The 57,671-nt window shown below is 66.8% G+C and carries 45 protein-coding genes (1 of these 45 only partly in view); 21 read left to right on the forward strand and 24 right to left on the reverse strand.

Translation table 11 applies throughout. The features are described 5' to 3' along the window. Positions 1 to 114: 114 nt before the first annotated feature. Both LMH63_RS15300 and LMH63_RS15305 read right to left on the reverse strand, forming a co-directional pair. Complete coding sequence (locus LMH63_RS15300) at positions 115 to 1,359, reverse strand: EAL domain-containing response regulator (protein WP_109679770.1); 1,245 nt, start codon at positions 1,357 to 1,359, stop codon at positions 115 to 117. A gap of 59 nt (positions 1,360 to 1,418) precedes the next feature. Beyond that, the gene (locus LMH63_RS15305; RefSeq protein ID WP_199225729.1) at positions 1,419 to 4,124 is read right to left on the reverse strand and encodes an ATP-binding protein; all 2,706 of its coding nucleotides are present in this window, start codon (positions 4,122 to 4,124) and stop codon (positions 1,419 to 1,421) included. 233 nt (positions 4,125 to 4,357) lie between these two features. Here LMH63_RS15305 and LMH63_RS15310 point away from each other — a divergent pair, with 233 nt between their 5' ends. The 8 genes from LMH63_RS15310 (at position 4,358) to fdhF (ending at position 13,030) form a co-directional block, all read left to right on the forward strand. Next, entirely contained in the window at positions 4,358 to 5,497 is a 1,140-nt protein-coding gene (locus LMH63_RS15310; protein WP_109679771.1) for a helix-turn-helix transcriptional regulator, read from the forward strand. 287 nt (positions 5,498 to 5,784) lie between these two features. Next, on the forward strand, positions 5,785 to 7,011 hold the full coding sequence (gene fmdA, locus LMH63_RS15315; protein ID WP_109679772.1) for a formamidase: 1,227 nt from the start codon (positions 5,785 to 5,787) through the stop codon (positions 7,009 to 7,011). 76 nt (positions 7,012 to 7,087) lie between these two features. Continuing rightward, complete coding sequence (locus LMH63_RS15320; protein WP_109679773.1) at positions 7,088 to 7,615, forward strand: AmiS/UreI family transporter; 528 nt, start codon at positions 7,088 to 7,090, stop codon at positions 7,613 to 7,615. A gap of 103 nt (positions 7,616 to 7,718) precedes the next feature. Next, the gene (locus LMH63_RS15325; protein ID WP_109679774.1) at positions 7,719 to 8,069 is read left to right on the forward strand and encodes an FmdB family zinc ribbon protein; all 351 of its coding nucleotides are present in this window, start codon (positions 7,719 to 7,721) and stop codon (positions 8,067 to 8,069) included. Between the two features lie 39 nt (positions 8,070 to 8,108). After that, positions 8,109 to 8,492: a fluoride efflux transporter CrcB gene (gene crcB, locus LMH63_RS15330; protein ID WP_109679775.1), complete on the forward strand. Its 384-nt coding sequence runs from the start codon at positions 8,109 to 8,111 to the stop codon at positions 8,490 to 8,492. Positions 8,493 to 8,544: 52 nt separating this feature from the next. Next, complete coding sequence (locus LMH63_RS15335) at positions 8,545 to 10,161, forward strand: NADH-ubiquinone oxidoreductase-F iron-sulfur binding region domain-containing protein (RefSeq protein ID WP_109680419.1); 1,617 nt, start codon at positions 8,545 to 8,547, stop codon at positions 10,159 to 10,161. Beyond that, positions 10,143 to 10,814, forward strand: a complete 672-nt coding sequence (locus LMH63_RS15340) for a 2Fe-2S iron-sulfur cluster-binding protein (RefSeq protein ID WP_109680418.1) — start codon at positions 10,143 to 10,145, stop codon at positions 10,812 to 10,814. The genes LMH63_RS15335 and LMH63_RS15340 overlap by 19 nt, the downstream gene beginning before the upstream one ends. Then, positions 10,811 to 13,030, forward strand: a complete 2,220-nt coding sequence (fdhF, locus tag LMH63_RS15345) for a formate dehydrogenase subunit alpha (RefSeq protein WP_229332616.1) — start codon at positions 10,811 to 10,813, stop codon at positions 13,028 to 13,030. The genes LMH63_RS15340 and fdhF overlap by 4 nt, the downstream gene beginning before the upstream one ends. 128 nt (positions 13,031 to 13,158) lie before the next feature. On the opposite strand, the gene LMH63_RS15350 is transcribed toward fdhF, so the two are convergent. Beyond that, on the reverse strand, positions 13,159 to 13,308 hold the full coding sequence (locus LMH63_RS15350) for a hypothetical protein (protein ID WP_158280437.1): 150 nt from the start codon (positions 13,306 to 13,308) through the stop codon (positions 13,159 to 13,161). Between the two features lie 366 nt (positions 13,309 to 13,674). On the opposite strand from LMH63_RS15350, the gene LMH63_RS15355 reads away from it, so the two are divergent. The 6 genes from LMH63_RS15355 to LMH63_RS15375 all read left to right on the forward strand — a co-directional run bounded on the left by LMH63_RS15355 (position 13,675) and on the right by LMH63_RS15375 (position 18,340). Continuing rightward, positions 13,675 to 13,953 carry a type II toxin-antitoxin system TacA family antitoxin gene (locus LMH63_RS15355; RefSeq protein WP_109679660.1) on the forward strand — a complete coding sequence of 93 codons (279 nt, stop codon included), beginning with the start codon at positions 13,675 to 13,677 and terminating at the stop codon, positions 13,951 to 13,953. A gap of 257 nt (positions 13,954 to 14,210) precedes the next feature. Beyond that, positions 14,211 to 14,486: a GNAT family N-acetyltransferase gene (locus tag LMH63_RS15360; RefSeq protein WP_199225725.1), complete on the forward strand. Its 276-nt coding sequence runs from the start codon at positions 14,211 to 14,213 to the stop codon at positions 14,484 to 14,486. Positions 14,487 to 14,759: 273 nt separating this feature from the next. Next, positions 14,760 to 15,077, forward strand: coding sequence for an IS1/IS1595 family N-terminal zinc-binding domain-containing protein (locus tag LMH63_RS19640; protein WP_439654553.1), 318 nt, complete (start codon positions 14,760 to 14,762; stop codon positions 15,075 to 15,077). Positions 15,078 to 15,174: 97 nt separating this feature from the next. Then, a complete protein-coding gene (locus LMH63_RS15365) occupies positions 15,175 to 15,513 on the forward strand; it encodes a helix-turn-helix transcriptional regulator (protein ID WP_109679662.1) in 339 nt (112 codons plus the stop codon). Continuing rightward, positions 15,503 to 16,819, forward strand: coding sequence for a type II toxin-antitoxin system HipA family toxin (locus LMH63_RS15370; protein ID WP_109679663.1), 1,317 nt, complete (start codon positions 15,503 to 15,505; stop codon positions 16,817 to 16,819). Before LMH63_RS15365 ends, LMH63_RS15370 begins: the two co-directional genes overlap by 11 nt. A 381-nt stretch (positions 16,820 to 17,200) precedes the next feature. Then, positions 17,201 to 18,340, forward strand: a complete 1,140-nt coding sequence (locus LMH63_RS15375; protein WP_146205249.1) for a hypothetical protein — start codon at positions 17,201 to 17,203, stop codon at positions 18,338 to 18,340. Between the two features lie 127 nt (positions 18,341 to 18,467). On the opposite strand, the gene ltrA is transcribed toward LMH63_RS15375, so the two are convergent. From ltrA to LMH63_RS15390, 3 genes are all read right to left on the reverse strand, one after another. After that, complete coding sequence (gene ltrA, locus LMH63_RS15380; protein ID WP_229332617.1) at positions 18,468 to 19,763, reverse strand: group II intron reverse transcriptase/maturase; 1,296 nt, start codon at positions 19,761 to 19,763, stop codon at positions 18,468 to 18,470. A 625-nt stretch (positions 19,764 to 20,388) separates the two neighbouring features. Continuing rightward, positions 20,389 to 20,823, reverse strand: a complete 435-nt coding sequence (locus LMH63_RS15385; protein ID WP_109679666.1) for a hypothetical protein — start codon at positions 20,821 to 20,823, stop codon at positions 20,389 to 20,391. Between the two features lie 1,508 nt (positions 20,824 to 22,331). After that, on the reverse strand, positions 22,332 to 24,884 hold the full coding sequence (locus tag LMH63_RS15390; RefSeq protein WP_109679667.1) for a DEAD/DEAH box helicase family protein: 2,553 nt from the start codon (positions 24,882 to 24,884) through the stop codon (positions 22,332 to 22,334). Positions 24,885 to 25,586: 702 nt separating this feature from the next. Between LMH63_RS15390 and LMH63_RS15395 the strand changes: the two genes are divergently transcribed. Then, entirely contained in the window at positions 25,587 to 26,987 is a 1,401-nt protein-coding gene (locus LMH63_RS15395; RefSeq protein ID WP_158280438.1) for a calcium-binding protein, read from the forward strand. A 659-nt stretch (positions 26,988 to 27,646) separates the two neighbouring features. On the opposite strand, the gene LMH63_RS15400 is transcribed toward LMH63_RS15395, so the two are convergent. The 3 genes from LMH63_RS15400 to LMH63_RS15410 all read right to left on the reverse strand — a co-directional run bounded on the left by LMH63_RS15400 (position 27,647) and on the right by LMH63_RS15410 (position 30,380). Next, positions 27,647 to 28,270: a hypothetical protein gene (locus tag LMH63_RS15400; RefSeq protein WP_146205252.1), complete on the reverse strand. Its 624-nt coding sequence runs from the start codon at positions 28,268 to 28,270 to the stop codon at positions 27,647 to 27,649. 212 nt (positions 28,271 to 28,482) lie between these two features. Beyond that, positions 28,483 to 29,580 carry a sugar-transfer associated ATP-grasp domain-containing protein gene (locus LMH63_RS15405; protein WP_109679671.1) on the reverse strand — a complete coding sequence of 366 codons (1,098 nt, stop codon included), beginning with the start codon at positions 29,578 to 29,580 and terminating at the stop codon, positions 28,483 to 28,485. Continuing rightward, complete coding sequence (locus LMH63_RS15410; protein ID WP_146205253.1) at positions 29,577 to 30,380, reverse strand: 7-cyano-7-deazaguanine synthase; 804 nt, start codon at positions 30,378 to 30,380, stop codon at positions 29,577 to 29,579. The genes LMH63_RS15405 and LMH63_RS15410 overlap by 4 nt, the downstream gene beginning before the upstream one ends. Positions 30,381 to 30,651: 271 nt before the next feature. Here LMH63_RS15410 and LMH63_RS15415 point away from each other — a divergent pair, with 271 nt between their 5' ends. The 6 genes from LMH63_RS15415 (at position 30,652) to LMH63_RS15440 (ending at position 39,305) form a co-directional block, all read left to right on the forward strand. Then, positions 30,652 to 31,707 (forward strand): glycosyltransferase, encoded by a 1,056-nt coding sequence (locus tag LMH63_RS15415; RefSeq protein ID WP_109679673.1) that lies wholly within the window; start codon positions 30,652 to 30,654, stop codon positions 31,705 to 31,707. 150 nt (positions 31,708 to 31,857) lie between these two features. Next, positions 31,858 to 32,814, forward strand: a complete 957-nt coding sequence (locus tag LMH63_RS15420; RefSeq protein WP_109679674.1) for a hypothetical protein — start codon at positions 31,858 to 31,860, stop codon at positions 32,812 to 32,814. Beyond that, positions 32,811 to 33,863, forward strand: a complete 1,053-nt coding sequence (locus LMH63_RS15425) for a polysaccharide deacetylase family protein (protein WP_146205254.1) — start codon at positions 32,811 to 32,813, stop codon at positions 33,861 to 33,863. The genes LMH63_RS15420 and LMH63_RS15425 overlap by 4 nt, the downstream gene beginning before the upstream one ends. Before the next feature lie 264 nt (positions 33,864 to 34,127). Next, the gene (locus LMH63_RS15430; RefSeq protein WP_109679676.1) at positions 34,128 to 35,948 is read left to right on the forward strand and encodes an asparagine synthase-related protein; all 1,821 of its coding nucleotides are present in this window, start codon (positions 34,128 to 34,130) and stop codon (positions 35,946 to 35,948) included. A gap of 71 nt (positions 35,949 to 36,019) precedes the next feature. Further along, the gene (locus LMH63_RS15435; RefSeq protein WP_109679677.1) at positions 36,020 to 37,561 is read left to right on the forward strand and encodes a hypothetical protein; all 1,542 of its coding nucleotides are present in this window, start codon (positions 36,020 to 36,022) and stop codon (positions 37,559 to 37,561) included. A gap of 538 nt (positions 37,562 to 38,099) precedes the next feature. Next, a complete protein-coding gene (locus LMH63_RS15440; protein ID WP_146205255.1) occupies positions 38,100 to 39,305 on the forward strand; it encodes a hypothetical protein in 1,206 nt (401 codons plus the stop codon). A 54-nt stretch (positions 39,306 to 39,359) separates the two neighbouring features. Here LMH63_RS15440 and LMH63_RS15445 read toward each other — a convergent pair whose 3' ends face one another. The 15 genes from LMH63_RS15445 to LMH63_RS15515 all read right to left on the reverse strand — a co-directional run. Then, the gene (locus LMH63_RS15445) at positions 39,360 to 40,583 is read right to left on the reverse strand and encodes a sugar-transfer associated ATP-grasp domain-containing protein (protein WP_109679679.1); all 1,224 of its coding nucleotides are present in this window, start codon (positions 40,581 to 40,583) and stop codon (positions 39,360 to 39,362) included. Positions 40,584 to 40,644: 61 nt separating this feature from the next. After that, positions 40,645 to 41,718 carry a sugar-transfer associated ATP-grasp domain-containing protein gene (locus tag LMH63_RS15450; RefSeq protein ID WP_158280441.1) on the reverse strand — a complete coding sequence of 358 codons (1,074 nt, stop codon included), beginning with the start codon at positions 41,716 to 41,718 and terminating at the stop codon, positions 40,645 to 40,647. Between the two features lie 49 nt (positions 41,719 to 41,767). Then, complete coding sequence (locus LMH63_RS15455) at positions 41,768 to 43,912, reverse strand: sulfatase family protein (RefSeq protein ID WP_109679681.1); 2,145 nt, start codon at positions 43,910 to 43,912, stop codon at positions 41,768 to 41,770. A gap of 59 nt (positions 43,913 to 43,971) precedes the next feature. Further along, entirely contained in the window at positions 43,972 to 45,087 is a 1,116-nt protein-coding gene (locus LMH63_RS15460; protein ID WP_229332618.1) for a glycosyltransferase family 2 protein, read from the reverse strand. Next, entirely contained in the window at positions 45,023 to 45,922 is a 900-nt protein-coding gene (locus LMH63_RS15465; RefSeq protein WP_158280442.1) for a putative capsular polysaccharide synthesis family protein, read from the reverse strand. The genes LMH63_RS15460 and LMH63_RS15465 overlap by 65 nt, the downstream gene beginning before the upstream one ends. A gap of 14 nt (positions 45,923 to 45,936) precedes the next feature. After that, on the reverse strand, positions 45,937 to 46,872 hold the full coding sequence (locus LMH63_RS15470) for a sulfotransferase (protein ID WP_146205257.1): 936 nt from the start codon (positions 46,870 to 46,872) through the stop codon (positions 45,937 to 45,939). A 30-nt stretch (positions 46,873 to 46,902) separates the two neighbouring features. Continuing rightward, the gene (locus LMH63_RS15475; protein ID WP_109679685.1) at positions 46,903 to 47,871 is read right to left on the reverse strand and encodes a glycosyltransferase; all 969 of its coding nucleotides are present in this window, start codon (positions 47,869 to 47,871) and stop codon (positions 46,903 to 46,905) included. Further along, positions 47,868 to 48,818, reverse strand: a complete 951-nt coding sequence (locus LMH63_RS15480; protein ID WP_109679686.1) for a glycosyltransferase — start codon at positions 48,816 to 48,818, stop codon at positions 47,868 to 47,870. The genes LMH63_RS15475 and LMH63_RS15480 overlap by 4 nt, the downstream gene beginning before the upstream one ends. 48 nt (positions 48,819 to 48,866) lie before the next feature. Continuing rightward, positions 48,867 to 49,607 carry a polysaccharide deacetylase family protein gene (locus LMH63_RS15485; RefSeq protein WP_229332619.1) on the reverse strand — a complete coding sequence of 247 codons (741 nt, stop codon included), beginning with the start codon at positions 49,605 to 49,607 and terminating at the stop codon, positions 48,867 to 48,869. A gap of 113 nt (positions 49,608 to 49,720) precedes the next feature. Next, positions 49,721 to 51,742: an acyltransferase family protein gene (locus LMH63_RS15490; protein WP_158280444.1), complete on the reverse strand. Its 2,022-nt coding sequence runs from the start codon at positions 51,740 to 51,742 to the stop codon at positions 49,721 to 49,723. A gap of 49 nt (positions 51,743 to 51,791) precedes the next feature. After that, a complete protein-coding gene (locus LMH63_RS15495; RefSeq protein WP_109679689.1) occupies positions 51,792 to 53,003 on the reverse strand; it encodes a glycosyltransferase WbsX family protein in 1,212 nt (403 codons plus the stop codon). Then, positions 53,000 to 54,964: a hypothetical protein gene (locus LMH63_RS15500; RefSeq protein ID WP_146205258.1), complete on the reverse strand. Its 1,965-nt coding sequence runs from the start codon at positions 54,962 to 54,964 to the stop codon at positions 53,000 to 53,002. The genes LMH63_RS15495 and LMH63_RS15500 overlap by 4 nt, the downstream gene beginning before the upstream one ends. Positions 54,965 to 55,128: 164 nt before the next feature. Further along, positions 55,129 to 56,109, reverse strand: coding sequence for a glycosyltransferase family 2 protein (locus LMH63_RS15505; protein WP_158280445.1), 981 nt, complete (start codon positions 56,107 to 56,109; stop codon positions 55,129 to 55,131). A gap of 226 nt (positions 56,110 to 56,335) precedes the next feature. Next, positions 56,336 to 57,094: a class I SAM-dependent methyltransferase gene (locus LMH63_RS15510; RefSeq protein WP_146205259.1), complete on the reverse strand. Its 759-nt coding sequence runs from the start codon at positions 57,092 to 57,094 to the stop codon at positions 56,336 to 56,338. A gap of 266 nt (positions 57,095 to 57,360) precedes the next feature. Next, positions 57,361 to 57,671 carry the 3' portion of an ABC transporter ATP-binding protein gene (locus tag LMH63_RS15515; RefSeq protein WP_109679692.1) on the reverse strand. 955 nt of this gene lie beyond the right edge of the window, so the window shows 311 of its 1,266 coding nt (coding positions 956-1,266); its start codon lies beyond the right edge, outside the window; it ends in the stop codon at positions 57,361 to 57,363.

The following is a 57,671-nucleotide window of genomic DNA, read 5'->3' on the forward strand; positions in this document are numbered from 1 at the left end:
ATCCCCCGATGTGCCGGCATCCCGGACACTCCGGCCCCACGCGGATCGAACGGACTGGAAGCGATGGCGCACGGCGCACCGAGCCACAGGGACCGAAACGGGCAGGTGCGTGAATCAGTGCCGATGACCGGTGGGAGGGCGACGGAACCACTCGGCGGCTTGCTCGGCGGTCATGGGTTCCCCCGGAAAGCTGCCCTGGGCCGCGTCGCACCCCTCCCAGCGCAGGAACTCCCACTGATTGGCGCTGTTCACGCCCTCGGCCAAGGCGGTCATGGACTGGGTGTGGGCAAGGGCGATGACCGATCGGGTGATGGCGGCGCAGTCAGCGTCGCGATCCAACCCCTCGATGAAACGCGATGCGACCTTGAGGCCGTGCAGGTCCAGGTGGCGCAGCTGCGCCACCGAGCAGGAACCGGTGCCGAATTGATCGGCGATGACCGCCACGCGCAGGCGGCGCAGCTCGGCAATGGCCGTGCTGGCCGCCCGCAGATTGCGCAGCAGACCCGGCTCCGCGACCTCCAGGGCGAGCGCCGAGGGGGCCAGATCCCAGGCTTTGAGCTGCTCGCGCACCCCCTCCGTCAGACTGTCCTCGGCCAGCGCAGCGGCCGGCACATTGACGCTGACGCGCAGGCCGTGTCCCGCCGCGCCCCCCAAAGCGACCGCCTCGCGGCACGCCTCGCCGATCAGCCGCCTCCCCAAGGGGGCCGCCAGCCCCTCCGCCTCGGCCAAGGCCTCCAGATCAGTGCCCGCAAGGGTTTCGCCGGGACCCGGTGTCCATTGGGCCTGCAGCTCGATGCCCAGGAGCTGGCCGCGGCTCAGCCCTACAATCGGTGCGAGCCGGTAGCCCAGAGCGTCCGAGCGGATGGCCTCGGCGAGACCCGATGCTCGTCGTTTTCCCTGGCCCGGTAGCGATGCCGTCTGGCGAATGTTGCACCACGCCCGCAGGGCGCACACCACCAGGGATTGCAGCCGCTGGGCGGTGAGCTCGGTTTTGACGAAGTAGCCGTTGATCTCGTAGCCGAGGATGACCTCCCGCTCCGGAGCCTGGCCCGGCTGACCCGTGCGCAGCACGATCTGGATCTCGCGATTGCCGAGGGTTTCGCGGATGTACCGGCACAGCCGCAGGCCGGCATCGTCGGTCTCCATGACCACGTCAAGGATCACCAGGGCCATGTCCGGTCGGGCGGCCAGCCGTTCGCGGGCCTCGACGGCGGAGGACGCGTGGTGAAGCTCGATGGGACGGCCTTCGAATGCCATGCGCTCCAGCAGCATGCCGGTGATCTCGTGGATGGCAGGCTCGTCATCCACCACCAGCACCGGCCAGGGCGATCCGGGGCGGTCTTCCGCAGTGGGGTTCATGCTTTGAGCGTAACCGCCCCCGGGTCCCGGTTGCCAGTGAGCATGCGCGAGCCCCACCCTCACTCGGACTCCGGCGGCAGCCTGCGCGGGAACTCCACCACGAAGCGGGCGCCGTGACCGTAGCCCCCCTGGCTCTCCACCCGAATCGAGCCTCCCAGGGTGCGGGTCACCAGGTTGAAGACCACGTGCAGCCCGAGCCCCGTGCCGCCGGCGCTGCGCCGGGTGGTGAAGAAGGGTTCGAAGATGCGCTCTGCCAGGGCCGCCGGAATGCCCCGCCCATTGTCCGTCACGCTCAGCCGCACGCGCTCCCCGGGCAACTCCCGGGCCTCGATCCGGATCACCCCGCCCGCGTGGTCGTCAGGGAAGGCGTGCTGGACAGCGTTCAGGACCAGGTTGGTGACCACCTGGGCCAGCGGACCCGGGTAGCTGTCCACGCGCAGCTCCTCGGGGCAGGCGAGCTCCAGCCGATGGGGTGTCTGGCGCAGCTGCGGGCTGATGCTGGCCAGCGTCTCCTCCAGGTACGTGCGCAGGTCAATCTCCCGGCGCTCCTCGCTCGCCCGGTCCACGGCCACCTGCTTGAAGCTCTGGATCAGGCCGGCGGCGCGACGGGCATTGGTGAGCATCAGCCGGGCAGACGCCCCGGCATCGTCCAGGAATGACTTCAGCGCCGCGTCGTCCAGCTCGCCCCGGGCGTGCTGCCGGGCCACGGCCCGGGCCCGGTCGTCCAGAAAGGACGCGGCGGTCACGGTGACGCCCACCGGTGTATTGATCTCGTGGGCTACACCGGCGACCAACCCCCCCAGGGAGGCCATACGCTCGGATTGCACCAGGTCATGCTGGGTCTGCTCCAGGTGGTGGAGGGAGTTCACCAGCTCGCTCTCCGCCAGTTCCCGGCTCTCGTGGGAGAGCACCATCCACCACGCAGCGACCGCGAGCAGCCCCAGCAAGCCACCGTAGAGGCGCAGGAAGACGCCCGCCAATTCCCGGTCAGCCTGAACCGGATCAGGCTCGATGAGCCGATAGGAGAGCAGGAACAGAGCCCCCGCGATGATCGCCAGTACCGTGAACAACACCAGGAAGCGCCCGACCCGGCGCCCCAGTTCGGGGCGAAAGGTGGGCTGCTCCAGGCTCGGGGCGCCGCGACTGCGAAACGGGGCCAACAACGGTTCCGGCGCTTTGCAGATGTCGTGACAGTGGGTGTCCAGACTACAGCACAGTGAGCAGATGGGCCCCTCGTAGAAGGGACAGTGGGCCAGATCCTGGGGCTCGTAGGCGCGCTCGCAGATGCAGCACACCCGGGCATGGGGATCCAGGCGACGGCCCGCCTCGTCCCGGGCCAGGTAGTAGCGGCCGCGAGTGGCCACGCCGATGGCCACGGCTGCGCCGAAGGCGGTCACCAGGGAGAGCAGCGCGGAGTACACGCGGGCCAGCTCGCCGAGCAGGCCGGACCAGGCGGCGATGGAGAGCAGCGAGGCGATCAGCATCGCCCCACAGCCCACCGGATTGATGTTGTAGAGATGGGCGCGCTTGAACTCGATGAAGGGCGGGCTGACCCGCAGGGGCTTGAGCACCACCAGGTCGGCGACGATGGCGCCGATCCAGGCGATGGCCACGTTGGCGTACACGGCCAGCACCGCCTCCAGCGTCTCGAAGATACCCAGCAGCATCAGCAGCAGCGCGATCAGCACGTTGAACACCAGCCAGATCACCCGACCGGGGTGGTAGTGAGCTACTCGGGAGAAGAAATTGCCCCAGGCGAGAGAGCCGGCATAGGCATTGGTGACGTTGATCTTCACCTGGGAGAGCAGCACGAAGGCGGTGGCGACCGCGAGCACCGTACCCGCGTCCTCGAACATGTAGGAGTAGGCCTCGATGTACATGCGGATGGGCTCGATGGCCCGGCTGTAGTCGGCGCCATGGCGCACCGCCACGAAGGCGAGCAGCCCTCCCGCCAGGATCTTCGCTCCCCCCACGAGGATCCACCCCGGCCCGGCGAGCACCATGGAGGCCCACCACCGTCGGCGATTCTGCGGGGTCAGGTCCGGCAGGAAGCGCAGGTAGTCAACCTGCTCCCCCACCTGCACCACCAGGGAGAAGAGCACCCCGGTGGCCGCGCCGAAAGACATCAGATTGAACGCCCCCTCCCCCGTGGCCCGACCGGCGAATTGCGACCACTCCCTCAGGATCTCCGGCTCGGTGGCGAAGATGAACACAAAAGGCGTCAGCAACAGCAGCACCCAGAAGGGTTGGGTGACCAGCTGCAGCTGGTTGATCAGGGTGATGCCGAAGAAGGTGATGGGGATGATGACCAGCGAGGAGACCACGTAGCCAAAGACGATCTGCAACCCGAAGTACAGGTGCAGCGCCTGGGCCATGATGGCCGCCTCCAGGGCAAAGAAGATGAAGGTGAAGGAGGCGTAGATCAGCGAGGTAATGGTGGAGCCGATGTAGCCGAACCCGGCTCCCCGGGTGAGCAGGTCCATGTCGATGTTGTAGCGGCTCGCGTAGTAGCTGATGGGCAGGGCGGTCAGAAAGATCACGACGATCGCGAACAGGATCGCCGGGAACGCATTGGCGAAGCCATAGCTCAGCGTCACCGCCCCGCCGATGGCTTCCAGGGCGAGAAAGGAGATGCCCCCGAGGGCGGTATTGGCGACAAGGGCCGGGGGCCAGCGCCGGTACGCCCGGGCCGCGTAGCGCAGGGAGTAGTCCTCCAGCGTCTCGTTGGCCACCCAGGCCCGGTAGTGGCGCTTGACCCGGATCACTGCCGTTCGTCCCGTTCCCGGGGCTCGGTGCTTGACTTGCGGTCACGCCCGACCACTCTGTAGGCGTGGTGCGCGGGGTCACCGGCGTCGACCGCCAGCCGGGCTCGAGGCCGGTCCGCGGTCACTCGGCCCTGGCTCATTCGGCCCGGCGCCAGGGGATCCGCCATGGGGTATTGCTGCAATTCTGTCCCTGAACGTCCATGGCGGTCGGATGTGGGAGCGGCCTGAGGACCATGGCTACGCACCGGCTGGACGGACTCATCCGCCGCATACATGCCGCTGCCGGCCATGAGGCCCGCTGGGCCGGGGCCGTTAGTGCGTTGCGCCGGGTCATGGACGGGCGCTGCGCGGTACTGGCCCGCCACGATTTCCTTCGGGGCCGCGGGGAATGGCTGGTGGATTCCCCCACGGAGCCGCAGGCCCGGCAGGCCTACGCAGAGGAATACTCCGCCCGCAATCCCTGGTTCATGTCCAGCGTGGAGTACCGACCCGGTCGGGTGATGGGTGGCGAGGAGCTGCTCCACCCCGACGAGCTGGTGCGCACCGATTTCTACCGCCAGTACCTGCAGCGCCTGGGCCTGCTGCACCGGCTCTGCGGGGTGGTGGCACGCCGGGGCGATCAGGTCTGGTACCTCGACGTGCTCCGTGGCCCGAGTGAGCCGGCGTTCGGCGTGGACGAGCGCCGGCGCATGCGCACGGTGCTCCGCCACGTCTCGGTCTCCCTGAAGAACCACTGGAGCCTGCGCGATACGGACCAGATGAACCGGGCCCTGCTGACCGTGGTCGACGACCTGGCGCCTGCCGTGTTTGTCGTCGACGGGCGGGCACAGGTGCTGCTCAGCAATGCGCGTTGCGAGGCCTTCCTGGATCGTTGCCCGGGCTTGCGGCTGCGCCACGGCCGGCTCTCGGCCGAAGTGCACACCGAACAGCGCGCCCTGCTGGAAGCCGTCGCCCGGGCGGCGGAGGTCGATCGGGAACGGCCGGGGGACGGCCCGGCCGACCAGGTCGTGAGCCTTCGCGCCGGGGGCGGTGCGCCGGTGACGGTGCTGCTGGTGCGACCCGCCGGGCGGCTGGTCGCCGCGGAGGGTGGCATCCGCGAGGGTGCGGCAGTGGTCGTGGGCAAGACCCACGGGGTGGCGGAGCACGATATGGAGCGCTGCGTCTTCCCCCGGCTCTTCGATCTGACACCCGCCCAGGCACGGCTCGCCGGCCTGGTGCTGAGCGGTACCGGGCTCTGGGACTGCGCCCGGCGCCTGGGCGTCTCCGAGAACACGGTGCGCAGCCACCTCAAGCAGATCTACCAGAAGACGAACTGCCACGGGCAACTGGACCTGGTCCGCCTGCACGCCCAGGTCTGCACCGAGTACCTCTGAATCGCACGGCCACGGTTCACCGGTGATGGACCGCCCGAGGCCTCTCGCCACTTGCCGCTCCACGATCTTCTCCCCCCATTCGGTCCTCCGATTGTCACTCGTGCGCGCGAGTCGGGCCTCACCCGCCGGGGTGAGACCGGGCCGCCCGCCGGGGTCACACGCGTCTCGCCGGGCGGGGGATTCGTCGCGCCCGGGGCGGCGCTAGCCTCGCTCCCAGGCTGCACTGCGCGCCTGATCCCGGGTGGCAGCGGCGGCGCATTTGGCAAAGCGACGGGAGGAGCGAGGTCATGGGCGAGGCGGTATTCACGGTAGAGCTGAACAAGTGGCCCGAAGAGCAGACGGTCAAGACCCATAACCGCTGGCATCCGGACATACCGATCGTCCAGTGGTTCAAGCCCGGCGACGAGTTCCGGGTGGAGTGCTACGACTGGACCGGCGGCCAGATCAAGAACGACGACAGCGCCAATGATATCCGGGACGTGGACCTCACCAAGGTGCACTACCTGAGCGGGCCTTTCGGCGTGGAGGGCGCCGAGCCGGGCGATCTGCTGGTGGTCGATATCAACGACGTCGGCGCCCTGCCCCAGTCCGCCTGGGGGTTCACGGGGATCTTCGCCCGCGAGAACGGCGGGGGTTTCCTCACCGAGCACTTCCCCGCGGCCGGCAAGGCCTGCTGGGATTTCCACGGCATCTACACCACATCCCGGCATGTGCCGGGGGTGCGCTTCCCGGGCATCATCCACCCTGGGCTCATAGGCACTCTGCCGGACCGGGCGCTGCTGGAGAAGGCCAATGCCCGGGAGGCGGCCCTGCTGTCCACCGACCCCGAGCGCGTGCCACCCCTGCTCGCGCCACCCCACGCCGACACGGCGCTGATGGGGGCCATGAGCGGCGCCGCTGCCGACAAGGCCGCCCGGGAGGCCTGGCGTACGGTGCCCCCGCGGGAGCACGGCGGCAACTGCGACATCAAGAACCTGTCCCGGGGATCACGGGTTTACTTCCCCGTCTACGTCAAGGGCGGCGGGCTGTCCATGGGGGACATCCACTGGTCCCAGGGGGACGGCGAGATCACCTTCTGCGGTGCCATTGAGATGGCCGGCTTCCTCGATATCGGCGTCGACCTGATCAAGGATGGCGTCAGCAAGTACGGCATTACCAACCCGGTGTTCCGCCCCAGCCCCGTGGAGCCCCACTTCACCGAATACCTGGTGTTCGAGGGCATTTCGGTGGACGAGCACACCGGCGAGCAGCACTACCTCGATGCGCACATCGCCTACCGGCGGGCCTGCCTGAACGCCGTGGAGTACCTGAAGAAGTTCGGCTACACCGGCGAGCAGGCCTACGTGATCCTGGGCACGGCGCCGGTGGAAGGCCGTATCAGCGGCATTGTCGATATTCCCAACGCCTGCTGCACGGTGGCCATCCCCACGGCCATCTTCGACTTCGACATCCGACCGCAGGCCGCCGGCCCCCAGCGGCAGGTGGGTGGCGTGCAGATCGCCCTCGCCAACTGAACCGGCCGCATCGGGTGCATGACCGCGGCGCGCCCGCCGCGGTCATGCCACTACCGCTTGGGAGGAGGAGTCGGTCATGCTGCTCGGACTCGCTCTGCTGTACGTGGGCGCCGTTCTGTTCCTGAACGGCATCTGGTTGCTCGGCCACATCAACGACCGGGAGATCTGGGTCGTCAACGTCTTCGTGGGCGGCATCACCATGCTGGTGGCCCTGTATCTGGCCTTCGGGCCGGGGGCCGATGCCAGCAGCATCAAGGCGGCGGCGCTGACCCTGCTGTTCACCTTCACCTACCTGTGGGTCGCCATCAATCGCCACCAGGAGGTGGACGGACGCGGTCTGGGCTGGTTCAGCCTGTTCGTGTCCATCACCATCGTTCCGGTAGCCATCCAGACCCTGGGCAACGCGCAGGGTACCTGGGACGTCTGGTTCGGCCTCTGCTGGGCGGCCTGGGCGGTGCTCTGGTTCATGTTCTTCCTGCTGCTGGCACTGCAGAAACCGATCGCCCGATTGACGGGCATGGTGACCGCCGCCGAAGGCGTACTCACGGGCTGGCTGCCCGGGTTCCTGCTCCTGGACGGTGTGCTGGGGCCGGCCGCCGGCTGAGGCCCGGCCAGGCCCCGGTGAGCCGCAGCCGCCGCGGCGCCAGGCGAGCTACCGGCGGGCGGCGGCCAGCGGTTCCGCAACCAAAACCCTGGAGACTAATGAGATGCCCCTCTACGACTATCGCTGCCCCCACTGCGGGCCCTTTCAGGCCTGGGCGACCATGGCCGAGAGTGCCGACCCCGCCGATTGCCCGGCCTGCGGCGTTCCGGCGCCGCGGCGGCCCATGGCACCGTTCCTCAACACCATGAACGGCATCCGGCGCAAGGCGCAGGAGCGCAACGAGCGCAGCGCCCATGAGCCCCGGGTGATGGGCGCCGGGGAACTCGCGGGCCTGGGCCGGCCACGAGGCGGTTGCGGCCACGCCCATGGGGAGCATGGGCATGGGGAGCATGGCGACGGGTCCGGGAAGCCCCGCATGGTCCGCTCCTCCAGACCCTGGATGGTCGGACACTGAGCTTGCCGGTCTCGGGCTGCCGTCCGCTCGCCTGCTGCCGTGAACGAGTGGCTCGCCGTGGCCGGCGGTGGCGCCCTGGGCGCCAGCGCCCGGTATGGCGTCTACCTGCTGGTGGCGCACACGGTGGGCGTGGGCTTTCCCTGGGCGACGCCGCTGGTGAATATCGCGGGCTCGCTGGCCATGGGGGTGCTGGTGGAGCTCACCGCCCTGCTGTGGTTGCCGGCGCCGTGGCTGCGCGATTTCCTGGCGGTGGGCTTTCTCGGTGCCTTCACCACCTTCTCGACGTTCTCGCTTGATGTCGTAACGCTCTGGGAGCGGGACCGGGTGGCGGCGACAGTGGCTTACGTGCTCGCCTCCGGCGTGCTGTCCGTGCTGGCCTGCGTCGGCGGCATGGTCGCAACCCGCCGGTTGCTAGGGCCATGAGGACGCCCGCGGCGTTATGCTAAAGGGAGCGGCGACGCCGGAGGAAAACGGCATGCGACTGCTGGAGCGGCTCGAGGCGATTCAGGCGCGCGGCGGCGCCGTGACGGACGCCGACCTGCAGGCGCTCGCCCGCGACACCGGAACGCCGCTCTACCATCTCGAGGGCCTGCGCAGCTTCTACCCTGTCTTCCGGGAAGCGCCGGGGCCGGTGCATCGTGTTCAGGTCTGCCGCGATGCCGTGTGCCGACTGGCGGGTGCCGAGCCCGCCGTCGCCGCGCTGGAGGCGGCGTTCGCCGGCCGGGACGACGTCGCCCTGGAGCGGGTCTCCTGCCTCGGACTGTGCGACTGCGCGCCGGCGGCGAGCCTGGACGAGGCGCCCGGCGCGCTGCCCGCGCCGGAGCGCCTCAGCGCCTGGCTGGACGGCGGCGAGCGGCCCCCTGCCGCCACGGCCGCTGGTGGGCCGCTGCCCACCGACCCGTATGCCGGCCGCCACGAGCACTACGCCACGGCCGCCCGCTGGCAGGACGCCGACCCCGAGGCGGTGATCCGGGCGCTGGACGAGGCCGGCCTGCAGGGACTCGGCGGCGCGGCCTTCCCCACCGCGCGCAAGTGGGCCTTCACCCGGGCCGCCCAGGGCGCGCCGCGCACCGTCATCTGCAACGCCGACGAGAGCGAGCCCGGCACTTTCAAGGACCGGCTCATCCTCGAGGCCGCACCGCACCTGGTGATCGAGGGCATGGTCATGGGCGCGCGGGTGATCGGCGCCGGCCACGGCATCATCTACCTGCGCCACGAGTACCAGCGGGCGCGCGAGTCGATCGCGGCGGCGCTGGCCGACGCACGCGGCCGCGGCCTGCTCGGCGAGGGCTTCGACATCGAGCTGTTCGTCTCCCCGGGCGGCTACATCCTCGGCGAGGAGACGGCGCTGCTGGAGGCCCTCGAGGACCGCCGCGGCGAGCCGCGCAACAAGCCGCCGTTCCCCACCAATGTCGGCCTGCACGGCGGCCCGACGCTGATCAACAACGTCGAGACCCTGGCGGCGGTGACCACCATCCTCGCCCACGGCCCGGAATGGTGGCGCGCCCAGGGCCGCGGCGGCTACTCCGGGCTCAAGTACGTCAGCGTCTCCGGGGACGTGGTCACCCCGGGAGTGCACTGCCTGCCCTGGGGCACGCCGGTGCGGGAGGCCATCGAGCGCTGCGGCGGGGTGATGGAGGGCCGAGGGGTACTCGCCTTCTCCCCCGGCGGCGCCTCGACGCCGTTCCTGCCCGGGTCGCTGCTGGACACCCCCCTCGCCTTCGAGACCCTGCGCGAGGCGGGCAGCGGGCTTGGCACCGGCGCGCTGGTGGTGGTGGCCGAGGGCCGTGACCTCGCCGACGTGCTGCTCGCCCAGGCCCGGTTCTTCCGCAACGAGTCGTGCGGCAAGTGCGTGCCCTGCCGGGTTGGCTCGCGCAAGGGCGTGGCCCTGGCCGAAGCGGCGGCTGCAGGCGAGGTCGCCCCGGGCGTGGCCGAGGCGCTGCGCACCCTTCATGGCACGCTCGCACGCACGTCCATCTGCGGCCTCGGCCAGGTGGCCCTGCTGCCGGTGGTGGACGCCCTCGAGCGCTTCGCCGACGAGCCTTCCGTCCAGCGACTGCGGGGAGAGGTCCCATGGGCGACGTCACCCTGACCATCGACGACCGGACCGTCACGGTGCCTGCCGGCACCAGCGTCTGGGAGGCGGCGGCCCGGCTCGGCATCGACATCCCCGTGCTCTGCCACGATCCGCGCCTGCGGCCGGTGGGTGTCTGCCGGGTCTGCGCTGTGGACACCGGCGAGCGGACGCTGCCTGCGTCCTGCGTGCGCGAGGTGCAGGAGGGCATGCAGGTGCGCACCGATACCGACGAGGTGCAGGCGCACCGCCGCGTGCTCACGGAGCTCCTGCTTGCCGACCAGCCACCGGTGAGCCGCCGCGAGGCCACTACCGGCCATGACCAGCTCTATGCCCTGGCGCGCAGGCTCGGCGTGGGGACGATCCCCTGGCCGGATGGCGCCGAGGGTCATCCCCGCGGCGAGGACTGGAGCTCGCCGGTGATCGCCGTCGACCACCAGGCCTGCATCCTCTGCGACCGCTGCGTGCGCGCCTGCGACGAGATCCAGCACAATGACGTCATCACCCGCAGCGGCAAGGGCTACGCCACCCGCATCGCCTTTGACCTGGACGCCCCCATGGGCGAGAGCAGCTGCGTGTCCTGCGGCGAGTGCGTCGCGGTGTGCCCGACGGGCGCGCTCACCCACCGGGCGCTGCCCGCTGCCGCGGCGGGGGAGGGAAGCCAGCCATGAAGCGTTTCGAGGCCGGCGCCGCTGCCCCGGCACTGGACGAGATCCGCGAGGTGCCGACCCTCTGCCCGTACTGCGGCGTGGGCTGCGCGCTCGCCTACGGGGTCGACCGCGCCGGCACCATCCACTACGCCCGCGGCCGGGACGGGGCCTCCAACGCCGGGCGCCTGTGCGTGAAGGGCCGCTATGGCTTCGACTACACGAGCCACCCCCAGCGCCTGACCCGCCCGCTGGTGCGCCGGGACGCGGCCTACCCGCGGGGCCCGCTGTCCGCGTTCTCCCGCCCGGGCGCCAGCGGGCCGCGCAAGCCCGGCGGCATCGTCGACTACGCCGAAGTGCTGCCGCACTTTCGCGAGGCGAGCTGGGCAGAGGCGCTGGATCGCGTCGCCGCCGGGCTGGCCGGCGTGCGCGACCGTCACGGCGCGGACGCCGTGGCCGGGTTCGGCTCCGCCAAGGGCTCCAACGAGGAGGCCTACCTCTTCCAGAAGTTCATTCGCGCGGTGATCGGCACCAACAACGTCGACCACTGCACCCGCCTCTGTCACGCCTCCTCGGTGTACGCACTGATGGAGGGCATCGGCTCCGGGGCGGTGACCAACGTCGTGCGTGACGTGGAGAACGCCGAGGTGGCGGTGATCGCGGGCTGCAACCCCACCGCCAACCACCCGGTGGCCGCGACCTTCATCAAGCAGGCGGCGGCTGCGGGCACGAAGCTGCTGGCGGTGAACGTGCGCCGCCCCGGGCTCGCCGACTACGCGCAGCAGTACTGCCAGATCCGACCCGGCACCGACGTCGCCTTCTACAACGCGGTGATGCACGTGCTCATCGACGAGGGCCTGCACGATCGCGCTTTCGTCGCCGAGCGCACCGAGGGCTTCGAGGCCCTGCGCGCGGTGGTGGCCCGCTACAGCCCGGAGGCGGTGGCCGGGATTACCGGCGTGCCGGCGGACGAGATCGCGGGCTTTGCGCGCACCCTCGGGCGGGCGCGCTCGGCGATGTTCTTCTGGGGCATGGGCATCAGCCAGCATGTGTTCGGTACCGACAACGCCCGCTGCCTGATCGCCCTGGCACTGCTTACGGGCAATATCGGCCGTCCCGGCACGGGCCTCCATCCCCTGCGCGGGCAGAACAACGTCCAGGGCGCCTCCGATGCCGGGCTCATCCCCATGTACTACCCGGGCTATCAGAAGGTGGCGGACGCGACGGTGCGGGCGCGCTTCGAAGGGCTCTGGGGCGTGCCGCTGTCGCCGGAGCCGGGGCTCACCACCGCCGAGATCACCCACGCCGCACTGGAGGGGCGGATCCGCGCCCTGTACTGCATGGGCGAGAACCCGTTCCTCTCCGACCCGGACGTGAACCGGGTGCGCGAGTCCCTCTCGAGCCTGGAGTTCCTGGCGGTGCAGGACATCTTCCTCACCGAAACCGCGGAGTTCGCGGACGTCGTGCTGCCGGCGAGCTCGTTCATGGAGAAGCGCGGCAGCTACACCAACACCGACCGCCGCGTGCAGCTTGGCCGCCCGGTGCGCGAGCCCCCCGGCGAAGCGCGGGAAGACTGGCGCATCATCGCGGCCCTGGCGCGCCGGCTCGGGCATGACTGGGACTACGCCGACGAGGCGGCGATTTTCGACGAGCTGGTGGCGGCAGCGCCGCTCTATGCCAACCTCAGCCACGAACGGCTCGGCGACAATGGGCGCTGGTATCCCTGCCCGTCGCCGGAGTCCGACGGCGAACGGCTACTCTTCACGGAGCGCTTCCCCATCGGCCGCGGCCGTTTCGTGCCGGCGGAGCTCGGCGAGGCGCCGGATCTGCCGGACGCCGAGTACCCGCTGGTGCTCAACACCGGGCGGCAGCTGGAGCACTGGCACACGGGCGTGATGACCCGGCGCTCGCTGGCGCTGGACGCCCTGGCCCCGGAGGCGCGGGTGGAGGTGCACCCGGACGATGCCGAGCGCCTCGGCATCGCCGACGGCGACTGGACGCGCCTTACCTCCCGGCGCGGCAGCGTGCAGGTGCAGGCGAAGGTCACCGATGACGTCGCCCTGGGCACGCTTTTCCTGCCGATGCACTTCCGCGAGGCCGCCGCCAACCTCCTCACCAGCCCGGAGCTCGACCCCTACGGCAAGATCCCCGAGTTCAAGATCTGCGCCGTGCGCCTGGAGCGGTTGGCAACCCCGCACGGGGAGATTGCTCAACACAACGACACATCGGACACGGCGTAGAGACGAACTGGTGCTGACGGCCGGGTGGAAGCCCATGCAAGGCTCGAGGCAGCCGGCCCGCCCGGCGACTACCCGCTCGCCACTTTTCGCCTCGTTGTGAACCTTCGTGCCCGTCGTGTCGCTGTGTTTCATCCGCCGGGCCGGGCCCGGCGCAGCGTGAGCGCCTCGCCACCCGGCCCCCGACGCTCGAGGGTGTCCTCAAGCAGCGCCACGCGCCTGCCCTCGCGTGGGCGCTCCCAGGTGAGCGTCTCATCGGCGAGCGCGGCCTCGACCACCACCTCGGCACCACCACCGCAGGGGTTTCACTTCACCAGTCCGTTGCAGGCGGGCGGGCTCCGACAATTTAGGTGAGCGCCTTGCGTGGGATAACGCCTGTCACAGGCCCTGACCGGCGCCTGCCACCTCCCAGAACGTCGCGCACCGGGCCTCGCAGAAGCGGTCTCTCCGCCAACTGACCGGGGGGCGATCCACGCGGCCGCACGAGTGTAGCCCCCGACGACGCTAGGGTCGGGTCCAGAAACATCATGGCGTTAGAGGACGCCAGGCCTTAGGAAGCCCCGAACCCAACGGAAGCGCCAGACATTGACCTCCCTTGGATGTACGGATATAACCCGTACATCAACCCAGCGAATTGGGAGCCTGCCATGCCGACCCGCAGAGCGGCCCGCGAAGACAGGATTGAGCTGCGAGCTACCAATGAGGAAAAGCAGCTGCTGGCGACGGCGGCCGCCTATGAGCGGCTGGACGTAACCACCTACATCATGCGTACTATGCTGCCGGCCGCCCGCGAGGTGGTGGACCGGGCAGAGCGCATCGTGCTCAGCGAGCGCGACAGCGCGCGCGTGCTGGACCTCCTGGAGAACCCGCCCGAGCCGACTCCGGCTCTGATGGCCGCTGCGCGTCGCCGTGCCGAGCGTGCCTGACGCCGCCAACGGATTGGCGCGAGGAGCCCATTGGACGGCACCATGACCGCAAGCGCTTCGACAGCGGTTCGCCTGACCTTAACGCCTATCTCACCCGCTACGCCCGGCAGAACCACAGGTCTGGCGGGGCCAAGACCTTCGTCGCAGTCTCTCCTTCGGAGCCGGCCCGCGTCCTCGGCTTCTACTCGATCAGCCCGGGCGCCATCGAATTTGCCCGCGTCCCTGCGAACCTGACCAGGAAGCTCGGCCGTTACCAGGTGCCGGCCTTCCGCCTCGGGCGCCTGGCCGTCGATCGATCCGTACAGGGCCAGGGCCTCGGCGGCGAGCTGTTGCTGGCCGCGGGAGAGCGAGCACTGGCCGTGGCTACGGAAGTTGGCGGCGTCGCACTCGCCATCGACGCGAAGGACGAGGCCGCGGCACGCTCGTACGCGCGATTCAGCGCGCAGCCACTGCTGGACGATCCGCTCAAGCTCATCCTCCCCCTCAGCGTCATTGCCGAAGCAATCGAGAAGGCCGCAGAGCAGTCCAGCTAAACCAGGGCAACCCACCAACGCAGAGTACGCCACTCGGCGACGTTTCGCGGTCGGCGAGCGCTCCTACCCGTGCGGATCAACCCACCGAGGTCGGACACCTACATGTGGGCGTCACGGCCTGGAAGAAATACCCGCACCCTGTACCCTTCCTGCGGATGGCCCGACTGGCGTCGGACCTGAGCGCCCGGGGTCAGGGACTGGGAGCGTTGGCTCTGCTCGCAGCCATTGAGGAGGCGCTGCCCATCGGCTGCCGCCACTGCGCAAGCGAGCGTGATGCGAAACGGCACCCGGCTCGGGCTCCAGCGCTGGCTGTGCCGGGATTGCGGGCGAAGCTGCACGGCGACCATCGGCACCGCGCTCTCGCGCCTGCGGGGCAAGCACAAGTCCGAGACCTACGCCCGATGCCTGGATCAGGGGATGACCGTGCGGGAGGCCGCCGAGGAGGTGGGTCAGTTTAGGTGGCCACTGACACCGCCCCAGCGGGCAGACGCTCGTTGCCCCAGCAAGGCGCCGGCTGCAGGCCCCGGTTTCATGCTTCGGATGGAGTGGCCCAGAGGAGACACGAATCAGCGGGGTGTGGAGCGCCGATAGGGCATCGATTGACTCGGCGTGTGCCCTCGTACAATCTGACCTATATAAAGCTCAAATCTATATGAAATGGTTCATATATAGGTCAGGGCGGTTTGCGATGGCGAAGATACACAAGCGGACCTATTCGCGCTACGCGCTCGAGGCCCTGGCGTTGCTGGGCAAGTCGATCCGGCTCGGGCGCATGCAGCGCCGGCTCACCGCCCAGGAGCTCGCCGAGCGTATCGGCGTCTCGCGCAGCACCCTTCAGCGCATCGAAAAGGGCGACCCCAGGGTGGAGATCGGGCTGGTGCTAGAGGCGGCCACCATCGTCGGCGTCAAACTGTTCGACGCTGACGAGAAGGGCATTGCGGCCCTTACGGCCCGGACAGACGACCGCATCGCGCTGCTGCCGAGGCACGTCTACAAGGCCGGCAGGCGGGTCGAGGATGAGTTCTAGTATTCCAGAATACGACGAGGCCTATGTCTGGGCCTGGCTGCCGGGCGCGACCGAGCCGGTCGTCGCCGGGCGACTCCACGCCCATGACGGGGTGGTGAGCTTCAATTACGGCAAGAGCTATCTCGCACGATCAGATGCGATTCCGCTTTACCTGCCGGAGCTGCCACTGGAAGCCGGCGAACTGCCGCTGCTCCCCGGCCTCACCATGCCCGGCTGCATTCGCGACGCCGCGCCCGACGCCTGGGGTCGCCGCGTCATCCTCAATCGCAAGCTTGGCGTCAGGGCTGACGAGTTCACGCAGGTCGATCTCCCGGAGCTGGCCTTCCTGCTGGAATCCGGCTCCGACCGGATCGGCGCGCTCGATTTTCAGCGCTCGCCGACGGTGTACGAGCCGCGCTCGCCGGTCAATGCGACGCTCGAAGAGCTGATGGACGCCGCCGAGCGGGTGGAGAAGGGCATTCCGCTCTCGCCGGACCTCGATCAAGCGCTCCATCACGGCACCTCGATCGGCGGCGCGCGCCCGAAAGCCCTGATCGAGGACGGCGGGGTGAGGCATGTCGCCAAGTTCTCCTCGTCCTCCGACCTCTACAGCGTCGTCAAGGGCGAGTTCATCGCGATGCGGCTCGCCCGTCATTGCGGCATCGACGCGGCACCGGTTTCGCTGGTCCGCGCCGGTGGCAAGGATGTCCTGCTGGTCGAGCGCTTCGACCGGGCGCGCGCTGACGGGGGCTGGCAGCGGCATGCGATGGTCTCGGGCCTCACGATGCTTGGCCTCGATGAGATGCTGGCGCGCTACGCCAGCTATCAGGATCTCGCCGAGATCATCCGCCATCGCTTCACGGCGCCGGCCGAGACGCTGCGCGAGCTCTTCGCCCGCATCGTCTTCAATATCCTTTGTGGCAACACCGACGATCACGCCCGCAACCATGCGGCCTTCTGGGATGGCGCGACGCTCACCCTCACGCCCGCCTATGATATCTGCCCGCAGGGGCGGTCCGGCCAGGAAGCGACGCAAGCCATGCTGATCAGCGGCCAGAACCGCATGAGCCGGATGGCCTCATGCCTTCAGGCCGCGCACCACTTCCTGCTGTCCGAGGCTGACGCGATTGCGCTCATAGAGTGTCAACTCGCCCGTATTGGCGAGAATTGGCGTCCTGTCTGCGACGAAGCGGAGCTTGGAGAGGCAGACCGCAACCTGTTCTGGGGGCGTCAGTTCCTCAACCCCTACGCCTTTACGGCACTGGAGGGGCGCGCGGGTGCCATCAAGACGCTGGCCGAGGACATTCGCGACGACGCTTCGGCGTGAAAACGGGCGGCCTGGGCGGCGGAGCGCTTCGCTTTCATCGTGGAGTGCCTTCGCGCGGCACTCGCTGTCATTGAGAATGGAAAACACAAAAGGGGGCTCCATCGGGAGCGGGTGAGCATCGAAGCCTGACGGCGGGCGCTCGTCAGCCGGCGCCATGCTCTCCGACCCGCGCTGCCGACAAGTCGGCCAGTGATCGCTGCGGTCGGGGAACCTGGGTGATACCGCACCCACCCGGCCAGCGGCACCGCCCTGCCTTGCTGCCTGTGCGTCGCGGCATACCCACAAACGGGGTCGCGCGATCCGCGGGAGTGCCCATACTCACGGAGGGCATCGGCCCGCCGGCGCGTCGGCTGGCCCGTTGAAAAGGCCATGGGGGGAGCCATGAACCTCACGACCCGTCCGATAGGGGCTCTCGCTCCGTTGTTTCTTGCACTGGCCATGTCGGCCTGCACCAAGCCTTACGCCAGCCCTGAATTCCACCCGGATCCGCCGCGGATCCGGGGGATCGCTAGCGCGCTCGATCCGCAGCGCCCGGTGGACGTCATCACCATCCACGGCATGTGCCACCGCGCCAGGGGCGAATGGATGGCCACCATGCACGAACGACTCGCCTCGCTGCTCGGCGGCAGATCCGGTGCTACCCCGCAGGCCGAGCGGTCGTTTGGCCGTGTGCAACTCCGCCACGGCATTATCGAGACCGAGCAGGGCATGGTGCGGCATCACGCCATCGTGTGGTCCCCTTTCACCGCCGAGCGCAAGCGCGGTCTCTGCTACGACAGCACGGCCGACGGCAGCGAGCCCGTGGGCAGCTGCGCGATCACCGATGGCGCGCCGGCCACACTCCCGGTTCGGCGGGCACCCTTTAACTCAGGGCTAAAGGCCAGCCTGCTTAACGACTGCCTCGCGGATGCCGTCATCTACGCGGGCGAGGCAGGCGACGAGCTTCGCGACCAGGTAGCGCAGGCCGTCGTGCGCGCACTCGCCGGTGCCGCGGCAGCGCCGATGGCAACGGAGCAAGCGAGCCTGCTTGCCCAGGAACGCAGGAACCCGCTTTTCTTCATCAGCGAGAGCCTTGGCAGCCGCATTCTCTTCGACGCGCTCCGGCAGCTGCAGATCGAGCTTGCCGACGGCCCCGCGGCGCTTCAGGCGACCCGCGCCCGCACCCGGCAGGTCTTCATGGTGGCGAACCAGATTCCGATCCTCGATCTCGCCCGCCCGGAGGGCGACGAGGATAGCCTCCAGCGCTTCGCCCGGGGCCCGGAGGGGGAGTTCGGGCTGGAGGGCCCACTTCCCATTGTCGCCTTCTCCGACCCGAACGACCTCCTCTCCTACACCCTCCACGGCAGCCGCTACGAGCACGACGACAAGCTCGTCATTCAGGACGTCCTGTACTCGAACGCGTACACCTTCTTATGGTTCGCTGAACGGCCAACATTGGCGCACACGGCCTACCTGGAGCAGCCGCCGCTGCTCGAGATCATCGCGTGCGGGTCACCGAAGGAGCCGGACTGTCCACGGTGATCGAACAGCGCCTCAGGCTGGCGGCGGAGGACCCGGTCTGCCGCACCTCGGCTACGCATCGAGTAGCCGGGGCGGTCACCCGCCCCGGCTCTCACACCACCGTACGTACGGGTCCGTATACGGCGGTTCACGTAGTGCTCGCAAGTCGACGGTGCTCGCCAAGGAAGCTCACGAGGCCCTGACGGTGCAGCCAGCGCGCGGGGATGGCCGCGTGCATGTGAGCCGCCCCCGCGTTCCACCACGGGCCGCGCCCGTTAGTGGCGGAGCGATACGCCCGCAGGCGCTCGACACCGTGCTGCATCAGCCGCCGGGCGCGGGTGCGCCAGTGCTTCCACTGCCGCCATAGCAGGCAGCGCAGGCGGCGCCGGAGCCACTGGTCCAGCGCCTCGAACGCCGCCTTGGTCTCGGCAAGGCGGAAGTAGGCCACCCAGCCCCGGATCACCGGCTGCAGCGCCGCCAGCACCCGCTGCAGGTTGCGGCCCCGCCCGCGGCGCAGCGCGGCCCGCAGGCGGGCCTTGAGCCGCTGCACCGAGCTGGGGGCGACCCGCAGCTTCGGCTCGCGGTGCGCGGTCATGGTGTAGCCGAGCAGCGTGCGCTTCCACGGGCGGTCCACCGCGCTCTTCTCACGGTTGACCACCAGGCGCAGCCGCCGCCACAGGAACCGCTCCAGCGACGCCAGCACACGCGCACCCGCCTCGGGCGAGCACACGTAGACGCTGACGTCATCGGCATGGCGCACGAAGCGGTGGCCGCGCCGCTCCAGCTCCCGGTCCAGCTCGTCCAGCAGGACGTTCGAGAGCAGCGGCGACAACGGCCCGCCCTGCGGCGTCCCCGCCGCTCGCGGCGAGACCACGCCGCCGGCCATCACGCCGGCCTGCAGGTAGCGCCGGATCAGGCGCAGCACCCGCTTGTCCTTGATCCGACGCGCCAGCCGGGCCATCAGCACGTCGTGATTGACCCGGTCGAAGAACTGCGCCAGATCGAGGTCCACGACCCAGCGCCGCCCCGCCGCCACGTGCCCGCGGGCACGCTCAACGGCCTGATGGGCACTGCGCCCCGGGCGGAAGCCGTAGCTGTCGCCCGAGAATGTCGGGTCGAGGATCGGGGAGAGCACCTGCACCAGCGCCTGCTGGATCAGCCGGTCGATCACGGTCGGGATGCCCAGTGCCCGGGAGCCACCTCCGGGCTTGGGGATCCTTACCTCCCGTACCGGCGAGGGACGGTACCTCCCCTCCAGCAGCCGCTCGCGGATCGACGGCCAGTGCGCCTGGCAGTACGCCCACAGCTCATCGACGGTCACCCCATCGATGCCCGCGGCGCCCTTGTTGCGCACCACCCGCCGGTACGCCGCCATCAGATTCTCGCGACACAGCGCCGCCTCCAGCAGCGCCGTCGACTCGGACCCGGCTCGCCTCGAGCGCACCGCAGCCGCTTGGCGTCCATCACCCGTACCTCCGACGGTTCCGCCGTCAGCCCTCCGGGGATGCGGCAACCTCTCAGCCGCCTCGCCTACGCCTGCTTCGGCCATCGAGCACTCCAGTGCCGGATCGGCTCTACGCGTTCGGCCCTTCGCCGCCCTGTGCCGGCGACTACTATGGCCTCGGCTGACTTCTGCCGGCCCCTCGCGGCACCTCGCGGCGCCGCTAGCTCACAGCAGGCCGACAGACCTCCCGGGCTAAGACGCGTGACCTTCACTCCACGCCCGCCGCATATACGTATCGCCGCTCCGGGTGACATCGGGTTCACAGAACTTGGCCTGCTCGCCCACAACGACACGCCTCCTATGCGGTTCCTGTTCGTCGGGTCGGAGATTCGCCTGCGGCTTCCTTCAGACAGCACCTCGCGATGATGCCCTTGCCGTTCGGCTCGCGGTTCCCGTCACCAGGGCCCGCAGGGGACTTCCACCCCCAGGTCACTTCCCGGCTCACTTTCGCTCACCGGTTATCCAGCGCCGGTCACGGCGCTGGCGCGCCGTGCCCGGCGCACCAAGACAGTGCCCGGCCGCGGTCCGCGGCCGGGCCGCGTGCGTGGCGCGCGTCAACCCCCAATCAGTACCGAGCCGCGGACTCCCTGCGGAGCATACGGTGCTCGTTTCTGACGCCATTTGCGTCAACGAGCGAACTCCAGGCGGACTGGGCGGCCTCCCGGGTCACGCGAAGCTGCCTGCGATCCTGGAAAAGGGCCGGGGTGCGGATGAGTTCCACGAGGTACCAATCCTTCACGCCGCGGCGCAAAAGGGCACGGGTCGCCATGGGCGTGCCACGCGCACGGTACGCACTCGATGACACCGCGGCGAACAGCTCCCTTTCGCACCCCTTGCGTGCGCTTGGCGCAATGCCCATTCGCTCCAGTGTCGCTTCCGCCCTATCGGCGGCCTGCTCAATGTCCGCTCGGCTCAATGTCCTTACCCTCGCCCGCCCCTGCTCATCAGCAAGGGCCTGCTCAATCAGCTTCGCATTGTCCTCGGCAATCCTGATCTTCACACCACATCCTCCAGTTGCTGTGGTGCCATTATAACCATTACCGTGCATAACGCACACTCCTGTCCGTAATAAATCGACACGCTTGATGGTCGAATACGGCGGCAGTCTCAGAACCGATTCGTTCTGCCAGGATTGCGGACCAGAATGCCCCGAAATCCGCGGTCACGATCATTCGGCATGCGCAATCAGCATTTGCGCCGGAACGCCCAGGGGAGCATCTGTATTGCCGGCCACGGCCCGATTGCACGCTTGCTGCTTCGGAACGCGGCGAGCGCGACACGGCGGTCAACTCTGTCGCCCTACCATTGGCCGCACTGAATCAGTTGCCCGTGGTGCGTGTCCGCTGACGCGAGGCGAGCCATTCCCACCGCGCGCCCTCCAGGATGCCCGTCATCGCCCGATCGGCTTGCGCCGAATGGGCTTACGAAGATGCTTCACACCGGGCATCCGAAAGACGCGTTCTTGTTTTGGACTGGAGTCAGTTTTCCCGCTCGGAACAGCGCTCCCCCTTTCGCGCTGCCGGCGACACGCTCCCGTACGCCCCGCTGGACGGGAATCGGCAACGGCCCACGCCCTTGAGTCGCCCCGATCTTCTGGGCGAGCGCCATTTCCTTTTGGCCGCCACCACAGCGCCCAAAGCCGCCGTGATCCGCGCGACACGGATGGGCGGATACCCGGCATCGTTCCCATCACTCGCGCCGCGGAGCCTCCGGCCTTCGTGCCGAGACGACCACTGCCGCGCCGCCCCCCGTCTGTCGCGTACCGGCGGTTAGATATCTCGCACCAGGAGCGGCTTCCCGTCGACGTGCCGCGGCTGATGAGGCAGCCCGCAACCGCGTCGGGAAGTCCCGAGTTTTGTCCGTTGTTTTACCCCGATCCGCAAAACCCGGGGTCATTCCCATGGCCCGTGGACTCGCCCCGCTGCCCTCCCCTCTTGGAAATTGGCCGCGTCAGCGGCCGGCGGTAAAGGGATTCCCACAGCTGCCCCGGATGATGCCCCTGCGGATAACCTTCAGCCCCCGCCAACGACACCCGAGTGGGGGGCGGCCATCCGGGGGGCGGGGGCGAGATCCGCCGTGCGCACCGCGCCAGTCGCGACGCCAGATCACCACCACCGGGAGCGTCCGGCACGGCGGCTCCAATATCCCGGACGCAGGCACTCGGCGGCCCGGCTCGAGCACCCGCTCCGGCGCTTGTCCCCGCCGCGCGTGCGCCCGGTACCCCGATCATCGGGTCGAAGCGAAAGCGGCGGCGCAACGCCCAACCGCGACCACGCCCCACCCCGCCTCAGTGCACGGTCATCAGCCGAATCAGCGCCCAGGTCCCGGCCGCCGTGCATCACGCGCAGGAAGCACGCGGGGCTCTGGGACACGGGTCAGCGTGTGTCCGCGGGCGCGCGCTCAGACGCGCCCGCGCGTGCTCATCGTGGCGCACCCGACGCGGTCCGGGCGCCCGATGCCGCGCCCCAAATCACCGTCCAGGATCCCGCGGCGGGCGCACTTTGAAGATCAACCGGCTTCAGGCAGAGCGGGCGCCCGTTCGGCCTCATCGGACGGCCGATTGCTGATATTCGCCGTCCCCCTGTCATCGTTGCTGCGCCAGCTTTGATACACCTCATGAAGGCGTGCCAAATGCGCGGCATCGACCTTCTTCCCTGTTTGCCTCACCCCTCCTTTGGTCGTATCGAGGTCCCTCCACTCCACACCCAGCAAGGCACTCGCAATACCACGCACGGTTGGTACCGGGCTTTTGGCGTTCATATGCTCTTTCTTCAACGCAACCGGGAGATCCAGGGCCAGAATCGAGTAGAAGTAATTGCTCACGAGGTCGTTCAGTACCGGACGGGCGACGTCAGCGGTAATGATCGCCGATGGCTCCTGAAGCTGAAGATCAAGCGGGTCAGCAATCGCCTTCAATATTGCGCGCCGCCGCGTGAAATGCCGCGAGTCAAACGTATTGTACTGGCCGCGCCGATCCAGGTGGGTCGCCTGAGCTTCCGACATTTCCAGGATTCGCCAGTTCCAGAGCTGGAAAAGCAGAAAACCCTGACGCCACATCTCCAGATCGCGCTCGTCGATATCGCTTTTACCCAGGGTGCTTTCCAGCGTTCGCCTCTCGTCACGATAATAGTCAGTACCGTCGAGCGCTTGACTGCAACGCGGGGACTCCTCACTGCCCTCGCCAAAGATCGGCCCCACGGCAAGAATGCCCTCGTCGTAAAGCCGTCTCGCGGCGCTGCGCAATTCCTTTCCAAGACCGTCGTGCAACACGACATCGGGCACGATTTGCTGCTCCCTCGGGACGATTCGCACCGCCTGACTCCGCATGACCGCCTCAAGGGCAAGGGCCACATGATTGCTGCTGTGGGCCTGCGTCGCCTTGACGCGCGCAATCAGGCGCTCGTTTGCGGTCACCTCCCGCCCCGGGGGTACGAGGGTCTTGAGTATCTGATCCTCGTTGTCCATGCGGTGGTTGTAATCCGGGGCGAAGCCAATATAGAAAGCGTTGGCGGTCCTGTCGCGGCGCAGCATCTGGAAACAGTCCGTTGCGGGGATCGTGCCGCAGAACACGGCTGCGGTCAGATCGAAGTGCCGCTCGGTGATGCTGACGGTGGACATGACCGCGGGAGAGTGGATAACCAGCTGGTAGTCCCTGATCGCGGCATTCGGGTTGGCAAAGAACGCCTGCTGCTCGGGAAGGTGGGTGTTGTCGGCATGGATCAGCAAAGTCCTGCATCCGGGGAAGTCATTGCCGATCCGGTCGGCGAGCCCGATCGCCTCATCCTTGCGGTCGATGCACAGGCGGACCCGACGCCCCTCGTAGACGGCAAGGTAGATCTGGTCCACCGCTTCCCGCTTGGTCCGAAGGGATGCGCTCAGGTGGGATAGATCCGCCTCCAGGTCCAGGACGTGGATGTCCCGGCGCCCGCTGGCCTTGGCGAAGTCGACGAGCTCGTCATTGGCGTCCGCATCAAGCAGGAGCACCGTGGGACTGTTGCCGATCAATCCGCGCAGTGAGTTGAAGATCCCCTCGCGGCTCGAGATGTTCCTGTCCGTGGCAATCGTGTCCACGACCTGCTTCGCCTCGTCAACGACGAGGAAGCGCGCGGTCATGAGGAGCTCACGGAAGCGCCGGACGAGAAGGCTGTGCGCGCAGATCGCGAGCCCTGGCAGATTGGCCTCCCCGCCCGCCGGGTGCGGTGCCTGCCCCACCGCGGCCGGCTCGTAATGCGGGAGCACCGACGCGTAGCGCGCCACGATCGAGCGCCTCGCGGCCACCAGCACCGGCCGATCGCCGGCCCGTGCCGCCTGCTCGAGCAGCCGGGTCGCGGCCTCCGTCTTTCCCCAGCCGGTACCGGTGCGGATGATGAACACGCCGCTGCGCCCCGCAACGGCCTCGAGCATCTCCTCGGGCGTTGAAGCAACGATCCGCTGCACCTCCTGTGAAATGGCGCGCGACTGACGCGCACGCCTTCGCACGCCCTCGAGACGTCTGGTGATGCGGGCGTCGATCGCCTGCGCGTCCAGCATCGAGGAGGCTGTCTGTAGCGTCTCCCGAATGCTCTGCTCGCTGAGCACCGAGGGCACCGTCGGCAGGGCCGCCCCGATGGCCGCCTCCGCCGCTCTCTGCGCGCTCGCGGGGTCGGTGGCGGTGCGGATGAGCTCGACGCAGGCCGAATAGCGCTCGAGCGCATTGACGTCGAACCGAAACCGCTTGAGCGTCGTGCCGAAATCGTCCACCAGATCGACCGACGGCATTCGCCAGCGAATGAGCTCATCGGCGGCCAGGCCGAGCGCATCGGCTGTGGCGGCGACGCGCAGCTCGATGTTCTCGCGGGCGTAGCTCTCGGCGAGTTGGTCAAGCATGGGCGGGAAGGCGGCAGGGTGGGCCTTGCGGGGCACCGCAACCGCGATGCCCTTGCCCTGACCATCCTTCGGCTTGCGCTTTTTCTTCCCGGCCTCACGGGCGCTGCTGACAAGGCGCTCCCAGGCGGAGGGATCGTGGAGATTGGTGATGACGAGGCAACGTTCGGCGGGGCCGAGAGGGAATTCGCAGTCCAACTGAGACCTCCTGTCGGTTTGTTGATCGGCCTAGGGGTGCGGCGGCGGGTGCTGGCGACGCGGCGGAGCGGCGCGACCCCGGCAACGGGGCACGCCTCGCTGCGGCAGCCCCGGTGACGGGCCCGCGTCAAGGGCGGACACCGGGAGGATCGGCGGTGCGGGCACGCCTTGTGCGACCGCCACCCCCGCAGCACAGCGCCGGATCACCCGGGGCAGGGGGCCACGTCGCCCCAGGACCCGCGGTTCTGGGGCCCGTGCGCGTTGACGGCAGAGGCCGGCAAACCTTTAGCCCACGCGGCCTCGGAGGTTGAACCGCGTTTCAAGCCTTCCGGGGCCGTCGGCGGCATCGGGGGACAGCCCGCGGCGGTTGCACCGCCCCGGCAGACGAGGCTGTCGAGATTTTTGACAGCCGATTCCAGGGTGCCCCGAGCCGGCACCTCCTGCAGCGGCAACCACCTGTTCGCCGTCCGTTTCCAGCCGTTGGCATCCCATTTGCCTCGGGCCATCCGGTGCCACCAACGAAATCGCTGCCGCCCGGGCGCCCTGGCCGTGCAGCGCCGGCGCCGGGGGGCCTCGCCGGGGCGTGCAGCTGCCTCCGGTGGTTCAGGCGGCGGCAGGCGGTCGGACCCGCCCGGCGCGTTGGCTCGGCACGCCCCCTCTGCGCGAGGGACAGTCGACGGCAACGCACGGGGATCTGGTCCCATGATCATCCCGATTCCGCGCCTCACCGCACGCCATCTCTCGGTGCCCCCGGCAGCGCGCCCCCTCGCCGGCCTCGCGCTGATCGCGATGGTGCCCCTCGCCCATGCCTCCGATACCCCCGGGACGGTGACCGGCACCAGCGGCAATGATTTCCTCTTCTACCAGGGCACGCTGGAGAACCTGGACACCAGCGTCACGAACGCCTATAGCGGCGAGACGGTGGCCATCCAAGGCGAGTTCAACGTCAACACCGCGCGCTACGACGGCCTTGCCGGCATCGATACCCTGCTCATGACCGACGATGGTGATTTCCTGCGTATCGAGAACGATCACGGGGATGCGACGGTTGCCAACGTCGAGACCTTCTTCGCCGGCGACGGTCCGGATGTCATCCAGCTCAGCGGCGGCCCGACGCTCGGGCAAATCGTGATCGACGGGGGCGCGGGCGCCGATATCCTCTGGTCGAATGCGGGCGACGATTTCATCAACGGCCGTGGCGGCGGGGACAACATCCACGGCGGCCCCGGCAACGACCTCATCAATGGCGGCGACGGCAGCGGAACCGCAAGCGGTAACGATGTCATCAGTGGCGGCAGCGGCGCCGACGTGCTCAACGCCGAGGATGGAGACGACGTGCTCCGCTACCACGCCGACTCGGTCTGGTCCGCGGGCGCCGCGAGGACGAGCCCGATCGACGGCGCACCGGTGCCCCTGGAAGGCCTGAATCGCTCTCACGACGAATTCGACGGCGGGCTGGGCGTCGACACCCTGATCCTGACGGACGGTGCCGACGCCCTGCTCGGGCAGGATGCCATCAGCCCGGCGCACCCGCAGGCGAGCGGGACGCGGGTCACCGATGTCGAGAAGGTACTCGCCGGGCTCGGCAACGACCTGATCGACCTGACCGACCTCGGCGCCGGCGAATCGGTCTCCGTCGAGGGTGGCGAGGGCGACGACTCGATCTGGACGGGCGCCGGGGACGACCAGATCGACGTCGGCATCGGCACGGACTCGGCGTTCGGCGGCCTCGGCAGCGATGAGTTCTTCTACGACCTCGGCTACGGCGTCGACTTCTTCGATGGCGGGGACGACGACTCGGGGCCCCTGAACTTCGACGAGGTCGTCTTCGGTGCCGGCATCACGCCGGGACTGTTCAGCCTCTCGGACCTCGGCAACGACACCTACGAATTCGACTTCCTCGGCACCGATGACTTCCTGACGACCTATCGCATGGACAGCGTGCGCTTCGCCGACGGCACCACGCTCGCGCTCTCGACCGAGGAGACACCGTCCGGTCAGGCACCGCTGCCGGGCACCCTCTGGCTGATGCTCGCCGGTGCGGGCATCTGGTACCGCCGCCGGACACACCTGGCGGCCCGCCAATCGCCTGCGCAGACGTAGACCGCATTGTCGGAGCCCCCAACCCGGCACCAGATTGCCGTGGTGCGTACGGGCGGCGTCGGCAATGCTGCAGCGGCCGCGCGGAGGCAGCGCCGACTTCTTCGGTGGCGGCGATGACGACACGGGGGTCGTCGAACTTCGACGAGGTCGTGTTCGAAGCTCGCAATCATGCCGGCACGGTTCAGGCTCACCAACCTCGGCGACGACACTCTCGAACTCGACTTCCTGACCACCAATCGCCTCGACGGCCGTGCGCTTCTGCGATGGCACGCGGTTACTGCTCTCGAGCGAGGAACCACCGTCCGGCAGGGTGCCGCTGCCGGGCTTCTTGTCACTTATGATCGTGGGGACGGGATTGCTCTGCAGAGAGGTCGGCACACCGCTCTCGCTATGCCGTGCTCACCTGCCCACGGGTTCTACCCCGTTTCCACGGACGGTTGGGTTAAGGCCCCAGCCCCTCGACGATTCTGCTCCTAGCGGGCGGTGCTCTAGCGTTCGAAGCCGTCCGATCACGCTCCGCCTTCGCGACCAGGCGGGCGTAGAAAGTCGTGCCTCGCCGCCGATAGCCCCGACATCGACGTCGATGGCCTCCAAGGCCATGGCTTGCGGTCCCTTTACCGACCGCCGGCAGGCTCGGCGCACCCGCCGGCACGCCTCGCTTACCACCTAGGTGAAATCATTATCGTACGGTCAAGGCTGCTACGCCGACGCCGCCAGGCCAGTGCGGCGAGGCCGGGGGCCAGCAGCGGCATCGTGGCGGGGATCGGCACCGCGTTCACGCTGACGTTGTCGAGCTCGATCAGCGTGCCGGCATTGGCGTTGTCCCGCTCATCGGTGACGAACTGGATGCGCGCCGTCGTCGGCCCGGTGGTGATGGCAGGGAGCCCGAACACGCCGGAGAACCCCACGCTGGTACCGAACAAGCCCTCGTCGCTGCTCTCGCTCAGCAGCTCTTCAGTCATGCCGTCGAGGATGAGGCTTGCAAAGAAGAAATCCGGATTCGACGGGCGCTCGTACCCCCACGCATAGTCGAAGTCGATGAGCAGGCGCTTCTTCGCGGCGGGAATGATGAAGTCCTGGTAGAAAATGGCCTCGCCATCGGGTCCGAACCGGCCGACGAGAGCCGTGCCATCGCCCGGCTGCACGCCGGTATCCGTCGACTCGCCGATAACCCAGCCGTCCAGCCCAGAATCGAACGTCCCGTTATCGATCAGGTTGGCCTTGGCCACGCCAAGCGTGCTGGCCAACGCCGCTGCGATGGCACAAGTGACGGTTCTTCTCATATCCACTGGCTTGCTCCCCGTAACCCTCTGCGTCGTTCACGGGCTTGTGGGCAAGAATCGAGCCGGGATGACTTTCGCCCGAAAAACCATTGCATTGGACGCGAACGTGTATCGCCCGGCTTACAGCCACGGCGCGGATGCAAAATCTTCTGACAGGGGTCATTGGCGAGGCGGGCTCGCCCGTGCCGGCGCTAACGGCGGGCTCGAACGCTTTAGGCCCTGATCGATGATTCCTTCGACGCCTCAAAGGCTCGTCGCAGCGCCGTGCGCGTCACCCCAAGAATCGCCGCACCGTTCTTCGCGGGATTCACGTTCAACTCCACGACAGTGGGACCACTGCGCGTGACGGCAACGTCCACGCCCGCAAAGCGGATACCTGGAAACGCGCAGAGCGCGCGCCCGGCGAGTGCAAGGCAATCGTCGATTTCCGGTAAAGGCATCCCGGCGATCCGCTCGCCGCTGTCGGGGTGATGCGTGATACCGACCCACGCGCCTTGCCCATCACTGGCCGCCCCGAGCACACCATGCGAAAGCTGCACCGGCGCCACCAGCCCGCCACGTTCGCGGTTATCGACGATGCTCCCCGTCCGCCCGACGCGAAGATATGCGCCCAGGATTCGCGGCTCACAATAATCCCCCGCGCGCAGGGCCCATATCCGCAGCGTGTTCACGCTCGTCGGGTTCAAAGCCGCGAGATGGGGCGCCTGGTCGATGTATTCCTCGACCATGCGAGGTGAGCCTTCGGCGAACCCGACCTCTTTCAGGAAGACATCCGTAGCAAGCGGGCGGTCACCGTGCAGATCGGCAAGGCGGCAATCGCCCTCCCCGCGAATCACCCTCGCCGCGACGAACCCGTTCCCGCCCCAGCCCTGCAGCGTCTTGAAGCAGATCCTGGCTGCAGGAGACCTGCGCAATGTCGCACCGAGGTCTTCTGCGCTCGTGAGCGGATCACCGTCCGGAGTGATGCCCGTCCAAGGATCCAGCAGACCAATCAGGCGCGGCGTCGGCAGGCACATAGCCCTCAGCACCGCCTTTTCCACCAGCTTGTTCTGGGAGATCTTCCGGTACGCTGGTGGATTCATGCGGTTGATCCACCGAGTGTACTCCCGGCTGCCGAAGTGGTCGCGCTTGACGCGCCAGGGCACCCCGCGGCTGGCGAATCCCGCCGTCCGAAAGTATCTAGGCCCCACGCCGCGCCAAGCCCGGAGCACCGCCATCTCCAGGTATTGCCGCCAGAGCGGCAGGGTGTCGCATGAGAGGCCGTCCGCGAGCGTCGTGACGCGGCTCGCACCCTCTTCCCTCGTCGTCATTGCCCACTCCGGTGCATCCGGCTCCACAGTGATACGACATAGTCCGGGTCGCTGATCAGCCGGTGCGCGCGATAGAACGTGCGCCGAATCCGGCCCCGAACGCGATTACCCAACGGGATGCGCCACCCGAAGCCTTCCTCCATGGCATAGCGACACGGATTGCATTCACCGCAGGGACGCTCGCCGCGCGGGCGGTGACAGAACCATGTCTCACGCAGAATCGGCAGGAAACCATATCTCGCCGCCTGCTCGGCCATGTCGTGCTTCGTGAGATCCAACAGGGGAAACTCGAAGGGCTCGAGGAGCCGCAATGCGTCCTCCAGCTCGGGGGTCCGGCCAGCGGCCCAAGCGGGATACCGACCGACGCGGGCATCCCGTAGGAACGATCCTATTCGTCCATCCCAGTACACGCCGATCTCGAGCTGGTCCAGGGACAGGTAATCGGCCATGCACGCGAGCAGCAGATACTGCTCGCCGAGGTAGGCGAGTTTTCGGAACGACGCGTACTGCGCCGCGCGAGTTTCGGAGACAGGCAACGCATCATGCTCGACGACCCGGGTCGGCAGGATGCGGCCGGCCCTACCCGCCGCCATGGCACGGATCCTCATCTTCAGCCGTTGCAGGGTGAAGAGTTCCCGGCCGGCGCTTCGCCGCGAGGTCGTAAAGAGGTAGTAGGGCTGGATGGTCGCGCAGTCGACGAGGACCGCCTTTGCGACGAGGAATGTCGAGTCCCAGCCCGCGCTCCAGAGGACGTGACGCACTGCCCCGGCGCGAGAGTTTTGCGTTTCTTCAGCGCGCACCTTCGCCCCCTCGGCGGAGACTCCGGCCCCGCCCCAGATCCGGCACCGTCACTTGACGCCGCAAAATGCCAACTTGGTCGCAGTTTTGCCGAAACCGCAAACCATGTCCAGCTCGCCCGCATCCCTCACCCGGCGGACTCGGATCGGGCATTGCGCATGAAGCGTCGGCCAGCGAGCGCTATCCTCGGAACCGAGAGAAGCGCCAACTGTGCGCCGGGCGCCGCGCAGAGGTCACCCTTTCGGGGGCAAGCCAGTGAGAATTCTCTTCGGGATGACGACCCCCTACCCGCCACAGGTCTTCGGTGGCGCGCGCGTGACCACTCATGAATTCTGCCGGCTGCTCAAAGCGCGCGGTCACGAAGTCGCGGTTCTCTGCCAGATCGCGCACGGCGACAGACTGTGGCTGAAGAACCGCTTGCGCTCTCGACTCACCGGTTCGAAGTTCCCCGAGGACCGCTCCCAGGACTACTCCGTCTACCGCGGCTGGCAACCCGTCGCGGGGGTCTCGGAGGTCGCCCGGCGCTTCGCCCCCGACGTAGCGGTCGCCAACGCCGGCTTCACGGGCTCCGTGGTGCACGCTTTCGTCAAGAACGGCGTACCCGCCATCGCTCAGGTGAGCACCGTGGAGTTCGACCGGATGGGGGCGCCGTTCCCGCAATCACCGCAGGTCGCCTACACGGCGAACTCCGAATTCACCGCCGGCCGGATTCGCGAGGCCCTCGATCAGGACTGCACGGTGATTCCGCCGTTGGTGATCCCCGAGAGCTACACCGGGTGCGAGGGGGGTGACTCGGTGCTCCACGTCAACCCGCGCAGGCTCAAGGGGATAGATATCACCCTCGGACTGGCAGAGCGCCGCCCGGACATCCCCTTCCATATCGTCGAGGCCTGGGGCAGCAGCGAAGAGACGCACCACCATCGTGACCGGGCGGCGTCGCTCCCCAATGTCACCTGGCATGACTCGGTATCGGACATGCGCCCCCTGTATCGCCGGGCTCGCCTTGTCATTGCTCCGAGCCGCTGGCCGGAGGCATGGGGTCGCGTCGCAACGGAAGCGCAGGTCAGCGGCACCCCGGTTCTTGCGAGCAATCGGGGCGGGCTGCCGGAGGCTGTCGGCCCCGGTGGCATGCTGCTGGACCCCGACGCCGGCCTGGATGCCTGGGAGCGTGCGCTCTCCAAGCTCTGGGACGACCACGCGAGGTACGACGTGCTCTCCAGCGCCGCCAGAGCTCACGCAGCCAGACCAGAAATCCAGCCGGAGATCCTCGTTGCCCGATTCGAAGATGTGCTGGCCCAGCACTGCCGGGCCGCCACCCGGAGGATTTAGCTCCCAGGGTGCGATCGCGGCGCATCCGGTCATCGACAGTCCCGGCGCCCAATCCAGCACGTCCAGCCACCTTCAGTGCAGCATGATAGTCTCGTCGAACGTCGCCACACACACCGCGATACGCACTCATCCCGCAGGCGGGAGCCGACGATGACCAGTGATCCGGAGCCCGTGCACGAAGGTCCTGGTTGGCCGGCCTGTGATGCGGCAATCATCCGGGACCGTGAGGCGCTGGACCCATCCCTGCTGAACGAACACCCGCCGGAGGGGATGGTCCAGGTACTGCTGGCGAGCGATTACAAACGCCGCTACAACCAGCCGCCGGAACGCCTTTTACGCGCGTGGCAGGCGGCGGAAGCCGGCAGGGCCCCCGAAAGCGGGACGCGCTACCTGCGCCTCCTGCTCGCCACGGCCCTAACCCAGCTGCCGGCGCTGACGGAGCGGTCAGCCGTGCCGCCCTGCGTGCAGACGCTGCTGCGCCGCGAGGCGCTGCGCATCTCCGGCCGCCTCGAGAGCGAGCCGCTGCAGCCCCTCAGCCCGGATGATGACCTCTATCTCAAGGACCTTGCCCTCTGCCGGCTCAAGCTCCTGCCGGTCGGCGCCGAGTTGGTGGAGCGCGATGCGGGCATCCCCCGCAGCCTGCTCTGGCGCGGCGGCGCCCGGCAGCTGCTGCGGGGCGCCCCCTTCTTCGCCTTCGTGACCCGCGGCTTCCGGCCCTTCTTCACCCTGCACATGGATCCGCGGCGGCTCGAGGAATTCTCCCCGGCGGGATGGGAGCGCACCTACCATCGGATCGCGGCACTGCTGAAACGCCACCCGGAAGTGAAAGGCGTCTTCGGCACCGCGTGGTTCTACGATCCGGCCGTGGCCCGTATCAGCCCCCATCTCGCCTACCTGCGGGAACTCCGCGAGCGCCACGGGGCAATGAGTTTCCGCTACGGCCCCACCGAAAGCGCGCGCCGGAATGCGACCGCCACCTCGCGCACCCGCCGCCGCCTAATGGAGGATGGGCGCTATGAGCCGACAAGCTACTATGTAGTGTGGCCGCGGCGCGCGCTTATCGATTGGGCCCGCCGCCATCCCGAGTCCGCCGGGGGGGGAGCGTGAAGGCAAAGCTCAAGGCGACCGCACTCGCCGCCACGCGCCGAGGCGGCCTGATGCGCCTCGCCCGGCGACTCACCGGCAGGCGCCTGCGCATCCTCTGCTACCATGGCATTGCCCTTGCCGACGAGCACCGCTTCCGCGGCGGCCTGTTCATGCACCCGGACACCTTCGCCGAGCGCATGCGCTGGCTGAAGGCAGCGGACTACCCCGTACTGCCGCTCGGGGAGGCCCTTGAGCGCCTCGGCGCCGGCACACTGCCCCGCGGCGCAACCGTGCTCACCTTCGACGACGGCTGGAAGGGCACCTACCGCCACGCCTTCCCGGTCCTCCACGAGCTGGGTTTCCCGGCGACGCTCTATGTCACCAGCTACTACGCGGTTAAGCAGACGCAGGTGTTCAACGTCACAACACGATATCTCTTCTGGAGAGCCGAGCGGGATCGCCTGGACCTTGCCGCAGTGGACCCGTACCTGCGGGGCGAGGCGGACCTGCGAGGCGCGATGGCCCGGGATGAGGCAGCGGACCGCGTGATCCGGTTCGGCCGCGAGCACTACGACGCCCCGGGCCGCCAGGCCCTGCTCCGCCGCCTAGGCGAGGCCCTCGGCATCGACGTCCCCGCGCTGGAGGAGCAGGGCGTGTTCCGACTGGTCAGCGGTGAGGAGGTCGCGGCCGCCGCATCCGATGGCATCGACATCCAGCTGCACAGCCATCGCCATAATCTCGCCCCTTTCGATCGGCAGACGCTGACCCGGGAAATCGAGGACAACCGCGCTGCCCTCGCGGCCTGGATCCCGAAGCGTCTGGAACACTTCTGCTATCCGGGCGGCCTTTACGAGCGCAGCCTATGGCCCACCCTCCAGGCGCTCGGCATCACCTCGGCGACCACCTGCATCACCGGGCTCAACACAGCGCGGACCAGTCGCCTCGAGCTGCGCCGCCTGCTCGACGACGAGAACCTGACCCTCGATGACATCGAAGCTGAGATGAGCGGCCTACAGGACCTCCGCCGGGGCCTCGTCGGCGCGCTGCGTCGCGGTGGCGCCGCCACATAGCCGCCCCAAACCGATCGCACATGTTGCCGCGCGGAGTTCTCATCAGGCCTACTTGGGCGGCAGGTGGACACGGGACCTAAGCAGCCATTGCAGGCAGAGCAGGGTCGCGCTCACCCGCACCAGGAACCAACAGGCGGGGGGCACCGGGAAAACATGAACGACTACAGCGACGCGCCCGCTAAGGCGGCGCCCCCCCTTCCCATGGCGGACAATCACGTCATCGTGTGGGGGCCGAGGACCCGGGAACTCCTAACCGCTCGCGGCTTGAATCACGCGTTCGCCATCTGCGAGCACGGGCTCGCGGCGGTGGCCCGCGCGCTACCGGCAGAACCTGCAGCCACCACGCCGCCTCGGGCCCGCCGCGCGGCGCTACAGCTCGCGCCGGCCACCCTCACCCTGCTCGCCGGCTTTGCCGAGGCAGGTGATGGCGCCGAGGGCTATGCGCCCATCGCGCCTGACGCCCTCTGGCAGCGACTAGAGACGGAGACGCCCGATGCTCGCGTCTCCGGGCAGTTCGTGCTCATCCAGGCGGATGCGCGTACCCTCCGCATTGCCGTGGACCCGATCGGCTGGGGTGCGCTCTACTGGCTGGAAGCGGCGCCCGAAACCGTCGCCGTGTCCACCGACTTCTGGTCGCTGCTCGCGTTCCTGCCGGACTCCGAGCGGGAGGTAGACCGCGAGGCATTGTTCGAAACCCTCTGGTATCGGGGCGTATTTGGCGGCAAGACCCTGCTTCGACGCATCCGCCAGGCACAGGCCGGGGAGCGGCGGATCTGGACTCGGGGTGGCGGTAGCCGCGAACAGCCCCCGCCCCCCTTCCGCTATCGCGCCGTGCGACGGCCGCGCGGGCAGAACGCGGAGCGCCTCGATACGCTCCTCCGCACCGAGGCGCTTACGCTCGCGGACCACGGCAGGCACCCGGCCCTGCTGCTCAGCGGCGGAGTGGACTCAGGTCTCCTGTGCGGGCTGCTTGCGGCACGGGAGGCCCGCAATGCCACCGCGTTCACCGTACGCTTCCGCGGCGCGCGCACCGACGAGACCCCCGCCGCCATCCGTATCGCCCAGCGCTTCGGCATGCGCCAGGAGCTCATCGAGCTCGCGCCCGAGCAGGTGTTCGACGCCCAGCGCCAGGTCGCCCGGGTTTACCCCGCCCCTCCCTACCATCCGGGGGCGGGGCATGACCTGCTCACCTACCAGGCCATCGCGGCAGCAGGCGCCGACACTCTGCTCACGGGGGACTATGCGGACGCGCTCTTCGGCCCGGTGCTCCTGTACACGGTGCAGAACTATCAGCGCCTGCAGCGCATCCCCGCACCGCTGCATGGTGCGACGCTCGCGATCGTCCGCGCGCTCGCACCGGACAAGGCCCGGGCACTGGAGCAGGTGGCACGGGATTTCGATCAACTAACGCCCCACGACTTCGTACTCCACGTCAATGCGGCCTGGCGGCTGGCAGCGTCACGCGAGCTCGTTCCGGACGCGGAGCCGACGGATCTGCGGCGGATCGCGGAAGGCTTTCGCAGCGCAAGCCTGGCGGACTGGGCGAGCACTCATGCGGCCTACACCGCCGATGCCTTCTACGCCCGGCGGCTCTTCGCGCTTGCCGAGCCACTCGGCGTACGGGGGCTTTTGCCGTTTGCGCGCCCGACGGTCACCGAGTTCGCCGCCAGGCTGCCATTCCGCCAACGCCGGCACAGGGGGATAAACAAGGCGCTGCTGAAGGACGTAGCGGCCCGCTATCTGCCAGCGGATATCGTCCACGCGCGCAAATCCGGATTCTTCACCAGCGACTTCCATCGGTTGCGCCAGCAGGACGCCCGCTGGAACGACGCCCTGCACGACCTTCACAACCCGCAGGCGCGCATCCGTAACCACCTGGATCAGGGCGCCCTTGATCGTATGATCCGTGAGGCGCTCACCAGCGACCACACCGGCCACATGGGCCTGATATGGCGACTCACCACCCTCGAGTGGTGGCTCGAGCGGCTCGCCCGCGGCTCGGATCGGCAGTTCGCGCCGCCGGCCTCGACGGCCGCCGATGAGCGGCTGCTCGCGCCAGGCCATCTTTCCGGTATGGACACCTAGACTTCCACCCCGGGGCGGGTCGGCGCCGACCTTCTCCCATAAGGCGCGGACGGACATCGCGGGAGCACGGCATGCCGAGGCTTCGATTCGAAGAGCAACCCCACTGGCCGAGGCTCGCCTGGCTCGCAGAGTTGCGGCCCAAGGCGGATGTCGTCACCGTCTTCCACGGGCCGGGAGTCGAGCGCGGCGACGACTGGTGCTGCGAGGCCGTCTGGCCGGGCACTTTTTCCGAAGGGGATTTTGACAATACCGATCTCGTGGCCGGTTCCGGCGTCCGGGTGCGTGGGGCTGAGGTCTACTTCATTTCCGCCGGCAACACCGTCGACCGGCTCCAGTGGGTGGAACACCGCGGGGGGTTCCTGATCTCCAATTCGCTTGCCTGTCTGCTGCATGGGGCAGGCCTTCGGCCGATTGCCGCATGGCCCGGGTACGCCCGTACCTTCAATACCATCATCCGGGGCATCCGGAAGTATGAGAGCGAGATACCGCTGCAGGGTGCGCGCGCGCACCTCGTGTACTTCGACAATCTCCGCTGGAATGGGACCGAGCTCTCAAGGGCGGAGAAACCTTTCGCGCAGCGCGAGTTCCGGAGTTACTCGCACTATGTCGGATTCCTGAGCGAGAGCCTCGGGGCGATCCTCGACAACGCCCGCTCCGGCTTGCGCCGCCGGCCATTCGAGCCGCTCAGCACCCTCTCCAGTGGCTACGATTCCACGTTCATCACCACGCTTCTCAAGCCCCACGGTGTTCGCGAGGCGCTCTGCTTTCGGCGCGGCAGCGGGCGCGACGACGGCAGCGAGCTCTGCCGCAGCATGGGCTTGGCGCCGGTTAGCGCACTGGCGGACGCGTGGCGCCGTGTCGAGCGCCCGGAGATCCCTTTCCTTGCTGCAAACGCCATCGGCGAGGAGGTGTACTTCGCCGCACTTCAAGAGTGCCTGCCGGGCCGGCTCCTGTTCACCGGCTATCACGGCGACAAAGTCTGGGACCGCGACACCCCGTATACCTCACCCGAGTTCGTACGCGGTGACCTCTCGGGCCTGTCCCTCACCGAGTACCGCCTGGGCGTCGGCTTCATCCAGTGCCCGCCCGCGTTCTTCGGCGCCGGCGCCGTTGCCGACATCCGGGCCATCTCCAACTCGCCCGAGCTTCACCCGTGGGACGTGGGCGGCGACTACACCCGTCCCATATGCCGGCGAGTGGTGGAGGAGTCCGGCGTTCCGCGGGACGCGTTCGGCACCCGCAAGAGCTTTGCGGCGCAGTGGTTCGTCACCACCCCCGCCTTCCTCACTGACTGCTCGCGGGAGGACTACCTCGCCTGGCTGCGACAGCGCCAGTGGGCGTGGCTCGCCTGCGGGCGGCTCCCGCCCATTCGCAGCGCACACTGGGATCGATCGAGGCAGCGCACGCTGGTGCGGCTGAGCCGCGCCGCAGGCCGTTTCCCGGGCATTCACAAGCCGGCCCTCCGGCGGCTGCCACCGGTGCGCCACCTCCTGCAGCTCGACGACTGGCGGGGCGGAGCGCCGGCACTGTTCGGCATCAGGCGCTACGTCTTTCCCTGGGCGATCGAGCAGCAGATGCGAAAGTATTCCCGCGACGCACGCGGAACCGGCTGAGCACCCAACACCGAGCGTCCATATCGTCAAAGCGGCCTGCACCAACCGTTGACGGCCGGCCGCGGCGCGGTGATCCTTGACCTTGGGGGCGTTTCGGAAATGTTACGGGCGAGGGGGCGGGATGTTCCGGATTCGTTACGAAGCCCGGCCGCACTGGCCACGGCTCGCATGGCTCGCCGAGTTCCGCACAGGCTGCAGGACCGTCACGATCCATCACGGCCCGTGGGTGGAGTGCCAGGACGACTGGTGTTGCGAGGCGACCTGGCCCGGCCCATTCGCCGAGGGCGACTTCGACCGCACCGATCTGGTAGCGGGCACGGGCGTCCGGCTCCGACGAGGACACGTTGCGCTCGTCGCAGCGGGCAACACCGTGGATCGACTCCAGTGGGTACGGTGTCGAGGGCGCTGGCTGGTATCCAACTCCCTCGTCTGTCTCCTTCACGCCACGGGGTTACGGCCGATCATCACCTGGCCGCACTACCCCCATCGGTTCAACACGATTATCCGCGGGATTCGGAGGTATGAGCGGAAGTTACCCGTGGCGGGCGACCAGATCTATCTGAACTATTTCGACAACCTGCACTGGGACGGAACCGAACTGCACGCCGTGGAGAAGCCCGGGGCAGGGCGCACGTTCGCCTGCTTCGTAGCCTACCGGGACTTCCTCAGTGGAAGTCTCGCCGCGATTCTCGAGAACGCCGGCTCGCCGGCTCGCCTACACGCACTCACGCCGCTGTCCACGATCTCGACGGGTTACGATTCGACGTGCGTATCCGCACTGCTACGGGACCTCGGCGTAACACGCGCTCTGTCCCTGCGCACACCCAACGGTCGAGATGATGGCCAGCAGCTCAGCCGGCTGCTCGGCATGGAGGCGACTACGGCCCGCAATACCGACTGGCGACATCTGGAGCTTCCCGAGGCCGCGTTTCTCGCCGCCAACGCGATCGGCTCTGACGTACAGATCGCTGCCTTTAGCGAAAGCCTTGCGGGGAGTGTGCTCTTTACCGGGCACTACGGGGATCCGATGTGGGATCGCGATACCCCGCACACCCGCGGCGAGATCACGCGAACGGACGTGGCCGGCATGTCGATGACCGAGTACCGGCTCCATGCCGGGTTTCTGCACTGCCCACCGGCCTACTTCGCTGCCCGCTCGGCGCCAGCCATCAAGGCGATATCCAACTCGCCAGAAATGCGGCCATGGGACGTCGGGGGCGACTACAATCGACCGATCTGCCGGCGGATCGCCGAGGAAGCGGGCTTGCCCCGAGAACTCTTCGGCACCCGAAAGAGTTACACTGCCCAGTGGCTCACGACCAGCCCGGCATTCCTCTCCGCTTCTGGCCGCAGGCTCTATGCAGACTGGCTAGCACGCCATCGCAGCGCCTGGCTAAGGCAGGCGCGCATCCCGCCGACATGCAATGCACAATGGGACCGCGCCAGACAGCGCGCCCTGTTAGCATCGGGCCGTGCGGTCGGCCGCCTGCCCGGCGTCCACCGGGCCCGACACCTCCCGCCGCTCGCCGCACTGCTCCGTGCCGGTGACTGGCGAGGCGGCGTGCCACCGTTGCTCGGCATGCGCCGTCACCTGTTCCCCTGGGCGATGCACGAGACGATAAAGGCGTACCGGGATCGAGCCATATCGAAGGAGCAGCGAAGTTCCCATGCGTCCTCCCAGTATTCAGACGACGCTACCAAGGAGCTTCCGACCTCCATCCGCGCGTGTTCCTCCAAATCATAATATCAGCCCTCCTCACCGCTACCACCTATTCGTTGAATCAGCCTGCCTTCATACCTATATCCCTAGCCAATTACCTTCCCAACGCAGACGCTGTCCTAAACGTGCCAACCACCTTCGATGACGGAACCGCACGCCACGCTCCCGCAACAGCCGACAAAACTCCTCATCCAAAATGCCGACGCCTGCGCCAACCTGCAGAAGCTCTATATTGCCATCGTGATTAAGCTCCAGGAGCAACGGCCCTTCCCGGGTCAGTGCGACGTCCCATGCCTGATATCTCAACCGAGGGAAAATGCCTGATGCCGCGAGGCAGAGCGCCACGGCTTCAGAGTAACTCTCTGGCGGGGACCCAAGGAGGAGTCTCGCGATCGACTCATTGGGCCCGACCTCTCTTGCGCCGGTGTTCGTGGACTCCAGGATGCTTTCAACGCAACCGGTGTCACGATTAAGCAGACCCAAAAAATTACCCTCGCGCCAAAAATTATCTGCTGCGTGCCCTTGAGCCGGAATCTTCCATCGCGCCCGAAACAAACGAGCTCCCTCACTCGTTAACAGTACGACAAGCCTTAGCGTGGACAGGGAGCCTCTGCTAACCCATGGCGTCTCCGCAGCTGGATTTAAGCAGTCCTGAAACATGTAAGATCGCCAGGACATAATCTCGTCCGCCAGGGATTTCAGCGTCCGCTCGCTCCCATCCTGCATGATGAGTAGATCACGCGCTCTCTCATAGGCCTTGAACGCGAGCACCCCCTGGCTCATGAGGCTTTCTACGGGCTTCCCGAACGCCGGGAAGTTCTCGCTGGTCCGCAGAAAACTCATCAGATCGTCCTGGTCCCGAATGACCGGGATCCCGGACACCGCACGGCGTTGCCGATCATAGAAGGCAAGCACTCTCGGTTGCGCAAACCCACATGATCGAAGCAAAAGGCTAAACAATATCTTATCGCTTACGACCCCCCAAGCTTCACGCTCATTAAGGCCTTCCCAAATTTGGCGTGACAGTGACCGACTGGCAAAAGTTCTTCTATTCTTCTTCGCGACCGCTGATTCGTCATATAGTCGATAGCCAAAGAATTCTCCTGCGCCAAGCTGACTCTGCGAGTACCGCAACCGAAGACATTCGCGCAACAAGGTGAGGCGACCCGACAATGTTCGCTCAACTGCCTTGAACCTACGCCAGGTATCGCGCGCTCCTCCAATCGGCATGTGGTTCATCGTGCGCTCACCCCAATCAAAGTCGGCCGCCATCACGCACACATGAGAAACGAAGGGGCCCATCGCATCCGTAGCATGGACAGAGGGAGTTCCCCCTTCTTAGCCACCACTCGTTTCAAGCATGTCAGCTGCGAGCGATTGCCCTCGTTGGCACCCGAGTGAACGCAGCGCCTATTCGGTCCGGCGAGACGTTCAGCTCTATTACGCTCGGACCCTCTGGAGTCACGGCCACATCAACGCCCGCGAACCGAGTGCCTGGAAAGGCGGCAACGCAGCTGGTCGCGAGCGACAGTGATTCCTCGAAGAATGGCAGCTTCACGTCAGCTATTGGCGCTGCGTGATCAGGGTGCATCGGGTAGATTTGCCTCCGCGGTGTGCCATCCATGGCAGGCTCAAGGATGCCCGTCTGTAGGTTAACCGGGGCCACAATACCGCCACTGGACTGGTTATCCACTATGGCCCCGAGGCGCCCGATTCTGAGGTAGGCGAGCACGGGAGTAACCGTTAAATCTTTAGCCTGGAGAGCCCAGATGCGGAGAGTGTTTACGCTACTAAGATTAAACGCAGCGAAGGCATCGTGCTGCTGAAGGTACGTTTCCAGTATCGAACCCCGTGCGTGTGCGGTGTGCAGGGCCGAATCACAGAACTCGCTAACGGTCGCGTACTCCCCGGTGCGGTCCCGGAGGAGGCGGATATCGTCCCCGTCCTGGGCCACCGCGACCGATTCGAACGTGTAGCCGCCCCACCCTTCGACCGCCTTGAAGCAAACCTTTTTCCCGTTCAGGCGCTCGCTCAGATACTCGGAAAGGGCCTCGGGCGTCCGGAGGGGCGCTCCATCTGGGGTCCTACCTGCTGCGGGATGATAGAAGCCGAGGTACGGAGGTGTCGGTATCGCCAGCGCCTGTAGGAGCGCCTTCTCGATGAGCTTGTTCTGCGAGATCTTGCGGTGATTCACGGGATTGAGCCGTTGCAGCGCCTTGCGATAGGCCATCGTGCTCAGGTGGCCCGCCTTATCTCGCCACGGCACACCCTTCTCCCAGAACCCGGCCATCTGGTAGTAGCCGGGCCCGACTCCGCGGCACGCATACAGGATCGCTGCCTCGAGCCCTTGCCGGAACCGCCCCAGATGGCCCGCCCTTTCCCGCTCCGCGGCGAGCGCCCAGAACGCCCGCATCGACAGACTTCCGGCAACAGCCATGTCAACGCCTCCCCCGCCCGCTAGGCGACATCGCCGGCCGTTCCATGCGTCATGGGGGCGCCCGCCGACCGGGCCTCTCCTCGGGCCACGTCGTCCGTGCTGCAGACTCCATGGCGGCACCATTCGCCTCAAGGGCCCACGCATGGAGTAGCCGCGTCAGCGCTTCAACGACCTCCGGATGCACGGACGCGACGTCGTGCCGGCACTGGGGATCCGACACTAGGTCGTAGAGCTCGTGGCGTGGCCCCGTTCGCAGTGGCAGGCACACGAGCTTCCAGCGGCCGGCGACGACCATGCGATCCCGCGCCTGGTTGACCCGCTCGCGGAACCCGGCCTTCACCGCAAGCGTGCCCGTGGCCGGGTTCGGCACCTCCAGGAGCTCCAGCACGGACGGGTAGTCGAGATGCTCCGGGTGCATGCCGGGGATGCGCGTCAGCCACATCCCCGTCTCGGCGAAGGCCGGAAGATCCAGATCCGCCACGCGGCCCTCGATGCAGGGCAGGAGCGAATGCCCGTCGGCCTCCGGCGGCGCAGCACCAATCATCTCCAACAGCGTTGGGAAAACGTCCACCGAGCGCACCACCGGATCGATCACGCCCCGCCCCCGCCGGCGCGGGTCCACAATCACGAGGGGGATGCGGTTGCTATCCCCGATAATGCTGTTTCCCTGGCCCCAAGTATTGTGCTCGAAGAGGTCCATGCCGTGGTCGCCGTAGAGCACGACAATGGTGTTCTCCGCCAGCCCGCAGGCCTCCAGATACCCCAGCGTGCGTCGCACCTCGTCGTCAAAGCTGCACACCGCGCCGTCGTAAAGGGCGTTGATCTGGTCGAGGTCGAAGGCCTTCTTCGGCTCCGCCTGACTGCGAATGACCTCGAAGGGGTCGGTGAGCCGCCGCATGGCGAACTTGGACTCCCCCCGATAGCCCGGGTTCGAGAAGCGCAGATAGTAAGGATAGTCGCTCGCGAACGGCGGGTGGGTGTGCGAGGTGAAAAGATTGAGCAGGAAGGGTTGCCCCTCCCTTGAAAGCCGCCCGAGCCGCCGCCGCGCCTCCCGGCCGAGCTGTGCGCCGAGCGGCACGCCCGCAAGATAGTAGAGTTCCGGCAACAGCCGCTTGCCCACGCGGTTGTGCAGAAACAGCGAGAGGAACAGCCGGATGTCCTTCGGCCCCTGGCGGATGAGGTACTTGAGATTCCACTGGTCCGCGGGCAGGTCGAGTTCCTGGAAGCCGAGGTCGAACTTGCCGAGGTCACTGCCGCACCAGTCGCTCACCGCCACCGTGCGGTAGCCGAGGCGGGCGAGCTCCCGCGGCAGCGCCGGAACGCCGGTGCAGCGCTCGTCATCCGCCACGTAGTTGAAGCGCACCCCGTGCCGGTGCGGCCAGCAGCCGGTGAAGAGCGAGACGAGGCTCGGCGCCGTGCGCGCGAGCGGCACGTAGCAGCGGCGAAAACTGGTACCGCGCGCGATGACCCCGTCGAGGAAAGGCGTTGTATCCCGCTCGTAGCCATGGGCTCCGATGCGGTCCGGGCGCAGGGTGTCACAGCCGATCATGAGTACGTTCGGACGCTGCGGGTTGCCGGCCGCCGCCGGCACCGGCTGCGGCTCGCGGTCCCGCAGCAGCCAGCCGGCGAGCGCCGCGAGCACCGCCGGCGCCGCGAGAAGTGCCGCCGCCCCCTCCGCACCCGCAGTGGCCAACCGCGCGCAGGCAAACGCCACCAGCACCGCGGCCACAGCCACGCCGCCCCATCGGACGGCCGCGAGCCGCTGGGGCGTGAGCCATTCCCAGACGCCGTAGAGCCGCGCCAGGTTGTAGTTGGAGGAGGCGACGATGAGCCCGGGCGAGTGCAGCAGCATGTGGAGCAGCTGGTAGGCCGTGATGGCGAGCACGGCGGCGAGCGCGGATGTCGTGGCCGCGACAGGCGAGAACGTCGCGCCCAGCAGCACCGTCGCCGATAGATACACATAGCTCCCGGGGAGCGCGAGCAGCGTGGCGAGCGCGAGCGCCCAACAGCCAAGCCGCGCCACCGAGAGCAGCGTGTAGCCGAAGTAGAGCCGCAGCACCTCGTCCCGGATCTGCGGGCCCGTCTGGCTGAAGTCCTTGACGGACTTAAGCAGCACGACCACGGTCACAAGCGCGCCCGCGGCGAATGCCGCGAGCAGCGTCGGCGCCCAGGGCAGTGCCTCAGTCGGCTGCATTAGTGGTCACCCCGCTACCCGCACCGGATCTCCCCCTCTCCAAATGGGTGATCGGCAGCTCACGGCGCATCACGATGCACCGGTTGCCCGGACTCCTGATCCAGCCCCGCCGGAACAGGCTGACGAAACCCCTTCCACTCCCCGAGCGAGGCCGCAAGCCGCACGAGGTGGAAGCGCCGCGCCTGTGGCCGCAGCGCCAGCACGCTCCAAACCAGGTGCTTCGCGATCTTGCGGTACATGTAGCGCGGCACGTGCCCCGGACCGGGCCCCCGCCCGTAGGGCACCATGGAAGCCGAGCGCTGGTACGCCTTGCGCATCAGGTAGCCGAGCGTGAGACGCTCGGCATCCACGTAGTGGTACTGGGTCATAGCCGGCTCGTAGCGCAAACGCACACCCAGTTGCAGCGCGCGAATCACCCAGTCGATGTCCTCCGCACCGCCGAGGTTGTGGCCGATCGGACCGAGATGCTGTCGGAAGGGTCCTACCCGATCGAAGAGCGCGCGGCGGATAGCGAGGTTGCCGCCGCCAGGCACCGCGACATCGCGCGTCACCTCCCGCGGCTCGGGACCGAGGTCGAAGTTCGGCACCGGTAACGGGTAGATGCGGTAAGCACCGCGATCATGCACCCACACGGGCTCGCTGCCGTCCCAGTCCGGGCGAATGCGACCGCAGAGCATGGCCGCGTCGGGGTGCTCCGCGAAGCCGCGCGCCACCGCGCAGAGATACCCTGGATCCACGCGGTGGTCGTCGTCCACGAACGCGACGAGGTCCCCGGTCAGCCGTGGCAGCACGACGTTCAGGGCGTGCGCCTTGCCGGGCACCGGCTCCTCGTACCAAGTCAGCGGCAGCCTGCCCTGCCCGGCATCGTAGCCAGCAAGATACTCGCCCGTGCCATCCGAGCAGGCATTGGCTACCACCACCAGCCGCACAGTTGTATCCGAAGGGCGGTTGGCAGCGTTAAGGCTCTCGATCACCCGGCGCAGCAGCGCCGCGCGATTGTGGGTACAGACGAGGACATCGAGCCGCGTCGCCCCACCTTCACGGTGATTGCCGACTGCGGAGCCAGGTGCGCAATAGCCGCTCACACCGGCCCCGCTGCGCTTCGGCCGATCATGCGCCGGCTTCCACCGCCCTGGCAGCCGGCTCGCCCAGCCACTTCCGCCGGAACGCCTCACGCTCCGCGTCCGTATAGAAGTGGCGGGCGTAACGAGACTCGTACATACGGTCCACATACTCGCGCGGCAGGCGCACGTCCCGGACAAAGTCCCGGTACATGTAGAAGCGCTCGTCCCGCTCGGTGACGTGGGTGTTCACGAGTTCCGGTACCTCGATGCCAAGGAAGTCGCGGAACGCCGCCCGAAAGCAGTCCGCCAGCCGCTCGACCTTGATAACGAGGAGGTCGGCAACCTCGTTGCGCAGCACATCGTAGCCGCTCTCGTCCAGCGGGGGCGCGGCGAACACGTCGATGCCGAATACATCCCGGACCTCCTCGTCGAACCAGCGAAGGGGTTGATCATGGGGAAAGCGCTCCAGGAAGACTCTGCGAATCTCGCCGTGGGAAATCTCGCCGGCCGCGTAGCGCCGGTGAAAGTCGGGCAGGAAGTCATCGATGCTCAGGAAGAACACCGACACATTCCGGGCAATCGGATCACGCACAACGGACACGAGCCGCCAGCGGTGCCGCTCAAGCCGCTGCGCCGCCTCGCGACTCAGCAGCTGGCTCATCCGGACATTGAGCGGGAAGCGCGAAGGCTTGAGGCCACGCCGACGCAGGTGAGCCTCCCGGTGGGCAACGCTGGCGGGGTTCATCCAGTGCGAGTGCAGCACCGGCCCTGGGACGCCGGCTGCGCGCAGCGTGCTCGTCACCGTCATGGAGGCCGCCCGCCCCATCTGGTGCACGATCAGCAGGTCTGATCCCTGCTCGAGATGGGCGCGGACATCCTGCAGCGTTCGCCTGTTCTTGCGCAGCGTCTCGTACTGGTAGAGCCAACGCCGCAGGGAGTGCAGCATACGTTCTCCTTTAATCATCCGCCCGACCAATGGGCCTCTGGATCGAGATCACGGTAGAAGGGGAGGTCGAAACGCGCGACGACCGCGCGCAGCTCTCCGAGCTCCCGCGGGGAGAGCGTCCCCTCCCACTTGTGGATCTCCGAGCGCGGGTTCCTCGGCCTGCCGTAACCCGGGCCAGCCGGCCGATCGGGATCGGTCAGGAAGGCCGTCATCTGATCGCTCCAGGCGAGGCCGAGCAAATCCGCTACGTCCTTGAACCGTGACAGGGGGTGCAGGCAATACCACTCATGCTCGCGTAGAATCCAGCCTTTACGGTGGAAGCGCCACTGCAGGTACGTCACCGCTCCCCAGAATGCCCCGACCTGCTCCCAGTAAGTCCGAGCACCGTTCAGGACATCCTGGAACGGCTCGAGGGGTCCCCTCATCAGGTCCTCCTGCCGGGTGAGCTGCCGCAGTGCATACCGGAACTCCCATCCCCTGGCCTGCCAGCTGAGGGCGAGCGGCACCGGATGCCGGACGGTCTGTATGACGACGATCTCCGGCAGCTGCTGCGCCACCCAGTCCAGCGCGAGTACCAGGTGTACCCATTTGAGGAGCACCGTATGCGAGTGGCTTCGTCCCAGGAGTTCCTTCCAGCCCTGCTCCGCGATGACATAATGATGGGCCAGTTGCCCGGCAAAAGCGGCCTCGAGATGCTTCGCAAGCCCGCCATCGTGCGCCGAGCGGCTCAGGTACCGGTACCGGTAGCGGGCATCCAGCAGGTGGTCTGGCTCAAAGTAATAGGACACCCCTGGCGATAACGATAGCACCCGGGCTATCCACGACGTACCGCTTCTGGGCAGGCCGGAGACGACGATGCGCCGACACCCTGCCGGCACGGGAGGCAGCAGCCGAGCCGCCATCGAGCGGAGCGGTCGGCGCAGCGTTCTTTCATAGCTGATCGAGCGCACCCCAGTCTCGCTTGTTCTGGTTCCGGATGATCATGAGCTGCCGCGTTCCGCACCCCGGCTCGGGTAGCGCCGGTAGCGACGGTGGAGCCCGAGAATCGTACCCAGCGCGTACGAGCCGTTCATCGCCTGCCGCACCGTATTGACGTCCCGGCGTACTGCCATGGCGAGGACGCGAAGCCAGTGCCCCGCCGCCTGGCGGATCAAGAACGGCGGCACTCCAAGAAACGCTCTCTCATATTCCGGGCTTCGATATTCGCCGAACTTTCGCCCCGCGGCGAAATGCAGCCGCAGGAAGTAGCTTCTGGAGATCTTATCTAGCTCCACGTAATGGCATACTTCCATATCCGGCCGGTAACGGATGGCCGCCCCCCTTCCCACTAGCTCGCGAAACATGATTGCGTCCGAACCACCGCCGACCCCAGCACCGCGGCGGTTGTAGCGCACATCGAATCGCAGATTTTCGTCCTCTGCGAAAATTGCAGTGCGATAGCCGATATTCCCGCTCCACAACGGCGTATCGAGATCCCGGACCCATAGGGCGCCATCGCCATGATCCAGAGCCCCCAGGAACCCCATCATATCCTCGGTCAACCAGCGAGGACGGCGGCCGTCGGGGAGTACGACGCGGATGCGCCCGCCGACACACTCCGCCCCCTCCCGGCCCAGGGCGTCGGCCGCGGCGCTCAGCAGACCGGGCGCAGGCAGCTCGTCATCATCGATGAAGAGTAGGAACTCGGTACCCGCACGCAACGATTCGGCGATCGCCCGGTTGCGTGCGAAGGGGATGCCCTGCCGGGCCTCCCGGACGTAGCGCAGCGGCGCCCCGTCCCGCCGCGCGAGGTCCTGCAGCAGATGTGGCGTCTCGTCGGAGCTGTTGTTGTCGACAGCCAGAATCTCGAAGGGGACGGGGCACTGCTGCCGGCGCAGCGCGTCCACGAGCCCGGGGAGCTGGCTCGCCCGGTTATAGGTGCAGAACGCGACACTGAGCGTCGGGGTCATTGCGAACGCCCCCTGTCCCTCAGGTTCAGTAGCGCCCCGTGCATCCGGCGAGGCAGCAGGCTGGGGATCATATAGACCCAGTCGCGCGGGCGGCCGTAGCCGTGTCGCATCACCGCTCGGAACAGGGCCCGCGCGGAATCCAGATCGCGCGCCCAGTAGGATCGGTAGCCCCGCAGCAGCAGCTCCCCGACAAGCAGCTCGCGCACCCGCCCGGGCCCGATCTGCTCGGCCACCTCCGGGTGCGCCTCGATGAACTTCCGCTGCGCCGTCCAGTGGCTCATGGCGACACGCAGCCTGTTCTTGGTGACCTGATCGCCGCCATGGTGGTAATAGTACGCTAGCACCTTCGGGACCCGCACGATCGGCCCTTGAGTGGCGACGCGCAGCCACAGATCATAGTCCACGGAAGCGCGAAGCGTCTCATCGAAGCCCCCGGCACGATCGATGCACTCCGCGCGCGTAAGTGCAGCGTGGATCGGCCAGCGGCAGCCGCCGAGCAGCACCTCCGCCTTCGAAGGGGACTCGTACTCCGGCGGGACGAATGGCTCACCCCGCCCCCCGACGACACCGAGGTTCTGCCAGCCGCAGTAGGCCAGCACCGCCTCGTGGTTTCGGTCCAGGGCAGCGACCATGGTGGCGAGGAAGTCCTCGTGCCAGGTATCGTCGGCATCGAGAAATGCGATGTACCTGCCGCATGCTTCAAGCAAGCCGTGATTCCTTGCGGCAGAGGGTCCCGCGTTCTCCTGCTCGATCAGGCGCAGCCGCGAGCAGTCCAGGCGCCGTACCGCATCCGCCGAGCCGTCGACGGATCCGTCGTCCACGACGATCAGCTCCCAGTCGTGGTAGGACTGCTCCATCACGCTCCGCACGCTCGCACCGATCCGCTCCACCGCGTTGAAGCAGGGCGTGATGACGGAAACGGCGGGGCCACCGCCTTCAGCGCGCATTGCTCGTCCAGCGTCCGATAACACCGATCGCACCCATTCCGCCGGCCCTCACCGGCCCGTGAAGCGGGCGGTCAGGCGGCGGCCGAAGTAGCGTCCGAGCGCCAACCACGAGCCATCCGAGGTGCCCAGTGTCAGCATGCGGGCGAGTTCGCCGCTCCCGACCCCAGGTCCGATCTCCAGCCGCGGCAGCGCCAGCGGTTGGCGCCCGTCCGGGCGGATCCAGCCCGGGCGCACGGTACAGGCCGCTGTGTAGCCCGCCTCGCTCACCGCCGCGACCGCAGCATCGTCGTGGCTCCCGTAAGGGTACGCGAAGCTCGTGACAGGCCGGCTCAGCAGGTTCTCGAGATCCTCGCGCGAGCCGCGCACCTCGGAGCGGAGCTCTTCCGGCGGGAGCGCGGCTAGTCGGAGATGACGCCTGCCGTGCGCGCCCACTTCCATGCCGGCTGCGGCCATCTCGCGCAGCTGTTCAGCAGTCAGCAGTGCCCGCCGTTCCCCCTGATCCTCCAGCCAGTCCGCATGCCCGCCGATCGCGCGGGTAACGACGAACCAAGTGCCCACCATCCCGCGCCGGGACAGCTCCTGAAAGGCGGCATAATTGTCCGCGTAACCGTCGTCGAAGGTGATGAGCACACACGGCCCGCACTGGTCGACTGATCCGTCAAGGTCCGCGACGCGGAGCGTCCGGTAACCCGCCTCCTGCAACAGATCCAGATGTTGCCGGAAGCGCTCGAGCGACACCGACCAGCGCCAGCGCGGAGTCCCCCTCATCCGCTCGACCGCATGGTACATCAGCGCAAGCGGACCGTATCCGGCCCCCTGCCTTCGGAGAAGCGCTGCTGAGACTCTGGGCGCGACCATCTTCTCACCCTATCTCAGTTTGGCCTGGAGCGCGGCAACCGCCCTTAGGCGTCTCCGGACTGGCGGCGAGCCGGGTCGCGAAGGTCAGGGACACTCTCCGCGAGCATTGCTCCGAGCCTTCGCGCCAGCCTGCGACTGAAGGTGGCGGTTAGGTGACTGGCGTCCTGGAAGACGACAACGCCATCGCGGATGACCTCGCAACGCACGCCCGGACACACGAGCTGCCCAGTATCGATCAACGTGGCATCGCCGCGCCGCTCAACCAACTCCGCAGTCAGCCGCTCACTCGCCGCGCGGTCAGCCCGGAAGGCGCAGGTGTCGCCTGGCGTCTCCGAACCGAACCATGTGGCGCGGGAGAGGCATTCCGGGATGTCTCGACCGGGCCGCGGCACCTCATCGAGAACCACGACGTTCAGGCCAGCACCGGCCAGCCGACCGATGGCATTCTCGATTCCACTCTCCCATTCATCGCGTGTCACACGCGCTGGCCCGCGCTCCCGAAGGTAGCCAGAGGCATTACTGAGAATCACCACATCCGGCCTGAGCTCAAGGATGCGCTGAAAAGCCGCCTGTCGCCACGCGGAGCATTCATGGTACGGCCGCTCCAGGTGGGTCGCGAAGGTGTCGACCTCGAACGAAGGACAGCCGGACTTCGTCCAGGAATACAACCGCCAGCCCCGGACGTTGGCAAGGCGCTCTAACGCCGGAAACCAGTGCGCCGCGTGAGAATCCCCGAACAGCACGAACGTTTTCGTCCCTTCCGGCGCGCCGAACAGGCACTGCGGCTGCCGCGTTTCGTGATAGCCGAGGTGGCAACCGTATTCGTAGACAGGCGAGCTGTCTCGACTCGCGTGTGCGTACTGGCGCTGATCCTCGGAAGCGAGCTCGGCGGAGGCGATCCTCTCGACCCCGAAGCAGATGACCCCCACGGCAGCAGTCAGGCACAGGCCCGCAGAGACCGATCTCGAAGCCCGCAGCGGCGCGACTCGCCCCACGCGTATCGGGTTCTCCACTGTGCGGAACGTGACCCACGCCAATCCCAGCGAGAGAAGCGCACAGACCAGTGCCGTCACAGCGTTCAACCCACCGAACAAGGCGGCAGCGTACACGTACACCGGCCAGTGCCAGAGATACCAGGAGTAGGAGAGGTCACCGACCCAGCGGAGTGGCCAAACGCTGAACATCCTTTCGACGAAGCTTCCTCGCCCGATCGCGGGGCTCACCAGGAGAGCAAGCGTGCCGGCGGCGGGCAGCAACGCGGCGGTACCCGGGAAACGGGTATCTTCCCCGAAGCTCACTGCGGCCATCAAAACCGCCGCGAGGCCCGATACGGCGAGTACACTCGCCACATGAGGATGCCGGCCCGACAGCATCGATGCAGCGCAGTACCCCAACGCCCCGAGGCCGAACTCCCAAGCACGGGTCCAGGGGCTGAAGAAGCCCCAGGGACCGCTGTACGCCGTAAGGTAGTCGCTCAACGCGAGCGATACGGCGATTGCCGGGAGCATTCCGAGAGCCACCCAGAGCATCCGATGCCGCAGCGGCGCGAAGCGGAATAGGGCGAAGATCAGCAACGGCCAGGCAAGGTAGAACTGCTCTTCGACCGCGAGCGACCAGGTATGCAGAAATGGGTCCGTAGCCGAGGTCTCGTTCAGGTAGTCGGTCGCCTCCAGCGCGAAGCGGAAGTTCCCTACGTACAGAATGGCGGCCAGTGCGGACGTAGCGTGGGATTGCAGCTGGAGCGGCGAGCTGACGAACCAGCCCGCGGCCAGCGTCACGGTGAAGACCAGCAGAGCCGCTGGCAACAGGCGGCGCATGCGTCGGGCATAGAAGCGCACGAAGTCCAATCGGGGATTTGCGAGGGGGTGCCCCCGAAGCTCACGAGCAAGCACGCCACAAATCACATAGCCGGATATGACGAAGAACAGGTCCACGCCGACATAGCCACCTGGCAACCACGGCGTACCCGCGTGGTACGCGACCACGAGCAAGACCGCGAGGGCCCGGAGCCCTTGGATGTCCGGCCGGAACTCGGACCCCCTTGCCGCGTGGCTCGCCTCGCTCACAGCACGGTCCCATCGCCCGGCGAGCTCATAAGGCCGCGCATAGCGCGCGTCACCGAGCCCCGCGCCGCGGGCCTTTCCATAGACGCAACGGCCCGGCGGACACGCTACCCGTGGAGGATGTGGCCAATGGGTCTGCATCCACTTTCATATGACGCGCTTCCAGGGCACGGCCGGCCACCAACTCCGCACGGATCGCTTCGAGATAGCCGTGCCCGTATCGAAGATCAGGCTCGAGGTGATTACCTTCGGCCCACTCGTTCCAAGCCTTGATGAAGACCAACCGCTTTTCCGGATCACGATCAGCTACCCGAGCCACCGCGTCCCGGAAGTGCTGGCGGAAGAGCTCAGGCGTAGAGCCTTGCAGCACGAGCCCGCGCCATCCACTGCGCGGTGTGTTGTCCCAGTTCGGAAGGGCAATCGGGTAGTCATCGAAATCGACCGAACGCTGCCGCAGCAAACTGCCCAGCACGCGCGCGTAGTCATAGATCGAGAGTTTCGCTTCCGCCCCCTTCAGCCATGCTTTGAGCTTCGTCAAAGGATGCCTGCGGGGGATGCGCCCGTTGATGACAGGCAGGGCCTGCATTGCGCAGGCGTCAAGCCCCCGCTCGCGCGGGTCCCAGCGCTCGGACCGGTGCGAGATGCCGACGAGATGCAGCCCCCCAAGCCCCGCCGCGCGGGCCCGATACCGCCAGTAGCTGACCACCCTCTCGAGATCGGGGATGTCATCCGGCTTGTAAATGAGAAACAGCGGCCTGCCATCAACCCGGATGTATCGCGGATCCTCGAAGGCACGCAGGAGGTAGTCAAAGTGCGCCGCGTGGTCGTCCATGCCGGGATACACTTGCTCGATAAGTACTCGGTCCGGCGTGCCCTGCCAGGCGCTGTTCCAGCTGTGGTTCGCCCAGCACAAGCAAAAGGGAAAATCCGGCTTACCCGAGGTGAGCACCTCCTCGAACGGCCGTTCGAGGATCCGCCGGCCACCGAACCAGTAATGGTAGTAGCAGAAGCCCTCGATGCCATAAGCGGCGGCCAGATCCGCCTGCGCCTGGCGGGTTTCGGGCACACGCAGGTCATAGAAGCCCAGATCGGCAGGGATGTGGGGCTGATAGTGCCCACGGAAAAGCGGCTTCGCGCGGGCGACGTTCGTCCACTCGGTAAACCCCTTGCCCCACCAGCGATCGTTCTCCGGTATCGGATGAAACTGCGGGAGATAGAAGGCGATGGCGCGGGCCCGCCTGGCCGCTGCCGATGAGTCCGTCATGCGTCCACCTGTTGTCCGCCGCCCTGCACGGAACGGCCCCGTACCCAGCTCCGCCCCGGGATCAGCACCTCGCCGCCTCTGTAGGCTACGGTTTCCCAGGTAGCCCCATTCCAGGTCAGGTCTCCCCCTGGGGACGTTTCCCACGCCAAGGGGATGTCGTCCTTCGTCACGTTCACCACGATGAGCTCCAGGTCGAATCCGCGGCTCAGATTGATCACACGCAAGCCTTCCGAGGCCGGTGACGGCGTGGGTACCCGCTCGGCGGGCGGGATCGCTTCGGCGTTCACGCCAAGCACCGCCGGTGCGAGCCCGTAGCCCGTGTCATCGCACAGGAGCACCGCCTCGGCGAGCCAGGCGCGATAGCGGGGCTCGGGATCGTCGAGGCAGAGATGCCAGAGCGCCTCCATCCAGAACCCGAGGGAGTGTCCCTTGTTGCGCGAGGCCGCCCAGTACCCCCGCAGATCCGATTCCTGCGTGTAGCGGGCGGCATCTTTGATCACGCGGTTGAGGTCCGCGACCGGGTACAGTCGGGCGTAACGGACAAGATCCCAGAGGTTCACCGTCTGGTAGGGGTCACTCACGCCGCTCAGGGCGATGGCACGGTCCACGAACCCCGTCGGCATGACCAGGCGCGGGAAACGGGTGCGCAACTGGTTCATGCGGGGCATGAGGTACCTCCAGGTGATTCGCTTCAGCGCACGCAAGGGCAGCGGCAGGCGGCGCGCGACCGCCGGGGGCTTCCACGTCAGATCGATGAGCCGGTACGCCAGCCAGTAGACCGCTTCGAGGGGCTGTGCACGGAGCAGCGCCTCCGCTGCGCCACGGGCCGAGCGCAGCCGGCCCGCATAGCGTTCATCCCCCGTCACCCGCGCGTATCGCTCGAGCGCGATGATCGTGTCCAGGTGCGTATTCAGCACCAGCATGTTCGACTCGCTCTTGCCGAGCACACGGCTCGGCCGCCACCGGAACGGGCCGAGCAACATACTCTGCGGCGAGCGCTCGAGGGAGTCGTGCAGGAACCATGTGCCGATGGCCGTCTCATCGGTGAGCCCCGCAATGAACTCGGCCGCCTTCTCTAGCGCGCGGCGGACTACGGGGCACTCGCGCTCCTCCAACGCACCGCAGAGGAGATGCATACCCCCCACATGCAGCCGCGTGTGGCACTCGACCTCCGCCGTCCACTCGCCGTGGTACCAGCCGCCGTCCTCATGCTGCCGTGCGATGATCGAGTAGACGAGCTGCTCTCGGAAGCAGCGGTAAATCCCCTTCCCGGTCGCCGTCTCCAGCCCGCGGCAGATCTGGTACAGAGCGTACGCATCCAGCTCGTCGGGGATGCGCCAATTGTGGGGCCAGGCAAACTGCCGGTTATAGAAATGACCATGCACAATGTGCCGGAACAAATCCGCAGGTGACCGATAACTGCAATGCGAGCCGTACAGAAAATACCCTTGCATCTCGATGCATTCGAGGACCTCTAACTCGCTGGTTCTCCCACTGCAGGCGCGATCTATCCGCCAAATTGTTAAATCAAACATCCCGCCGATCGGCGCCTCCAAAACGGCATCGACTCCGACCGTCGTTGTTGATAAAGTGTCGAGTCGGGCCACTGCCTCCCCAACGATTCGCCCAGCACCATCAAGACAGTGAATTACAGGCGCTACTGGAATCCAGTACTCATATTCACCTGCACCACTTGAGCGGAACACCCACCCTCCCGCCGCCGGCGTGCACATTCCATCGACGCCTCTCAATCGAACGTGTAACTTTTCCCCCTCCGTTACGTGCCACCGCAGAAAAATACACTTCGACTGGTTTGCGAACCTGTCAACGATAAACTCGCCGCCAAACCCCCAACCACCGCCATACCGCTGGAATCCTTGCCTCCCCTCGATTAGCTTCCTCGCAGCCGTTTCCATCACGAGCGGATCAAACAGCTCGTTCACCTCAATCGTCTTGCTCACCACCTCACATCTCGCGGCAGCCTTTGTAGAAAGTTGCTCCATCGCCGGCCCCGCCCCGTTGTTCCCAGTATCCAAACTACCCATCTGGCCGACGCACTTCCACTACCGAAGAAACGGCACACCAGCCCTCCCACTCCGCGGTCACTGCAACCCCCTAAACCATGTCACACTTTTCCACCCGTGCCCCACGCTCGCAGCCTCCCTCCTACGCGCCTAACATACCAGCGCCCCTTATTCCTTAGCGAAGGATCAATCCGCCTCCATATGTACCGCCCCCACTCTCTCGGGTTAAATCGGTCCATGGATAACGCCATTTTCAGGAATTCTAGCTCCCGCCGCCTATCTCTCAACTGCGCATAGTCCCCGGCTAGTCGTAGATACAACCCTTTCCGTCGCTGCGCCACACGCCTTTTGCCTACATCCTTCCGTCGCGCCGCCACCTCCGCCCAAATATCAATCGCCTTTAAACTCCCTAGCGCCGCTGCCAATTCATTTTCGTCGCAGGACAAGTTCCCGGCGTGAATTCGGTATTGAACCAACGGCTCGCCGACACATCTCGCCTCATATTTGCACGTCATTCTGAGCCACATTTCATAATCGAATGCCAATCGCATATCTTCCCTAAACCCACCTAGCTCAGTCACCAGGCTCCGCCGAAGCATGACAGTAGAGCAGCTCAGGATTCGGTTACGCGCAAAAAAGTCCGAGAATGAATACACGCCAGGGCCATCAAGCAGGTTGATCCCGTCTCTTTTTGATGCCCCCCCTTCCACACGCAACTCCACAGGGCAAAATACCACCCCTATCGCGGCGCAGCCCTGAAACGCCCTCAGCTGACACTCTAGCTTCTCCCTTTCCCAAACGTCGTCCTGCTCCAAGAACGCCACAAACTGGCCCGACGCCAATTTCAGGCCAGTATTATAAGCAGCGGCGACACCGCGATTTTCCTGAGCAACATAACGCACAGAAGGCCCAAACATTTTAGCTATTCTCGCCGTGCCATCAATCGATCCATCATCAACCAGGATGATCTCGGCAGGCGGCGCCGTCTGCGTAACCGCGCTAGTTAACGCCTCTTCGAGAAATGCCTCACCATTGTAAGCGGGAACCACCACGCTGACGGTGACTGGATCGAAGTCCGTCATAGCGCCGTTACCCATTACCCCGACACGCAACCTAATCCTGCCGCCAGGTCCGCGGCCCGAGGCAATCTCCCCCATCTCCGACGATCGCATAGATACAGCACGCTCATGCCCGCTCGCCCCGCCTTCCATTCGTGTGCGTCACCCAACGGAACACCCCATGTGTGCGGCATTGACACCCTCTCGATACACCCCAGCGGGATCCTCGGCCCCTATGTTTCCAAGAACCCTACGCAACATCAGCTCTCTTAATAACGAATACAATATTTGGCGTGACGAGCACGCTATCGAACATGGATTCTCGCTCCGGCACCCCGCCCAGTCTTCGTTTTGTCACGTCCGACGCACCCTGCTCGTCTATAAGCTGCTTCACGAAGCCGACCATTCCATGACTATGACAGGGCATCGGCGTCTTCGGCGACACGGGTTTCGTTGGCCAGCCTAGACGGTGCAAAAGCTTCATCCACAGAGGTTGGGCAGCCCATTGCCAATGCTCATACTGCGCGAGATCGAGTCGCCTCCCGTCCGGCCATTCCTCCCAATATCCTGTCCCCCAATCCTCGATAGCGTAAACGCCACCGGCCCGCAGGTGGTTCTGGAACAAATGCCAAAACGAGATCCTAGTCAATGCGCCAAGATGGGACGCATCATCGATAATAACGTCGAAGCCGTCTGGCGCGACCTTATCGGCGACCCGAGACAAAAACGCGCGGTCCCCTTGACTACCGCAAAACAACTCAACTCGATCACCTAGGTCAACCCCGTTAGGAAGTTTTACATCAATCCCCGAGATGTTGCCTCGGGGGAAGTAATCGCGCCATAGCTTCAATGATTCTCCTTCCTTAACGCCAAGTTCAAGCACTTTCACGGGCCGCCCCGTGAACTCGCTAAAAACTCGATCGTACCACGGCATGTAATGATTACGGATCTTATCGGTACCGTACCCTTCAAGCTCCATCGCGCCGCTTCGCGTGTCTTTGCTCGCCACACGCACCCCCCCCTTGACCGGTACCTACGACCCCCGAGTTCGATTACCCGCCCCGAGGATGGCTTCGGAATGCAAAGCTTTTTGATACTTGCTTGACGTATCTTTCAATTCAGAAGTTACACCCCTTCCCTAGCTCTGTTCGCACACCCGACACTTTTGCCGTGCAAATCTGCCGGCTCGTAATAATTAAAATAAGATAGCCATCGCAGGGTCCAAAACGCCACAAAGCGACGATTGGCACCCCCGCCACGTCGCCCGTACATCTATCAGTTAGCCGGCAGACCGTCATATTTTTTCGTACCAGTTACATCGAGACACTGCCACGTAGCGTTGACGTCGAAGGTTCGAAGACTCGGTCGACAGGCTTCCCGCGCATCTGGCAGAACTACGAAATTACACATATTATCGCCTCGAAAAATAACCCGACCTCTTCGATCCACGAATGCAACACGCACGGCATAGACGTCTGGCTTGAGGGGGAATTGTTCGATTTCACACCGAATAGTATTCTTGCCGGGAGACAAATCCAGCGCAAATCCATCGACGGAAGAGGAGTTCTCTGTCAGATAGAAAAAAT

The organism is Spiribacter halobius (assembly GCF_020883455.1).
Lineage (GTDB): Bacteria > Pseudomonadota > Gammaproteobacteria > Nitrococcales > Nitrococcaceae > Sediminicurvatus > Sediminicurvatus halobius.

What these genes read in the sequence shown, in the direction of transcription:
- LMH63_RS15310 (WP_109679771.1), top strand. Translation starts at nt 4,358, where the DNA reads ATGGCTACGCACCGGCTGGACGGACTCATCCGCCGCATACATGCCGCT.
- LMH63_RS15505 (WP_158280445.1), bottom strand. Translation starts at nt 56,109, where the DNA reads ATGACGGACTTCGATCCAGTCACCGTCAGCGTGGTGGTTCCCGCTTAC.
- LMH63_RS15475 (WP_109679685.1), bottom strand. Translation starts at nt 47,871, where the DNA reads ATGACCCCGACGCTCAGTGTCGCGTTCTGCACCTATAACCGGGCGAGC.
- LMH63_RS19640 (WP_439654553.1), top strand. Translation starts at nt 14,760, where the DNA reads ATGCGAAACGGCACCCGGCTCGGGCTCCAGCGCTGGCTGTGCCGGGAT.
- LMH63_RS15325 (WP_109679774.1), top strand. Translation starts at nt 7,719, where the DNA reads ATGCCCCTCTACGACTATCGCTGCCCCCACTGCGGGCCCTTTCAGGCC.
- fdhF (WP_229332616.1), top strand. Translation starts at nt 10,811, where the DNA reads ATGAAGCGTTTCGAGGCCGGCGCCGCTGCCCCGGCACTGGACGAGATC.
- LMH63_RS15375 (WP_146205249.1), top strand. Translation starts at nt 17,201, where the DNA reads ATGAACCTCACGACCCGTCCGATAGGGGCTCTCGCTCCGTTGTTTCTT.
- LMH63_RS15420 (WP_109679674.1), top strand. Translation starts at nt 31,858, where the DNA reads ATGACCAGTGATCCGGAGCCCGTGCACGAAGGTCCTGGTTGGCCGGCC.
- LMH63_RS15465 (WP_158280442.1), bottom strand. Translation starts at nt 45,922, where the DNA reads ATGCTGCACTCCCTGCGGCGTTGGCTCTACCAGTACGAGACGCTGCGC.
- LMH63_RS15340 (WP_109680418.1), top strand. Translation starts at nt 10,143, where the DNA reads ATGGGCGACGTCACCCTGACCATCGACGACCGGACCGTCACGGTGCCT.
- LMH63_RS15300 (WP_109679770.1), bottom strand. Translation starts at nt 1,359, where the DNA reads ATGAACCCCACTGCGGAAGACCGCCCCGGATCGCCCTGGCCGGTGCTG.
- LMH63_RS15415 (WP_109679673.1), top strand. Translation starts at nt 30,652, where the DNA reads ATGACGACCCCCTACCCGCCACAGGTCTTCGGTGGCGCGCGCGTGACC.
- LMH63_RS15320 (WP_109679773.1), top strand. Translation starts at nt 7,088, where the DNA reads ATGCTGCTCGGACTCGCTCTGCTGTACGTGGGCGCCGTTCTGTTCCTG.
- LMH63_RS15495 (WP_109679689.1), bottom strand. Translation starts at nt 53,003, where the DNA reads ATGACGGACTCATCGGCAGCGGCCAGGCGGGCCCGCGCCATCGCCTTC.
- LMH63_RS15450 (WP_158280441.1), bottom strand. Translation starts at nt 41,718, where the DNA reads ATGGCTGTTGCCGGAAGTCTGTCGATGCGGGCGTTCTGGGCGCTCGCC.
- LMH63_RS15335 (WP_109680419.1), top strand. Translation starts at nt 8,545, where the DNA reads ATGCGACTGCTGGAGCGGCTCGAGGCGATTCAGGCGCGCGGCGGCGCC.
- LMH63_RS15485 (WP_229332619.1), bottom strand. Translation starts at nt 49,607, where the DNA reads ATGTACCATGCGGTCGAGCGGATGAGGGGGACTCCGCGCTGGCGCTGG.
- LMH63_RS15370 (WP_109679663.1), top strand. Translation starts at nt 15,503, where the DNA reads ATGAGTTCTAGTATTCCAGAATACGACGAGGCCTATGTCTGGGCCTGG.
- LMH63_RS15355 (WP_109679660.1), top strand. Translation starts at nt 13,675, where the DNA reads ATGCCGACCCGCAGAGCGGCCCGCGAAGACAGGATTGAGCTGCGAGCT.
- LMH63_RS15435 (WP_109679677.1), top strand. Translation starts at nt 36,020, where the DNA reads ATGCCGAGGCTTCGATTCGAAGAGCAACCCCACTGGCCGAGGCTCGCC.
- LMH63_RS15395 (WP_158280438.1), top strand. Translation starts at nt 25,587, where the DNA reads ATGATCATCCCGATTCCGCGCCTCACCGCACGCCATCTCTCGGTGCCC.
- LMH63_RS15365 (WP_109679662.1), top strand. Translation starts at nt 15,175, where the DNA reads ATGGCGAAGATACACAAGCGGACCTATTCGCGCTACGCGCTCGAGGCC.
- LMH63_RS15455 (WP_109679681.1), bottom strand. Translation starts at nt 43,912, where the DNA reads ATGCAGCCGACTGAGGCACTGCCCTGGGCGCCGACGCTGCTCGCGGCA.
- fmdA (WP_109679772.1), top strand. Translation starts at nt 5,785, where the DNA reads ATGGGCGAGGCGGTATTCACGGTAGAGCTGAACAAGTGGCCCGAAGAG.
- LMH63_RS15405 (WP_109679671.1), bottom strand. Translation starts at nt 29,580, where the DNA reads ATGACGACGAGGGAAGAGGGTGCGAGCCGCGTCACGACGCTCGCGGAC.
- LMH63_RS15480 (WP_109679686.1), bottom strand. Translation starts at nt 48,818, where the DNA reads ATGCGCGCTGAAGGCGGTGGCCCCGCCGTTTCCGTCATCACGCCCTGC.
- LMH63_RS15445 (WP_109679679.1), bottom strand. Translation starts at nt 40,583, where the DNA reads ATGGGCCCCTTCGTTTCTCATGTGTGCGTGATGGCGGCCGACTTTGAT.
- LMH63_RS15400 (WP_146205252.1), bottom strand. Translation starts at nt 28,270, where the DNA reads ATGAGAAGAACCGTCACTTGTGCCATCGCAGCGGCGTTGGCCAGCACG.